A 55,276-nucleotide genomic window follows, 5' to 3' on the forward strand; every position below is an offset into this window, starting at 1 on the left:
GACTAAAGAATAAGTAGGAATGGTGGTGATGGTCTTGTCAAAGTTCTGGACTTTTACGGTGGTCAGGTTGATCTCCATCACATCCCCATCGGCACCATATTTAGGCATTGTAATCCAGTCGCCAATACGAACTGTATCATTTGTACTCACCTGTATGCTGGCAACAAATCCCATAATGGTATCCTTAAACATCAGCAGCAGGACTGCAGAGGCGGCACCCATGGCAGTAAAAGCAACCGTAGGATTTTGTCCGGTCAGGATAGAAAATATAATAACCGTGGCAATCAGGTAGAATATAATCCGGATCACCTGTAGATAGCTTTCTATAGGTTTAGAGCGAAAAGTGGCTCTTTTTCTTAGCGACTCCGCGCCGGATTTGATCAGCGTCATGATCACCCAGATGATCAGTATCACCAGGTAAGCATCAGTTAGTTTGATCAAAACCTTTGTCATAGTTGGGAAAGAATGGAAGATCGCCTCCAGGGTATTCCTGATCAATGAAACGGCAGCGAGTAAAGCAATAAAATGTGCAAATCTATTTTCCAGCAGGTGCAGGAAAAAGTCAATTCTAGTGGTTTTTACGATTCGTATTAATGCAATCCTCAATAAGCGCCTGAGTACATTATGTAATAAATAAACTGCGATGATCAGCACAGTGAGTAGTGCAAATAGGTTCACAAAAGTCGCAAGACTTTCGGGGACGCCCCATTTTACAAGTATCTTGTAGGTACTGCGGCTAATATCATCTAGGTCAAATTCGTAATCTTTAAAGCTCATTTCCGATGTTTTTACTGATTTTGGCAGGTTACAAAAAATATATCGGAAAGACAATAATCGGGGGCGGTAAAATTATTTATCATAGGAAATCCGGTAAACGAGATTGGCAAAGTCATCTGAAACTAGTAATGAGCCATCTTTTAATTGCAATACATCTACAGGCCTTCCCCATGCTTTTCCGTTTTTAAGCCAGCCGGTTGCAAATGGTTCATAGCTGATCACTTTATTACCATCGAGTTTCACTAGTGTAATCCGGTAGCCCATTGGTTCTTTTCTGTTCCAGGAGCCATGTTCAGCAATGAAGATCTGATTTTTATATGTTTTAGGAAATTGATTACCGGTATAGAATTTCATACCCAATGAAGCAGTGTGTGCAGCAAGTTTTGCCTGAGGGGGGGTATAGTCTTTGGGGTTTTTACCTTTGCCAAACTCAGGATCTAAGATATCTCCGGCATGAACAAAAGGGTATCCGAAATGCATTCCAGGTTTTTCTGCGCGGTTGAGTTCATCTGCCGGGATGTCTTCTCCGAGCATGTCCCTTCCATTATCGGTAAACCAAAGGTCTTTAGTCAGGGGATTCCAGTCGAAACCCACAGAGTTCCTAACGCCATTGGCAAAAATTTCGAAGCCGGTTCCATCAGGATTTATTCTGGTAATGGAGGCATACCTTTTATCTTTATCGGTATTGTCGCAGATATTACAGGGTGCACCAACTGGTACATATAGTTTTCCATCGGGGCCAAAGGCGATGTATTTCCAGCCATGGTGGGTATCTGCAGGCAGCTTATCGTATACAAGAACAGGTTTCGGTGGATTGGCCAAATGGTCTTCAATATGATCATATCGCCAAATTTTACTGATTTCTGCTACGTATAAACTCCCATCTTTAAAAGCTACGCCATTGGGCATGTCTTTTAAACCTTTTGCAATGATATAGGTTTTATCGGCGATGCCGTCTTTATTTTCATCTACGAGGGCATAGACTTTATCTCCATTGCGATTTCCTACAAATACGGTTCCGTTGGCGCCCAGGGCCATAGATCTTGGATTATCTACCTTTGCAAAAACTTCAATTTTGAAACCTTCAGGAAGCTTGATGTCATGAAGTCTGGGTTCATCTAGTTTTTCCATCGGGCGGTTACAGGTAACTGCTAATAGTGGAATGCATAGCATTAGGCCGAAAACAGGGAATAAGTATCTCATCTGATCAGGGAATGGTGAGTATGAATAACGCTTCAATTCCCGTAATTGTTTGGTAGTTATATAGTTTAGCGGCCCAATGCAACGTATTATCTTACTTTAAAGAAGCTTTCTTTTAGCTTTTCAGCGTCGATCATGGCTTCAGCAGCGTCTAATCGGATCAGCCATCCTTTTTGTTTCAGCAGGGCGATGTCTTCTTTGGCTACAGAAAGGTCTTTGCCTTTGATGCGTTCATGGTAAACGATAGGGGCTTTAGGTTCCACATTTGCTGGTGTATGGAATAAGATCTCCAGTATAAATTTCGGCCAGATCTGAATGTCTGCTAATTGTGCAGAGTAAATCTTTTTGGTAGAGTGGGCAGGGATGACAGCTGCAAACTCTCCTTTATAATGGTCGCCTTTTTCTGTAGTTAAGCTGGCTAGCAATTGGAATGAAGTTTCGTTCACCAGGTGAAAATGGGCTACAGAAGTACTGTGCTGATCGGTGATCAGACCCAGGTAAACACCATCTTTAATGAATTCTGCTTCAGGAATCACGATTGCCGGACGGTTGGAAACAATATCACTTTCAGGGATTTCGTCATGAACCAAAGTCACTTTTGAAGCGAGCACAGGAATTTCAAAATCATTGGAATCAGTTACGCCAATGGTATCTTTGTCAATGATTCTGGTTATATAACCTTCTATATTTTCGTCAACGAAACGAACAAACTCTCCTAATTTAAATTTCATGAGGCAGGAATTAAGTAAAAATGAATAGGACAAATTTAGTCATTACTAATTAGAGTCTTTTTATCCGGATGACATTTAGGAGCCGGAAATTCTTATTATTTTTGCAGCATGACAGAATCAGGACAGCCAAATAATCCTTTACATGGTAAAACACTGGAGTTTATTGTGAAGCAATTGGTGTGGCATTACGATTGGCCAGAGATGGGCAGATTGATCCGTATTGATTGTTTTTTAAATAATCCGAGTTTAAAGTCCAGTTTGAAATTTCTACGTAAAACAGATTGGGCGAGGAAGAAAGTAGAGAAGCTTTACTTAGATACCTTCCATTAATATAAACAGGTTTATAGGATTGCTATTGGCGTCTTATAGACCTGTAGGTTGCTTAGGCAATCCGCACTACAATCCGGTTACGGCTACCGTACATCGCAAATTTCAAGGGTAGTTATCTTATGGCTAACCCTTCTGATTCTATTGATTTTAGGCAATCTGAACTTAGAATTATTTTTGTGTTAAGCCCTTGGTTTATAAATTCTATTATCCTACCTTTGCAGTCCCTTATTATAGGGGTAAAGTTTTTAAATATTAATAGAAAACAAAAAGAACAATGCCAACCATTCAACAATTAGTTAGAAAAGGTAGAGTAGCACTGGAGTTCAAGAGTAAGTCTCCTGCGTTGGACAGCTGTCCACAGCGAAGAGGTGTATGTACACGTGTATATACCACTACCCCTAAAAAACCAAACTCAGCAATGCGTAAAGTTGCCCGTGTACGTTTAACCAATGGTAAAGAGGTGAATGCCTATATTCCAGGTGAAGGTCACAATTTACAGGAGCACTCCATTGTATTGATCCGTGGTGGTCGTGTTAAAGATTTACCAGGAGTACGTTATCACATTATCCGTGGAGCTTTAGATACTTCAGGAGTTGCTGGTCGTAACCAACGTCGTTCAAAATATGGTACTAAACGTCCTAAGCCAGGACAAGTAGCAGCAGCTGCAGCACCAAAAAAAGGTAAAAAGAAATAATTAGGAGGAACAAAAATGAGAAAGTCAAAACCAAAAAAGAGAATTATCCTTCCTGATCCAAAATTTAACGATGTTCAGGTGACCAGATTTGTAAACAATATGATGTACGATGGAAAAAAATCTATCGCATATAGTATTTTTTATGATGCTGTTGAACTTGCTGAGAAAAAAGCGGGTGAGAACGGTCTAGAAGTGTGGAAACGTGCTTTAACAAATGTAATGCCTGCAGTAGAGGTTAAATCTCGTCGTGTAGGTGGTGCAAACTTCCAGGTACCTACAGAGGTAAGACCTGACCGTAAGATTGCTTTAGGCATGAAATGGTTAATTTCTTACGCTCGTAAACGTGGTGAAAAAACCATGAAAGAAAAATTAGCAGGTGAAATCGTTTCAGCAGCTAAAGGTGAAGGTGCAGCAGTTAAGAAAAAAGAAGATACGCATAAAATGGCTGAGGCTAACAAAGCGTTCTCTCACTTCCGTTTCTAATTTATAGAAGATTATAAAATGTCAAGAGATTTAAAATTTACAAGAAATATTGGAATCGCGGCTCACATTGATGCGGGTAAAACCACAACAACTGAGCGTATCCTTTATTACGCCGGAGTAAATCACAAAATTGGTGAGGTACACGAAGGTGCATCTACGATGGACTGGATGATACAAGAGGCAGAACGTGGTATTACTATTACGTCTGCAGCTACAACTGTATTCTGGCCTTACCGTGGCAATAAATATCAGGTAAACGTTATCGATACTCCTGGACACGTGGATTTTACCGTAGAGGTAAACCGTTCACTTCGTGTTCTAGACGGATTGGTATTTTTATTTTCAGCAGTTGATGGTGTTGAGCCTCAATCTGAAACTAACTGGCGTTTAGCTAATAACTATGCAGTTCCACGTATTGGTTTCGTTAACAAAATGGACCGTTCAGGAGCTGACTTCTTAAAAGTTGTGAAGCAAGTAAGAGAAATGCTGGGTAGCCATGCAGTTCCTTTACAATTGCCAATCGGTGGTGAAGATAGCTTTAAAGGTGTAGTTGATTTAATCAACAACCGTGGTATCGTTTGGAATGAAGAAGATAAAGGGATGACCTTTACTGAAGTTCCAATTCCAGAAGATATGCTTGAAGAAGTTGCGGAATGGAGAGAGAATTTATTAGAAGCGGTTGCTGATTATGATGAGTCCCTAATGGAGAAATTCTTTGAGGATCCAAATTCAATCACTGAGCGTGAGATTCTTGATGCATTGCGTAAAGCGACTTTAGATGCTAAAATCGTTCCTATGGTTTGTGGTTCATCTTTCAAAAACAAAGGTGTTCAAACCATGTTGGATCTAGTAATGGAATTATTGCCATCGCCAATGGATGTGGAAGGTATCACTGGTACCAACCCAGAAACAGGTGAAGAAGTAACTCGTCAACCAGATGTTAATGAGCCATTTGCAGCATTAGCGTTTAAAATTGCAACTGATCCTTTCGTAGGTCGTTTGTGTTTCATCCGTGTATACTCAGGTAACTTAGACGCTGGTTCATACGTTTACAACGCACGTTCTGAGAACAAAGAGCGTATCTCTCGTATCTTCCAAATGCACGCGAACAAGCAAAACCCAATTCCTAATGTAGGTGCTGGTGATATTGCTGCAGTAGTAGGCTTTAAAGATATCAAAACAGGTGATACACTTTGTGATGAGAAAAATCCAATTATTTTAGAATCAATGGATTTCCCAGAGCCAGTTATCGGTTTAGCAATTGAGCCTAAAACTCAGGCTGACATTGATAAATTAGGTATTGGTTTATCTAAATTAGCGGAAGAAGATCCTACATTTAGAGTTCAGACTGATCAGGAAACTGGCCAAACTGTAATCTCTGGTATGGGTGAGCTTCACTTAGATATCTTGATTGACCGCTTAAGACGCGAGTTTAAAGTAGAGGTTAACCAAGGTGCGCCACAAGTTGCTTACAAAGAAGCAATTAATGGTTCGGTTCAACACCGTGAGACTTACAAAAAACAATCAGGTGGTCGTGGTAAATTCGCGGATATCCAGGTTGTTATTTCTCCAATCGACGCGGATTACGAAAAAGGCGGTTTACAATTTGTGAATGAAATCACAGGTGGTTCAATCCCTCGTGAGTTTATCCCTTCAGTTGAGAAAGGTTTTGCAGCATCTATGTCTAACGGAGTATTGGCTGGTTACCCACTACCAGACATGAAAGTTCGCTTAATTGATGGTTCATTCCACGCAGTCGATTCAGATGCTTTATCATTTGAACTTGCAGCTAAAATGGCTTACCGTGAAGCATTACCAAAATGTAGCCCAGTATTGATGGAGCCAATCATGAAAATCGAAATCTTAACCCCTGAAGAAAACATGGGTGATGTTATCGGTGACATGAACCGTCGTCGTGGTCAACTTTTAGGTATGGACACGCGTAATGGTTCTCAAGTAATTAAAGCTACTGTACCTCTTTCTGAGATGTTTGGTTATGTAACTCAGTTACGTACCATCACTTCTGGTCGTGCAACTTCAACTATGGAGTTTGATCACTACGCACCAGCACCGAAAAACGTACAGGATGAAGTAGTTGCTAAATCAAAAGGTAGAATTAAATCTGCAGAATAATAATACATCGGCAGCCGGTTATTAATAGCTCTAACCGGCAGCCTTAATACATAAATAAGATGAGCCAAAGAATCAGAATCAAATTAAAATCTTACGATTACAACTTGGTAGACAAATCTGCTGAGAAAATCGTTAAGACTGTTAAACCTACGGGTGCAGTAGTTAGTGGTCCAATTCCATTGCCTACAGAAAAGAAAATCTTCACTGTTTTGCGTTCTCCACACGTTAACAAAAAAGCACGTGAGCAGTTTCAATTGTGCGCTTACAAACGTTTGTTAGACATTTATAGCTCTAACTCTAAAACGGTTGACGCTTTAATGAAACTTGAACTACCTAGCGGTGTTGAAGTTGAAATTAAAGTTTAACTTTTTAGACGATTAGCAAAAAGGCCTTCCGAATTTATTTCGGAAGGCCTTTTTGTTTTACCTGAAATCTTACAGAAGAAGGGAATTAATTCCCTTTGTTTTTATATTCATCCAGTTTATTGCGTTCATCCTGCAATTCACGGGCTAGTTTCTTTTCCTTATCATTTGCTTTAGTTTTGTAGTTCTGGTATTCCTGAGCGATTTCTTCATATAGTGAGCTTCTGTATTTAGCTTCATGAATGAATTTCGCGGAGCGGATAATGACAATGGCCAGTGCTGCAGCTAAGATCAGGATCAGGGTCCATACGATCGTATTGTATTTGGCTTTCGTAAATGATATTCCCAGAAAGTTGATCTCATCTAACTTCGCATTTGAGCTGGCCAGGGAATTTTCCGCACCAGAGATTTGTGTTTTTAAAGCAGTAACTGCTTTGTCCTGTTCTGCGAGTTTTACTTTTAATGCGCTCAGCTGTTTGCGGTTTTGATTGATAGAATCAGAGACGCTTTTCCAGAATCCAGCTAATCTGGCCGGATTAATCAGTTTGTAGCCATTGATGGTTTTCGATTTGGCTAACATGAACTCGTATTGTCCTCTCAAACTTGGATCGGCCTTCGCACTGTCTGCTGGTAATTGTGCATGTGTGTTGAATTGGAAGAAGAGGACAGCTATGATTGCGAATATCAATTTTTTCATAAATGATTGGTTTTAAGGAATAATCTTTAGTTAAGGAGTGCGATTTAATTTAGAGATGATCAGGTCTGGTTTAATTTAACATTCAATTGGTAATTTTATTGTGTTCTAAGTATAGATCCTATATTTGCAGCAATGTCGGTATTACTATTTACAATTATAGTTTTAGCAGGTGCTTTTTTAGCTGGATTGGTTGGATCGCTGACTGGTTTAGGCGGTGGGGTAATTATTATCCCTTTGCTTACGCTGGGTTTGGGGGTGGATATTCATTATGCTATTGGTGCCTCTATTGTCTCTGTAATTGCAACTTCTTCTGGCTCAGCGGCGGCTTATGTGAAAGAAGGGATTACTAATATCCGTATTGGGATGTTTCTGGAAGTGGCGACTACCATTAGTGCAGTGATTGGCGCTGTGGTGACTGTTTACTTGAATCCTGGTTTTATTGCCGTGGTTTTTGGCCTCATTCTGTTATTTTCTGCCGCGATGATGGTGATTAAGAAGGTAGACCGCTCAGACAATGATACTTCCGGAAAACTGGCCTTGTTTTTTAAGCTGAATGGGACTTATCCTACAGAAAACGGTCCGAAGAATTATGCGGTTCACCGGGTAGCAGGTGGTTTTGTGATGATGTTTTTTGCAGGCATCATTTCTGGTTTACTGGGGATTGGTTCTGGGGCTTTAAAGGTGATTGCGATGGACAACATCATGCGTATACCCTTTAAAGTATCCACTACGACCAGCAATTTCATGATGGGGGTAACCGCTGCTGCCAGTGCAATAGTGTACTTACACCGCGGTCAGATTGACCCTGGGATTGCAATGCCGGTTACGATAGGGGTGCTCACAGGGGCTACTATCGGCTCAAAAATTCTGGTTCGTGCCAATACCGACAAGTTAAAAGTAGTATTTGCAATGGTGGTGACCTTTCTTGCCCTGCAAATGATTTATAACGGTTTATCAGGAAAGCTATGAGCGAGAGAAGAAAAAACTTCTTTGCGGATCGCGATATTCAGGTCATATTAGGGACTTTGCTCCGCGTTGGCGTCATTGCTTCCATGTCTGTGGTATTGGTAGGCGGCTTCCTTTATTTACTGGCCAATCATGCTGCGCCCATCGATTACCGTGCTTTTAACCCAAATAAGTCTGGATTATCTTCTATTGCTGCTATTTTTGTCGGATTGCGAGAATTAGATCCCAAGGCAATTATCCAGTTTGGGACTTTATTATTGATTTTTACCCCAGTTGCGCGGGTCGTTTTTTCGATCTTCAGCTTTCTCATCGAGCGCGATTACCTATATGTTTTGATAGGGTCTTTTGTTTTACTCGTGATCTTGTACAGTCTGAGTGACAAGTTGGTTGGATAAAAACTAAATAGCGGTTATTTGAAAAAATAATTAGCTAACTATTTGAAAATTAAGATTTCTTTCGTATTTTTGCCCTCCCTTAAAGGGAATTGTATCCACCTTGAACGAAGCCCTACTGCTTCGATGGGTGTTAAATTTAAAAAGAAAAATGTCAGGTATTATTGGAAAAAAAGTAGGAATGACCAGCATATTCGACGCCGATGGAAAGAACATTCCATGTACGGTGATTGAAGCTGGACCTTGTGTGGTTACACAGGTAAAGACCGAAGAGAAAGACGGTTATGTTTCCGTTCAGTTAGGTTTCGACGAAGCCAAAGAAAAGAACACTACCAAGCCTCTTAAAGGCCACTTTGCGAAAGCAAGCACAACCCCAAAACGTAAATTGGTTGAATTTGAACCGTTCGAAGAATCGTTGAACTTAGGTGATACGGTAACTGTGAACATTTTCAATGAAGGTGATTTCGTGGATGTTGTTGGTACTTCTAAAGGTAAAGGTTTCCAGGGTGTTGTAAAACGTCATGGTTTCGCTGGTGTTGGTGGACAAACTCACGGACAGCATAACAGAATGCGTGCACCAGGTTCATTGGGTGCTGCTTCTTATCCAGCTCGTGTATTTAAAGGTATGCGTATGGCGGGTAGAATGGGTGGTGACAGAGTAAAAGTTCAGAACTTACAAGTTTTGAAAGTTTATGCTGATCAAAACCTTGTTGTAGTTAGTGGTTCCATTCCAGGAGCTAAGGGTTCTTACGTAATCTTAGATAAGTAAGCAGATGGAAGTTAAAGTATTAAACATTTCAGGAAAAGAGACAGGTGCCAAGGTGCAACTTCCTGAGTCAGTATTTGGCATTACGCCTGTTGACCACGCGATCTATTTAGATGTAAAACAGTATTTGGCTAATCAACGTCAAGGTACTCACAAGTCTAAGCAACGTAACGAAATTGCAGGTTCAACCCGCAAACTTTACAAACAAAAAGGTACTGGTGGTGCTCGTGCCGGAAGTATTAAATCTCCATTGTTTAATGGTGGTGGTCGTGTGTTTGGTCCTCAACCACGTGATTATAGTTTCAAATTGAACAAAAAGTTAAAGCAACTGGCTCGTAGATCAGCATTGACCTACAAAGCTCAGGATAACAACGTTGTTGTTTTAGAAGACTTTGCTTTTGATTCTATCAAAACTAAAAACTACCTAGATTTAGTTAGCGCATTAAACATCGCTGGCGAAAAGACATTGTTGGTTTTACCTTCACAAAATAACAATATCTATTTATCAAGCAGAAACATTCAGAAAGCGAAAGTAATTACTGCAGATCAGTTGAATACATATGATGTATTAAACTGTGGCAAACTTTTGTTAACTGCTGATTCTCTTAAAACAATCGAGGAGGCATTTGCCAAGTAATATGGAATTTTTAAAGAAACCAATATTAACCGAAAAAGCTTCTGCATTAACAGAAAAGTCTAATCGCTTTACTTTTAAAGTAGAACACAAAGCAAATAAATTGCAGATTAAGCAAGCCATAGAGAAGATGTATAACGTTAACATTTTAGCCATTAATACAATGGTTGTAAATGGTAAAGTGAAGTCTAGAAACACTAAAGGTGGATTAGTTACGGGTCGTAGCCCAAAATACAAAAAAGCGATTGTAACCCTGGCAGCAGGTGAAACAATTGATTATTACGCGAATATTTAATAAAGTGAATAATTTATAACTATGGGCTTAAGAAAATTTAAACCAGTCACTCCGGGAACCCGCTTTAGAGTAGGTGCCAGCTTTTCGGAGATTACAGCAACCAAGCCCGAAAAATCATTGGTTGTATCTTCTAAGAAATCAGGAGGACGTAACAATACAGGAAAGATGACTATGCGCTACATGGGTGGTGGTCACAAAAAATCTTACCGTTTAATTGACTTTAAACGTGATAAGTTTAACATTCCTGCAACAGTAGCTACTGTTGAGTACGATCCAAACCGTACCGCTCGTATTGCATTATTGCATTACGCAGACGGAGAGAAGCGTTACATTATTGCACCGGAAGGATTGCAAGTAGGACAAACAGTAGTTTCGGGTGATACAGCAACTCCAGAAGTTGGAAATGCATTAACACTTTCAAAAATCCCATTGGGATCGATTGTACATAACATTGAAATTCAACCAGGTCGTGGTGCTCAAATGGCACGTAGCGCAGGTGCTTATGCTCAATTAGCAGCACGTGATGGTAAATATGCAACTGTTAAAATGCCATCAGGTGAAGTAAGAGCAATCTTAGTAACTTGTTTAGCAACAATCGGAGCTGTTTCGAACTCGGATCATGCAAATGAAGTATTAGGTAAAGCAGGTCGTAAACGTTGGTTAGGACGTCGTCCTAGAACACGTCCGGTAGCGATGAACCCTGTGGATCACCCAATGGGTGGTGGTGAGGGTCGCTCATCAGGAGGTCAGCCTCGTTCAAGAAACGGATTGTATTCGAAAGGATTCAAAACTCGTTCACTTAAAAAATACTCAAATCGTTTCATCATAGAGAAAAGGAAGAAATAATGGCTCGTTCGATAAAAAAAGGACCTTATATTGACCATAACGTAGAGAAGAAAGTAGTATCTATGAATGATTCAGGCAAAAGGTCTGTAATTAAAACTTGGTCTCGCAGATCAATGATTTCACCAGATTTTGTGAATCATACATTTGCAGTGCATAACGGAAATAAATTTATTCCGGTATACGTAACAGAAAACATGGTTGGTCACAAGCTGGGAGAGTTTGCTCCAACCAGAACATTTAGGGGTCACTCTGAAAAGAAAAAATAATTAAGAGATGGAAGCAGTAGCGAAATTAAACAATTGTCCAACCTCACCACGTAAAATGCGTTTGGTTGTAGATCTTATCAGAGGTGAGCGTGTAGAGAAAGCTTTAAGTATTTTAAAGTTTACCAACAAAGAAGCAGCGATTAGAGTTGAGAAACTTTTATTGTCAGCTATCAAAAACTGGGAAACTAAAAATGAAGGTTCTCGCCCTGAAGAAAACCAGTTATACGTGAAAACGATAATGGTAGGCGGTGGTCGTCAATTAAAAAGACTTAGACCAGCACCTCAAGGACGTGGTTACAGAATCCGTAAGCGTTCTAACCATGTAACTTTGGTAGTAGATAGTAAAAACGTTGAAACTCAAACTAATTAACAGAAATGGGACAAAAAGCACATCCAATAGGAAACAGGTTAGGAATCATCAAAGGTTGGGATTCTAACTGGTTCGGTGGCAACAACTATGCTGATAAATTAGTTGAGGACGAAAAAATAAGAAAATACCTTTCTGTACGTATCGCAAAAGGCGGTGTAGCGAAAGTAGTAATCGAGCGTACGTTAAAACGTATTACGGTAACTATCCACACTGCACGTCCAGGTATTGTGATCGGAAAAGCAGGAGCTGAGGTTGACAAGATCAAAGAAGAGTTGAAGAAATTGACTAAAAAGGAAATTCAAATCAACATTTTTGAGATCAAACGTCCTGAGCTTGATGCACAATTAGTTGCAGAAGGTGTTGCAAAACAATTAGAAGCAAGGATCTCATTCCGTAGAGCAATGAAATCTACTATTGCATCAACGATGCGTATGGGTGCTGAAGGTATCAAAATTATGACCTCTGGTCGTTTAGGTGGTGCTGAGATGGCTCGTAGCGAACAGTATAAAGAAGGAAGAATTCCTTTGCATACTTTCCGTGCTGACATTGACTATGCATTAGCAGAAGCTTTAACTACTTATGGTAAAATAGGTGTAAAAGTATGGATCTGTAAAGGTGAAGTTTACGGTAAACGTGATCTTTCTCCAAACATCGGTTCTGTGAGCAATGCTCCAGGTAAAGGTGGCAGACCAGAAGGTGCTTTCGGTGGTGGAAGAGACAGAGATAACCGTGGCGGTGGCGACAGAAGAAACGACAATAAAGGTCGTGGCGGAAGAGGTCCAGGTCAAGGTGCTCCTGGTGCAGGAAGAGATAATAGAGGCGGAAATACTCCTAACAGAGGTCCTCGTAAATAATTAGTTAACAGATCGTTTAACGATAATATTAGAATAAGATGTTACAGCCAAAAAGAACGAAGTTCAGAAAGATGCAAAAAGGCAGAATGAAGGGTTTAGCAACACGTGGTGCTGAATTATCATTCGGGTCTTTCGGGATCAAATCTTTAGAGTCGACTTGGATTACAAGTCGCCAGATAGAGGCAGCCCGTATTGCGGTAACTCGTTTCATGAAACGTGAAGGCCAGGTGTGGATTAGAATTTTCCCGGACAAACCGGTAACTAAGAAACCAGCTGAAGTTCGTATGGGTAAAGGTAAGGGTGCTCCAGAATACTGGGTTGCCGTTGTTAGACCTGGACGTATTATTTTTGAAGCCGAAGGTGTTCCATTAGCAATTGCTAAAGAAGCCATGAGATTAGCGGCTCAAAAATTGCCGATTCAAACAAAATTTGTAGTACGTAGAGATTACGTAGAAGCATAAAAAAAGTTCTTGGGTTCAATGTTGTAAGTAACTTGTTATTACAACCGCTAGACCCAAGGCATTAAAATTAATAAAATGAAGAACTCAGAAATCACAGGGCTTTCAAAAGAAGAACTAGTAGCCAGGATTGCAGAAGAAACTGAAAATTTAGTAAAGTTGAAATTTGCACATACAATTTCGGCTATCGAGAATCCTACCCGTATTAAAAAGGTAAGAAGAGATATCGCCCGATTAAACACTGAAGTGACGAAGCGCAAATTAGCGGAGTCTGCTACTGAAACAAAATAACTTTAGAGTCGAAATGGAAAGACAATTAAGAAAAACAAGAACCGGGTTGGTAGTAAGCAACAAAATGGATAAGTCTGTTGTTGTAGCGGTTGAACGTAAAGTGAAACACCCGATCTATGGTAAGTTTGTTAAAAAAACTACCAAATTTATGGCTCATGACGAGAAAAACGATTGCGGTATTGGTGATACAGTACTGATCATGGAGACTCGTCCGCTGAGTAAGAATAAGAACTGGAGATTAGTGGAAATTTTAGAAAGAGCTAAATAACATGGTACAACAGGAATCAAGATTAAACGTAGCCGACAATAGCGGCGCTAAAGAAGTATTGGTTATCCGTGTGCTTGGTGGTACTGGAAAGAGATATGCTTCTATTGGTGACAAAATCGTTGTAACCGTTAAAAGCGCGTTGCCTTCTGGTAACATCAAGAAAGGAACAGTTTCTAAAGCAGTAGTTGTAAGAACGAGAAAAGAGATCAGACGTAAAGATGGTTCTTACATCCGTTTCGACGACAATGCAGCAGTATTATTAAATGCACAAGATGAGCCGCGTGGTACACGTATTTTCGGCCCGGTAGCAAGAGAACTGCGTGAAAAACAATTCATGAAAATTGTGTCATTAGCACCGGAGGTATTATAAAATGAAAAATAAAGTAACTACACCAAAGATTAAAATCCGTAAAGGAGATTTAGTAAAGGTAATCGCTGGCGATTCAAGAGGCCAACAAGGCACAGTGCTTTCTGTATTAATTACTAAAAGCAGAATTCTTGTAGAAGGTGTGAACCTTGTATCAAAACATACAAAACCAAATGCTGCTAATCCAAACGGAGGTATCATTAAAAAAGAGGCTGCTCTTCATATTTCTAACGTAGCATTAGTTGATCCTAAAACAGGTGCAACTACTCGCGTTGGCAGAAAGCTTAATGCTGATGGGAAATTAGTTAGGGTTAGTAAAAAATCAGGAGAGGAGATCAAATAATGACTTACGTACCAAGATTAAAAAGTAAATATAAAGAGGAAATCGTAGCTGCACTTAAAGATAAGTTCAACTATAAAAGCGTTATGCAAGTTCCTAAGTTAGAGAAAATCGCGATCAACCAAGGTGTTGGACGTTTCTCTGTAACTGACAAGAAGATCATGGACTCCTCTATTTTAGAGATGAGCACTATCGCTGGTCAGCAAGCAGTAGGCGCTAAGTCTAAAAAAGATATCTCAAACTTTAAATTACGTAAAGGTATGCCAGTAGGTGTGCGTGTTACTTTACGTGACAACAACATGTATGAGTTTTTAGATCGTTTAATTTCTGTAGCTTTACCTCGTATCCGTGATTTCAAAGGTATCAATGATAAAGGTTTTGATGGAAAAGGTAACTACACATTAGGAGTTACTGAGCAAATCATCTTCCCAGAGATCAACATCGACAAAATCAGCAAGATTTTAGGTATGGATATTACATTTGTTACTAGTGCTACTACTGATGTTGAAGCATTAGAACTTTTAAAACAATTCGGATTACCATTTAAAAACCAAAATAACACAAATTCATAATGGCAAAAGAAGGTGTAAAAGCTCGCGAAATTAAGCGCCAAAAATTGGTAGCTAAGTATGCTGACAAACGTGCAGAACTTAAAGCTGCTGGTGATTATGAAGGATTAGATAAGTTACCAAAAAACTCATCTGCAGTACGTTTACACAATCGTTGTAAATTAACTGGACGTCCTCGTGGTTACATGCGTACTTTCGGTATATCAAGGGTATTGTTCCGTGATATGGCATTAGCAGGTAAAATCCCTGGAGTAAGAAAAGCAAGCTGGTAAAACAGCTTTCTTTATGCTAAGGGCTCAGACCCGAGGCTAGAAACAAAAAAATTAACCGATGGAAGGTCGTCCCGAATGAAATAGGAAGGAAACCACCGTCACAATTAAATAAAAATGAATACAGATCCAATAGCAGATTACCTTACAAGAGTAAGAAATGCCATCAAGGCAAATCACAGAATTGTAGAAATTCCTGCATCAAATCTTAAAAAAGAAATTACTAAAGTTCTTTTTGACAAAGGTTACATTGCTAACTACAAGTTTGAAGATACTACGGTTCAAGGAACAATTAAAATCGCTTTGAAATACAATGCGATCACTAAAATTCCTGCAATCCGTACATTAACCCGTATCAGCAAACCAGGTTTAAGGCAATATGCCGGCGTAGAAAATATGCCAAGAGTATTAAACGGTTTAGGTATTGCCATCTTGTCTACATCTAAAGGTGTAATGACAGATAAAGAAGCAGCCAAACTGAACATTGGTGGCGAAGTTTTGTGTCACGTTTATTAATTAAAGGAGGATAACAAAATGTCAAGAATAGGAAAAGCCCCAATTAATGTACCTTCAGGTGTAACAATTACTGTATCTAACGATAACGTAGTAACTGTTAAAGGACCAAAAGGAGAATTGACTCAAGCAGTTGATTCTGATATCACTGTAAGTCAGGAAGATGGCGTAGTTACTGTAACTCGTCCCTCAGAGCAGAAAAGACACAAAGCGTTACACGGTTTATACCGTTCATTGCTAAACAATATGGTTGTTGGTGTTACAGAAGGATATAAAATTTCTCAGGAATTAGTAGGTGTTGGTTACCGTGCTACAAACACAGGAAACACTTTAGATTTAGTTCTGGGTTATTCTCACCACTATGTATTCCAATTGCCGGAAGAAATTAAAGTAACAACTACCTCAGAAAAAGGTCAGACTCCTAAAATCATTTTAGAAAGTATTGACAAACAATTGATCGGTCAAGTAGCAGCAAAAATCCGCTCGTTACGTACTCCTGAGCCATATAAAGGTAAAGGTATCAAGTTTGTAGGTGAAGTGTTAAGAAGAAAAGCAGGTAAATCAGCTTCTAAAAAATAATCAAAATGGCAGGAAAAAAATTATCTCGTAGAGATCGTATAAAAAAGGGAATCAGAAAAAGATTAACAGGTTCTGAAAGCCGTCCACGTCTATCGGTATATAGAAGCAATAAAGGAATTTATGCTCAAATCATTAACGACGTAACCGGTAATACAATTGTATCAGCTTCGTCTTTATCAAAAGACTTTTCTGGAACTGGAAGCAAATCTGAACAATCAGTAGCTGTTGGTAAATTAGTAGCTGAAAAAGCTATTGCAGCTGGGATTAAAGAAGTAGTTTTCGACAGAAATGGTTATTTGTACCATGGACGTGTTAAATCGTTGGCAGAAGGTGCTCGCGAAGCTGGTTTAGTATTTTAATCTGAAAATAGGTAAGAATGTCAACTATCAATATAAAAAGAGTAAAGACTAGCGAGATCGAATTAAAAGATCGTTTAGTTAGCATACAACGTGTTGCCAAAGTAACCAAAGGTGGACGTACTTTCAGCTTCTCAGCCATCGTGGTTGTCGGAGATGAAAACGGAATCGTAGGTTACGGATTAGGTAAAGCAAAAGAGGTAACTGAAGCGATTGCTAAAGGTATCGATGATGCTAAAAAGAACTTGGTAAAAGTTCCTCTATTAAACGGTACTGTTCCTCATGAGCAAATCGGTAAATTCTCTGGTGGTTTTGTATTAATCAAACCAGCAGCAGTAGGTACAGGTGTTATTGCTGGTGGGGCAATGCGTGCAGTATTAGAGAGTGCCGGTGTACACAACGTATTGGCAAAGTCTAAAGGTTCATCAAATCCTCACAACGTGGTAAAAGCAACAGTAGATGCTTTAACTAAGATGCGTGATGCTTATACCATCGCTCAGCAACGTGGTATTGATTTAAATAAAGTTTTTAACGGATAATATTATGGCTAAGATCAAAATAACCCAGGTAAAAAGCATTATCGATAGAAGCGAACGCCAAAAAAGAACGATGAAAGCATTAGGTTTAACTAAAATGAACCAAAGTGTAGAAGTGGAAGCTAACGCTGCCATCATCGGAATGGTGAGAAAAGTGAATCACTTAGTTGCTATAGAGAGTATATAAATTTTTAAAGGTTGTAAATGTGGTTTATATAATTACATTTGCAACCTTTAAATATGTTTAACCGTTGTCCCTGATTAGTGAAAGCGAAGGGCAACATAAGTTTCAAAAAATGAACTTAAGTAATCTGAAACCTGCAAAAGGTTCTACAAAGAATGTTAAGAGAATTGGTCGTGGTACCGGTTCTGGACGTGGCGGAACATCGACACGTGGTCACAAAGGTGCTGGATCTCGTTCTGGTCACAAAACCAAAATCGGTTTTGAAGGTGGTCAAATGCCATTGCAACGTCGCGTACCTAAGGTTGGTTTCAAACCTATTAACCGGGTAGAGTACGTAAGTGTAAACTTAGACGTAATTCAAGCATTAGCTGAGAAATTTAATCTAACTACAATTGATTTTGCTACATTGCAAGACCATGGTTTGGCTCACAAAAATGACCTGGTAAAAGTACTAGGCCGTGGTGAAGTTAAATCTAAGTTAGAAGTTAAAGCTCATGCTTTTTCTGCTACCGCACAACAAGCTATTGAGGCTGTTGGAGGCTCAATCGAAAAATTGTAATTAATTGTAATTAATGAAGAAGCTGTTTACTACTTTAAGTAATATTTGGAAAATTCAAGAATTGAAAGAGCGTATTGTATTTACGCTCATGATTCTTTTGGTTTATAGATTTGTATCTCATGTGGTGCTACCAGGTGTTGACGCAACTCTTTTAGGCAATAATGAAAAGTCTGGTCTTTTAGGTCTCTTGGATATGTTTGCCGGAGGTTCGTTTTCACGGGTATCTATCCTTGCCTTGGGTGTTATGCCTTATATTTCTGCCTCAATTGTAGTTCAGCTATTAGGTATTGCTGTTCCTTCATTCCAGAAAATGCAAAAGGAGGGTGAAAGTGGCAGGAAGAAACTAAATCAGATTACGCGTTATCTAACCGTAGCCATTACTGCTGTTCAAGCTGTTGGCTATGTTAAAACACAAGTTCCTGTTGAAGCAATCGTTATTGATCATGCTTTGTTCTATGTGATGGCAACATTCGTGTTGGCAGCTGGTACATTGTTTGTGATGTGGTTGGGTGAGAAAATCACCGATAAAGGTATTGGAAATGGTATTTCACTAATCATTATGGTTGGTATTATTGCCAGATTGCCAATCGCCTTATACCAAGAGATTACTTCTAGGTTCGTTGGGGACGGCGGCTTAATTGCCCTTGTTCTTGAGATTGTGGCTTTATTTGCAGTAGTGATGTTTACCATCATGATTGTTCAGGGTGTACGTAAAGTGCCGGTTCAATATGCAAAAAGGATTGTTGGTAACAGACAGTTTGGTGGGGTAAGACAGTACATTCCTTTAAAAGTGAATGCTGCCGGTGTAATGCCGATCATCTTTGCTCAGGCATTGATGTTTATCCCTGGATTCATTCCTCAGTTCTTTCCTTCTTTACAGAATACCTGGTTGATTCAGTTCAGTGACTATACTTCATTAGCGTATAGCTTAACTTTTGGATTTTTAATTATTGCATTCACATTCTTTTATACTGCAATTACCGTTAACCCTACTCAAATGTCGGACGACATGAAGAAAAACGGTGGATTCATTCCTGGTATCAAACCAGGTTTGGCTACCTCAAGCTTCATAGATGATGTAATTTCGAAGATCACCTTTCCAGGTGCAGTTTTCCTAGCCATCATTGCTGTACTTCCTTCAGTAGCCGTTAAATTCGGTATCAAGTCAGAATTTGCCCATTTCTATGGTGGAACTTCTTTATTGATCCTGGTAGGTGTGGTATTGGATACATTGCAACAAATTGAAAGTTATTTGTTAATGCGTCATTATGATGGTTTAATGAAAACAGGTAGAGTTACCGGTCGCACAGGAATTCCTGCCGCAACCACAGGTAGCAACGCAGTGATCTAAAATATAGTATGTCTAAGATCTATTACAAATCTCCAGAGGAGATCGAGTTAATAAGAGAGAGTTCTTTACTTGTATCTAAAACTTTAGCTGAAGTGGCTAAGGTGATTGGTCCAGGCATCACTACAAAAAAATTGAATGACCTGGCTGAAACGTTTATCAAAGACCATGGAGCAATCCCAGCTTTTTTAAACTATAACGGCTTCCCCTATTCACTATGTATTTCGCCAAATGAGCAGGTTGTTCATGGCTTTCCAGGTGAATATGTGATACAGGAGGGAGACTTGATCTCTGTCGACTGTGGGGTCATTCTAAATAAATACTTTGGTGATTCCGCTTATACTTTCTCCATCGGGGAAATAGACGCAGAAAAGCAGAAGTTAGTAGAGGTGACTAAAGAATGTTTAAGACTTGCCATAGAGAAGGCTGTCGTAGGATCAAGGATCGGAGACGTAGGCTATGCTGTACAGGCGCATGCGGAGGCGAATGGATTTGGTGTAGTGAAGGAATTAGTAGGTCACGGAGTTGGAGTTCAATTGCATGAAAAACCTGAGGTACCAAATTATGGTAAACGAGGGATTGGAATTAAACTGGAAGAGGGAATGGTGATCGCTATAGAGCCTATGATCAATGCAGGTACAGCGGGTGTTAAGTTCTGGTCAGACGGCTGGACAGTAACCAGTAAGGACAATAGGCCATCAGCTCATTTTGAGCATACGGTGGCAGTTAAAAAGGGTAAGGCAGACGTTTTATCGACTTTTTCAGTTATTGAAGAAGTTTTAAATAAAAAAAAGTAATTTATTAAATTTTTTTATTTAATTTTGCAACCCTGTTTAGTAGCAGCTAATTAAGTAAATATCAATATTATATGGCTAAACAAGCCTCAATTGAACAAGACGGTGTAATAAGAGAAGCACTATCCAATGCCATGTTCCGAGTGGAACTAGAGAATGGTCATGAGATAATAGCTCATATTTCGGGTAAAATGAGGATGCACTACATCAAAATTTTACCTGGAGACAAAGTCAAATTAGAGATGTCGCCTTACGATTTATCAAAAGGCAGGATTACTTATAGATATAAATAAAATGAAAGTTAGGTCATCAATTAAAAAACGTAGCGCTGATTGCAAGATTATTCGTCGTAAAGGTAAACTTTTCGTGATTAACAAGAAAAATCCAAAATATAAGCAACGTCAAGGTTAAGAAATTATTGATTGTGATGAAGATTGAATGTACAGGATACTCAATCTCGTTCATTCAGTTAATCAAACATTTAGTACAAATATGGCAAGGATATCAGGTATTGATTTACCAAGAAACAAAAGAGGCGAAATTGGTCTAACATACATCTTCGGAGTAGGTAGATCAACTGCTCAACGTATTTTAACGGAAGCAGGTATCGATTTTAACAAGAAAGTACAGGATTGGTCTGACGATGAGTTATCGGCTATCCGTACCATCATCAACGACGGCGTAAAAGTAGAAGGTGCTTTACGTTCAGAAGTTCAGTTGAACATTAAACGTTTAATGGATATCGGTTGTTACCGTGGATTACGTCACAGAAAAGGTTTGCCGGTACGTGGACAACGTACTAAGAACAACTCTCGTACACGTAAAGGCAAGAGAAAAACAGTTGCTAACAAGAAAAAAGCTACTAAATAAAATTAGTACTGAATAAGAATTATGGCTAAGAGTAAAAAAGTTACCAAAAAGCGTATTGTTGTAATTGAGCCTGTTGGTCAGGCACACATCAATGCTACTTTTAACAATATCATTGTTACTTTAACAAATAACAACGGTCAAACTATTTCATGGTCTTCTGCAGGTAAAATGGGATTCAAGGGTTCTAAAAAGAACACTCCTTATGCAGCAGGTCAAGCAGCATCTGATTGCGGTAAAGTAGCATTTGACTTAGGTCTTCGTAAAGTAGAAGTTTTTGTTAAAGGTCCAGGTTCAGGTCGTGAGTCAGCAATTAGAACATTGCAGATCTCAGGTATCGAAGTAACCTCTATCAAAGATATCACTCCGCTTCCGCACAACGGATGTCGTCCTCCTAAAAAGAGAAGAGTATAATAATTAATTTTAAAGCTAAGAGTCTGTAGCTTAAGGCTACACGATACTTTAAACAAAGAACAATGGCAAGATATACAGGACCAAAGTCCAAAATCGCCCGTAAATTCAGAGAGCCAATTTTCGGCCCTGATAAGGTATTAGATAGAAAAAATTATCCTCCTGGACAGCACGGTGCTTCCAAAAGAAGAGGAAAACAATCCGAGTACGCAGTACAGTTAATGGAAAAACAGAAAGTTAAATATACTTATGGTGTATTAGAACGTCAGTTCCGTAACTTATTCACCAAAGCATCTTCTCGTGAAGGTATTACAGGTGATAACTTATTGCAATTATTAGAAGCTCGTTTAGATAACACAGTATACAGATTAGGTATTGCTACAACACGTTCAGCTGCCCGTCAGTTAGTTAGCCATAAACACGTAACAGTTAACGGTGAAGTAGTAAATATTCCTTCATATCAATTAAAAGCTGGTGATGTTGTTGCAGTTCGCGAAAAGTCAAAGACTTTAGAAGCGATTACTAATTCAGTAGCAGGCAGAGTAATCAATAAATTCAATTGGTTAGACTGGAATGCAAGTGAATTGTCAGGTAAGTTCTTAACTTATCCTAACCGTGATGAGATCCCAGAAAATATCAAAGAGAACCTTATAATAGAGTTATACTCTAAGTAATATATTTAGTGAATTGCCTTCTGGGCAATTCACTTTATTTCATTACATAATTTTAATAACGATCTAAAAACATTATAAATGGCAATTTTAGCATTTCAGAAACCCGATAAGGTAATCATGCAGAAATCAACAGATTTCGATGGTATATTTGAATTTCGTCCTTTAGAGCCCGGTTTCGGTGTAACAATTGGTAACGCCCTAAGAAGAATTTTACTTTCTTCTTTAGAAGGTTATGCCATTACAAGTATTCGTTTTTCTGGCGTATCTCACGAGTTTTCTACAATGAAAGGTGTTGTAGAAGATTTGACGGAAATCATCCTTAACTTGAAACAAGTACGTTTTAAGAAAGTTGGTGATTCTGGTGATTCTGAAAAAGTTTTCATTTTAGTAAACGGGCAAGATCAGTTTACCGCTGGAGATATTACAAAATTCTCTAACAACTTCGAGGTTCTTAACCCTGATTTCGTTATTTGTAACATGGAAAAAACAGTGACTTTAGAGGTAGAATTAACTATCAATAAAGGGCGCGGTTATGTTCCAGCTGAAGAAAATAAAATCAATGATGCTGTAGTTGGTGTAATCGCAATCGATTCGATTTTTACCCCAATGAAAAATGTAAAATACTCGATTGAAAATTATCGTGTTGAACAAAAAACAGATTATGAAAAATTAATATTAGATATCTCTACAGATGGATCTATCCATCCTGAAGAAGCACTAAAAGAAGCTGCGAAAATTTTAATCCAGCACTTTATGTTGTTCTCTGATGAGAATTTAGTATTAGAATCTCAAGCTAAAGAAGAAACTAAAGAAGTAGATGAGGAAATTTTACATATGCGTAAAATCCTTAAAACTGAATTGGTTGATTTAGATCTTTCTGTACGTGCATTAAACTGCCTTAAAGCAGCTGACATCCGTACTTTAGCTGACCTGGTTTCTTATGATGTTGCTGACATGTTAAAATTCAGAAACTTCGGTAAAAAATCACTAACTGAGATTCAGGAATTGGTGAAATCAAAAAGCTTATCTTTCGGTATGAACTTATCGAAATTCAAACTTGACGAAGAGTAATCAATACTACCCTTAAATAACAATATTGTTAATCGTGTATAATTCCCTCAGATAAACATCAAAGAGACGGTATACACTGAATAAAATCAAAATGAGACACGGTAAAAAAAATAACCACTTAGGAAGAACAGATTCACATCGTAAAGCGATGTTGGCTAACATGGCTTCATCGTTAATTAAGCATAAAAGAATTCAAACTACTTTAGCTAAAGCAAAAGCTTTGCGTATGTATGTTGAGCCTCTTTTGACTAAATCTAAAACTGATACTACGCACTCACGTCGTATTGTTTTCAGTTATTTACAAGATAAAGAAATCGTTACTGAATTGTTCCGTGATGTTGCAGCTAAAATTGCAAATCGTCCAGGTGGTTACACAAGGATCATTAAATTAAACAACCGTCTAGGTGATAACGCTGAGATGGCTTTAATCGAATTGGTTGATTACAATGAAGTTTACGGTAAAGAAGTGGAATCTGCTGAGAAGAAAACTACACGTCGTGGTAGAACTAAAGCTAAGAAAGCTGATGATACTACAGTTGCAGCTGCTCCAGTTACTGAAGAAGCTCCAGTTGAAACTAAAACAGAAGATAAAGGCGAATAATTTATTCCCTCATCATTATAAGGAAAACCCTGTCCGTTTTGGATGGGGTTTTTTCTTTAAATAGGCATTTCTAATTGTCCGGATCTTGGTTGACTTTCATAATGCTTTAAGATATTCTAGCGACTGCCGTCGTGCTTCAACAAACTGAAATGATTGACTACAAATTGTGCATGAAAGCTTTCATTTTTATAATAGGCTAATATCTCTTCATAAAGAACAGAACTTACATCTCTGTAAGCAATAGTCAGGTGTGGGGTTAAGCTCCCAAATATATCCTTACTAAATGCTTTTGTACATGCTTTTATTTGTTTGTGTAAATTTTCAATCTCTTTGGTTTTTGTTCCTGAAATATAAACTGCCTTCGCATTCTGAAAACCAGAAAAATTATCTAATTGTTGAACGAATGGTTTGAAATTTCTAGCTTCGGAAAGGCTATTAATTAATTTCTCTTCATAACTTTCGTCCAAGCTTCTGATAAATTGAAGGGTAATGTGGACTGGAGGTCTTAACGCTTTATAGACTTTGAACTTCTGAGAACACGCTCTTCTGATTTGATTGATTTCCTCAGTCAGCGCCGTTGGCGGAAGAATGGCAATTAAATAACGCTGTTTCATAAAGCTAATTTACTATTCCTTTTTCAAAAGGGTATCTTTGCATCGTAATCCAATTTCATGTCAAATCAACTCCAGTTACAGCGTTTTCAAGAACAACTCGCTGAAAGTATTTCTTCGAATACTTTTCTAAAAGTTTCCCTGGGTAATTATCAGGGAAATGATAAAGAATTAAAAAACGTTTATGTCCGCAAGGTGAAGATCAAAAGAGCAGATATGCTTTCTTTTACCTATCGCAACAAAACCCGAGATATTGTAAAGAACTTTTCTATTACTGAAGGTATCACCATGGTGGGTCATTTTATCAGTAATGATTTTAAAGCTTGTACTTTGTTCACTACTGAAAAGGAAGTGATTTTAGAGCATGCGAAGAATCATGTGATCTCGATTCGTGAAAGGCTATTGAACGGTGATGGTAAAACAGCACCTTCTGCAGCACATAATAAAGAAAAGAAACGTTTGATTCAGCCTGCTGGAAAACCTTATTTACAAGAGCTGAAAATTACTGATGCGGAAGGTAATGTTTTCAAAAACGCACAAGATAAGTACAAACAGATCAATCAGTATGTAGAGATCTTAAGTTCCCTTATTAAAGAGTTGCCGGAAAACAGCATTAAGAAGGTTGTGGATATGGGCTCTGGAAAAGGATATCTGACTTTTGCTTTATATGATTACCTGCATCAGGTATTGAAACTGGATACAAAAGTAACCGGCGTAGAGTTCCGGGATGATCTGGTGACACTATGTAATGGCATTGCCAAAAGTTCCGGTTTTGATGGACTGGATTTTCTACCGGGTACGATTCAGGAATATCAGGTGGAAGCTATCGATTTATTGATCGCCTTGCATGCTTGTGATACGGCAACTGATGATGCTATTTTCAAAGGTATAAAAGCCAATGCCAGTTTAATTGTGGTGGCCCCTTGCTGCCATAAACAGATCAGACGTGAGATGGATAAGGCTAAGGTGAAGAATGAAGTTTCCGTATTGACCAAGTATGGTATATTCATGGAGCGCCAGGCAGAAATGGTAACTGATGCGATGCGTGCCTTGATTTTAGAATACTATGGCTATAAGACTAAAGTGTTTGAATTTATCTCAGATGCGCACACACCTAAGAATGTATTGGTAGTAGGAGTGAAGACTAGTAAGCTTTCTGGCAAGGCTCTTGAAGTGAAACAAACAGAGATTAAACAAAAGTTAGCGGAGACAAAGGCCTATTTTGGAATTGGTTACCATCATTTAGAGCGTTTGTTGAAGCTGGATCAATAGAAGGTATTACAATTCTGTCATCCTGTCACATTTTTGTAACAAGATTCGGACAGAAGATTACTTTCTTCCGCTAAAATAACATAATTTTCTGCCAAAACTCAATTGGCACATTGCTTGTTAAACAAGAAATAATAGAAATAAATAATAAGATTCATAAACATAAACAGAGATAAATAGCATGTCAAAAATTATTGGTATAGACTTAGGAACAACAAACTCTTGCGTATCCGTAATGGAAGGTAACGAACCTGTAGTTATAGCCAACAGTGAGGGTAAGCGTACTACGCCATCCATTGTTGCTTTTGCAGAGAATGGTGAGCGCAAGGTAGGTGAGCCGGCAAAACGCCAGGCAATTACAAACCCAACAAAAACAATTTATTCGATCAAACGCTTCATGGGCAGCAGCTTTGCTGAGGTTTCTAAAGAAGTTGGTCGTGTACCTTATAAAGTAGTTAAGGGTGACAATAATACACCACGTGTAGAAATTGACGACCGTAAATACACTCCACAAGAAATTTCTGCAATGATTTTGCAGAAAATGAAAAAAACAGCTGAAGACTTTTTGGGTCATGAGGTAACTGAAGCAGTTATTACTGTTCCTGCTTATTTCAATGATGCTCAACGTCAAGCTACTAAAGAAGCTGGTGAAATCGCTGGTTTAACAGTGAAACGTATCATCAATGAGCCAACTGCAGCTGCATTAGCTTACGGTTTGGATAAAGCACAAAGAGACATGAAAATCGTTGTGTTTGACTGTGGTGGTGGTACTCATGACGTTTCAGTATTGGAATTAGGTGATGGTGTATTTGAAGTAAAATCAACTGACGGTGATACTCACTTAGGTGGTGATGACTTTGATCACGTGATCATCGACTGGTTAGCAGCTGAATTCAAAAACGAGTATAGCATGGACTTGAATCAAGATCCAATGGCTTTACAACGTTTGAAAGAAGCAGCTGAGAAAGCTAAAATTGAGCTTTCAAGCACTACTTCTACTGAGATTAACTTGCCTTACATCACTGCTGATGCAACTGGTCCTAAACACTTAGTTAGAAACTTAAGCCGTGCTAAATTTGAGCAATTGGCTGCTGATCTAATCAAACGTACTATTGACCCATGTAAATCAGCATTGAAAAATGCAGGTTTGAAAACTAGCGATATCGATGAGATTATCTTAGTTGGTGGTTCAACTCGTATGCCTGCTATCCAGGAAGCAGTTAAAGCTTTCTTCGGTAAAGAGCCTTCGAAAGGTGTTAACCCAGATGAGGTAGTAGCAATTGGTGCTGCAATCCAAGGTGGTGTATTAACAGGTGAAGTTAAAGATGTATTGTTATTAGATGTTACTCCTCTTTCATTAGGTATTGAGACTATGGGTGGTGTAATGACTAAATTAATTGAAGCCAATACTACTATTCCTTCTAAAAAAGCAGAGACTTTCTCTACAGCAGCTGACAACCAGCCTTCAGTAGAGATCCATATCTTACAAGGAGAGCGTCCAATGGCTGCTCAAAACCGTACGATTGGTCGTTTCATTTTAGATGGTATTCCACCAGCTCCACGCGGAGTTCCTCAGGTAGAAGTAGCATTTGATATTGATGCAAACGGTATCTTACACGTAAGTGCAAAAGATAAAGCTACTGGTAAAGAGCAAAAAATCCGTATTGAAGCTTCTTCAGGTTTAACTGATGAAGAAATCAAAAGGATGAAAGAAGAAGCAGAACAAAATGCAGATGCTGATAGAATCGCTAAAGAAGAAGCGGAAAAAATCAACGGTGCTGATGCTTTAATTTTCTCAACTGAGAAACAATTAAAAGAATTCGGTGATAAAATTTCAGCTGATAAAAAAGCGCCAATCGAAGCAGGTCTGCAAAAATTGAAAGATGCGCATGCATCAAGAAATTTCGCTGATATCGATGCAGCTCAAGCTGAATTACAGAATGCATGGAATGAAGCTTCTGAAGAAATGTACAAAGCAGGACAAGATGGTGCACAACCAGAAGGTAATGCTGGTGCTTCTCAAGATGCTCAGCCTGCAGGTGGTGACGACGTTACCGATGTAGACTTCGAAGAAGTAAAAGACGATAAAAAATAAGCTTAAGCTCATTTAAAAATAAAAAAGGTGTTCTGTTCATTCAGAGCACCTTTTTTTATGCAGCAGGGTCTTGGCTTAATCAAGGCTGTTAGAAAGCCTGCGGGGCTTTAAAATCGCTTATAAACAAGAAAGGGATTCATATTGTGAATCCCTTTCTTGTTTATATTATTCAGTTAACTTATTTCCAAAGATTTTCTGGATAAGCACCATCTTTGATCAATTGATCAATGCTGGCTTGAACGATAGGTTTATCTTCTTTATAAGTTACACCGAACCATTGGCTATCTGTAGGAATTACCTGGAAATCGGCAATTCTGGATTTTACCAGGTATTCAGCGACCAATGGAATGAAAAACTCTGATTTAGGGTTCTCTTTATTTTGTACAGCGAAATCTCTGAATAGTTGTTCTGTGATTTGGAATACAGCAGGTGTAAAGCCCCAGAAGTTCATCGATACGCGTGTATCTGGTGTTAATGGATACTGAGTGTCGCCTTCTTCGAAAACAATCGCGTCACCGTTCTTTAATACCTTTGTACGTTCTACTACTTCTAATAGGACGCCATTTTCATCCACCTGACAAACACCTCTGGAAACAGATCCGTATTCAGATAATGTTTTACCGATTTCGTACCCGATCATAGAGTAGTTGCTGTCGCTCACTTCTGTAGTTAAAAACTTAACCATTTTCTGGTAAGCATCTAAGCCGTAGAAATCATCCGCATTGATCACGCAGAAAGGCTCATTGATCGCTGTTCTGCCTGAAAGAATTGCATGTGCAGTTCCCCAAGGTTTTGATCTCTCAATATCGATATCTACACCGAATTGTTTAATGTCGAAGTTTTGGAAAACGTAGTCGGTCTCGATTTTACCGTTTAACTTTGCTTCGAAAATTTCTTTGAAATCCTTTAGAAACTCTTCTTTAATAATAAATACAACCTTACCGAATCCGGCTTTAATGGCATCATAAATAGAATAATCAATAATAGTTTCGTTGTTCGGGCCGAACCCGTCAATTTGTTTCATGCTGCCGTAGCGACTTGCCATCCCAGCTGCTAAGATTAATAAGGTTGGTTTCATGGGACTAAAATAATTAATATGTTTAAATTCAAGGTAAAATAATGGGTGTTTTTTGCAATTTAAACAGCAATATCCCGAATTATAGGTAGAATACTACAGATTTAAAACCCAAATATTCCTTTTCCGCCAGTATTTCGGGTTTTCTTGCCGGTTAACATTCCGAACAGGCCCCGTACAATTTCCTTGCCAATCTGTCGGGTGATGGTAGCTCCCATCACTTGTTCCATGATACTCTTTTCTTGTTTCTTACTTTGGGGAGTAGTAGGTTCAGTTCCAGTGCTTTCCCCATTGAGCTGATCATTCAGTCGTTTGGTTAGTATTTCATAGGCACTTTCCGGATCAATCGTGGTTCCATACTTTTTGTTCATTGGGCTGGATTGCACTAATTTATCATACTCTGGTGTACTTAAAGGGCCCATTAATGCTTTAGGAGGAGTGAGCATGGTAGCAGTAACTTCTGTAGGAATTCCTTTTTCATTTAAGACCGTGATCAGCGCCTGGCCTGTTCCCAGAGAAGTCAATACCTTATCAATTTTGTAAAAGTTGGACGTAGGGTAGGTGTTCACTGTTTTCTTTAAGGCATCGGCATCATTTGGAGTAAATACCCTTAAGGCATGCTGAATTCGGTTTCCTAATTGGGAAAGTACGCTTTCGGGGATGTCTGTGGGCGATTGCGTGCAAAAGAAGACACCTACGCCTTTAGATCTAATCAACCTGATGACAGTTTCAATCTGTTCCAGGAATGCTTTTGAGGAGTCTTTAAACAGTAAGTGTGCCTCATCTATAAAGAAAACCAGTTTTGGTTTATCCAGATCGCCTACTTCCGGCAGGTTATAAAAAAGTTCGGCCAGTAAACTGAGTAAGAATGTAGAATATAGCTTCGGCTGATTTTGTACATCTGATATGTTCAAAAGAGAAATTATCCCTTTTCCATCAGTTCTGAGCATTAAATCTTCAATTTCAAAAGAAGGTTCCCCAAACATAGGACTCAGCCCCTGCTGTTCTATAGTGACGATTTTTCTTAGAATAGTTCCTGAAGTAGAAGAAGAAATACTGCCATAATCTGCTTTTATTTCCTCTTTTCCTGGACCATCAGAGAGGTAGGAAATTAGTTTTTTCAGGTCATTCAGATCGATGAGGGGAAGTTTATTATCATCTGCATATTTGAAAATCACAGACAATACTCCGGTTTGCGTATCGTTGAGATCTAAGATTTTAGCGAGCAGGGTAGGACCGAACTCCAGGATGGTTGCCCGCATTTGTGCACCTAATTTCCCGGAAAGCGAATAAGGTTCTATAGGGTAGCCAGTTGGCAGGAAAGGTTTATTCAGCATTTTTGCCCTTTCTTCAATTTTAGCATTGCTTTCTCCCGCCTGGTATAAGCCGGAAAGGTCGCCTTTAACATCCAGCATAAACACGGGAACCCCGGCGTCTGAAAGCTGTTCTGCCAGTAATTGCAGGGTTCTGGTTTTTCCGGTTCCGGTAGCACCTGCCACGAGTCCATGACGGTTCATCATGTGTAAATACAGGTTTACTTCGGCATCTGCCAGCACTGCTCCATCCAGTATTCCGGCACCCAGATAAATATAGGCACCTTTAGTTGGGTATGCTGCTTTCACTTTTTCTATAAAGCTTTGGGTTTGATCACTCATAAGGAAAATTTATAGGTTTATGAGCTGGATAGGCTCAGATACTTTTCTAAAAATAGGAAATTAAAAGCAAAAGAAAAGGGTATCTGTTTTAGCAGATACCCTTCCTATTGGCGTACATGTTGACGCTGAAATTATTTTGTATACCTGAAATCCTGGTCTTTCTCGATGTTCAATAAAGAGTGGTAAATCAAGCTGATCACATTGTCGACATCTTCTTTATGGATCATCTCTACCGTAGTGTGCATGTAGCGCAATGGCAGGGAGATTAAAGCAGAAGGAACACCGCCATTAGAATAGGCAAATGCATCCGTATCGGTACCTGTAGACCTCGAAGAAGCCTGACGTTGGAATGGGATGTCATTCTTTTCTGCTGTTTTAATCAGTAATTTGTTCAGGTTGGTTTGTACTGCTGGTGCATAAGAAACTACTGGTCCTTTACCACAAGCTAAATCACCCTGTGTAATTTTATTGATCATCGGTGTGCTGGTGTCATGTGTAACGTCTGTAACGATGGCTACATGAGGTTTAATTCGGTGAGCGATCATTTCAGCACCGCGTAAGCCGATCTCTTCCTGAACCGAGTTTACGATGTATAACGCGAAAGGAAGTTTTTGTTTATTTTCTTTTAACAGACGGGCAACTTCGGCAATCATGAAACCACCAGCTCTGTTGTCAAGTGCTCTACCAACGTAATAACGGTCGTTCAATACCATAAATTCGTCTTCGTAAGTGATCACACAACCCACATGGATACCTAAAGCTTCTACTTCATCTTTAGAAGTACAGCCACAGTCCAGAAAGATGTTTTTCAATGCTGGAGCTTCTTCTTTTTCGCCGCTTCTGGTATGAATTGCTGGCCATCCGAATACTGCTTTCACCATTCCTTTATCGGTATGGATGTTCACTCTTTTTGAGGGAGCGATCTGGTGATCAGAACCACCATTGCGAATCACATAGATCAATCCTTCTGCAGTAATGTAATTTACAAACCAGGAAATCTCATCAGCATGCGCTTCAATTACTACTCTATATTCTGCTTTAGGGTTGATTACACCTACAGCTGTTCCATAATTGTCGATGAAACTTTCATCGATATAAGGTTTCAGGTAGTCCAACCATAACTTCTGACCAGGATATTCAAAGCCAGTTGGCGATGGATTATTGATATATTCTTCAAAAAATTGGAGTGACTTTTTAGTAACTACAGAAACGTGTTTCTGTTTATCGTCTTTCTTTTTTGCCATTTGATGTTTCTTTAAAACGTATAATAAGCTGTATTGTGCTTTACCCGAACAAATATATAAACTAGGGCGGAAGCAACAAGTTAATTGTTGAGTTGTAACTGCATGATGACAAATTCTAAGCCCTGTTTGGCGAAGCGTTCATCGGTTTCCAAAAAGCCAAATTTCGAGTAAAATGGCACAGCTGTAGTCCTGGCATTACACCATAGCATTGTCGCTCCCAAAGGGCGCACATAATCGATCAGGTGCTGGAGTAAAAAACTGCCATAACCTTTTCCCTGATATTCGGGAACAGTGGCAAACTTTCTGAACTGATAAACTGTGCCTTCATGAAAGAGAGAAACCACAGACACGAGCTGATCGCCAGCAAATAAACCGAAATGTAGGCCATCCCGGTCATTTTCCAGTTTTATGGTGTCGTAAGGCTGGTCTGGATGCATTGCAGTATGTCTGATGCGCCAGGTAAGATCCGGTCTGATTTGTTCTATATGCGTATTTTCCATCAGCTTCTAACCTTGTTGAACTTATAGATGCAAATATTGAGCAGGATGATTGCCGTGGTTCCAAAGCAGAATAGAGGCCATTGCCCTTGGTCCCATAGCCATAATCCAATTGCAGAACCGACAGCAGCACCAACAAAACTAACCGACATGAATACGGTATTGAGGCGGTTGCGCGCTTCTGGAATCAAGGCATAAATCCGGGTTTGATTGGTCACATGAATCGCTTGCTGGCCGATATCAATTAAAATAATCCCGGTAATAAATAAGTATAGATGGTTGCCGGTAAAGTAAAAAGCAACGATGCTGATGAGTTGTAAAACCAGGCCGATGAATATGTTTCTGCGTGGATTGTGGCCACTGCTTAGTTTACCTACTAAAGGGGCAGCGAGTGCACCAGCAGCTCCGGCTATGCCGAATAAGCCGATTTGCATAGTTTGAAAGTTGAAAGGAGGATTGGCTAGAAAAAGCACCATCGTAGTCCAGAATGCACTGAGCACTCCGAAAGCCAGGAAATTGATCATAGAAGCTTCCCTTAAAACGGGCTCTGTTTTCACATAATGCCACATGGAAGCCATCAATTCCCGGTAAGTTCCTTTAAAAGAAGGCAGACTTAAAGGAAAACGTTTCGCCATCAGCACCATCAATAAGGCACAGATGCCGGCGGCGATAAAATACATAGTTCTCCACCCCCATAAAAAGCCCACACTACCGCTGATGGACCTGGAAGCCAGAATTCCGATGAGCAAGCCGCTGGTAATAATGCCAATCGTTTCCCCGCGTTTTTCGTTGGAGCTTAAATTGGCTGCCATAGGTAAGATCAATTGGGGAACAACAGAACTTGCACCAATCAGCACACTGGCAATTTGCAGGAGCAAAAAGCTGTGGGACATAGCGGCAAGGAGTAAGGAAGCCACTGCCAGTCCGGTGATGATTAAGATTTGTTTTCGGCGTTCAAACATATCGCCAAGTGGCACCACCAAAAATAAACCCAGGGCATAGCCAGCCTGCGTCAGGTAAGTGATCATACCGGCATGACTTTCCGTTACTTTAAATTCCTGCGCCACCAGGATCACTAATGGCTGACAATAATAGATGTTCGCGACAATCAGGCCGGTACAAAAGGCCATGAGCATCACATCTGTACGACTCAATTTCATTTATAGGGGGATATTTCCGTGTTTTCTACGTGGGGCATTGACCACTTTATTTTCTAACATTTTAAATGCTTTGATGAGCTTTATTCTGGTTAGCGCCGGCTCAATCACTTCATCTACAAAGCCACGTTCTGCAGCGCGATAAGGGTTGGCAAAAGTATCAGAATAGAGCTTTTCTTTTTCCAGCCATTTTTCTTCCGGGTTTTCTGCAGTAGAGATTTCTTTCTTGAAAATGATCTCTGCAGCTCCTTTAGCACCCATTACGGCGATTTCAGCCGTTGGCCAGGCATAGTTCATATCCGCACCAATATGCTTGGAGTTCATCACATCATAGGCACCACCGTAAGCTTTTCTGGTGATCACTGTAATACGGGGAACTGTGGCCTCACTAAAGGCATATAATAATTTTGCACCGTTATTGATGATGCCATTCCATTCTTGATCCGTACCAGGAAGGAAGCCTGGAACATCTTCAAATACCAGTAATGGAATATTGAAGCAGTCGCAAAAGCGAACAAAACGGGCTGCTTTCGTGGAAGCATGGTTGTCTAATACGCCGGCAAGATAGGCTGGTTGATTGGCTACAATGCCGATGCTTCTTCCTGCCAGACGTGCAAAGCCGACCACTATATTTTCTGCATATTCTCTGTGTACTTCTAAAAAGCTACCTGCATCTGCCACTTCATCAATCACAGTTCTGACATCGTAGGGTTGATTTGCATTGACAGGCATCAGACTATTTAAAGCAATGCGTTCCTCATTCGCTGCTTCATAAGGAAGTGCAGCAGGTGTTTCTTCACAATTCTGAGGCATATAGCTCAGTAACCTTTTCACATGGTTGATGGCATCCAGTTCATTTGAACAGGCAAAATGTGTGATACCAGATTTTGTAGCATGCGTAGATGCACCGCCTAATTCTTCGGAAGTTACCACCTCATGTGTTACTGTTTTTACCACGTTAGGGCCGGTCACAAACATGTAAGAAGTGTTTTCAACCATTAGAATAAAGTCGGTGATGGCAGGAGAGTAGACTGCCCCACCAGCACATGGGCCCATAATTGCAGATAACTGTGGGATCACTCCCGATGCCTGTACATTCCTGTAAAAGATATCGGCATAACCACCCAAGGAAACCACACCTTCCTGAATACGTGCACCACCGCTATCGTTTAAACCGATAACCGGAGCACCATTTTTCATGGCCATGTCCATAATTTTACAGATCTTTTCGGCATGAGTCTCAGAAAGTGAACCGCCAAAAACGGTGAAGTCCTGTGAAAATACATAGACCAATCGGCCGTTGATATTTCCATATCCTGTCACCACACCATCGCCAAGATATATTTCCTTTTCCATACCAAAATCGGTACTTCTATGGGTGACCATCATGCCAATTTCTTCAAAAGAGTTTTCGTCCATTAAGAAATGAATTCTTTCTCTTGCAGTCAGTTTCCCTTTTTTATGCTGGCTTTCAATTCTTGCTGCTCCACCGCCGGTATGGGCTTGTTTAACTTTATCCTGAAGTAACTCAATTTTGGTTTTCATTAGAATATTTTTTGGTTTTTCTTATGGTTGATATCTTTTTGATTTGTCCCTAAACCACAATCTCAGTTAAATGCAGATTTTAAGGCCATCATTTAACTGAGATTGTAAGTCTGCTATAATGATTTCGTAAAATAGCAATATTTATTAAATAGCTGGTGATTACCAGCGGTACTGTAGTCTGGCAGTAAACACATCATCTTTAAGGTCTTTGGTGTATTGAGGTAGCTGTGTATCATCGTTTACCACATGCTCATTGTATAGTGTTAGTTTTAAGCGGCCGTTCATCATATAAGTAAGGCCATAACCCAGGGTACTGAACTTAATATCCCCGGCAGTGGTATTGCTGTTTGGCGCACCAATTTCTTTTTCTGATACATGAACGTTCGGATCGTAAACATCATAAGCAAGTAAGGCATTGAATTTAGATTTGCCAATTCGCTGTGTTAACCAGAAATAATAGCCGTTAAATTCACGCAGGTAGAGGTCTGTTTTTGGCTGAGCGGAGAAACTGGTGCTTGCGATAGGGCCGGTAATATCGGCGGCTGCAGCTACCCCAGGTTGTTTCCCGGCTACATATTCTGCTTTAAATGAAGTCGTGCCAAAAGAATTGTCATAGGCTACCTGTAAGTTTGCGCCATAATAATCACGGTTTGCATAATCGTTGACATGACTTGGATTGGTATCTTTTACAAAACCACTGCCATTTCTGACAAAAAAACTCTCCGTATCACTACGTACATAGCCTTTATAGTAAGAAGCCCCGAAACCTAGGTTTAATTTTTTATTGGAAAGGCTGTCAAATTTGAAACCCAGATTCGCTACGATATCTTTCTTAGAATCATAATCTCTGGCGGTTAATCCACTTCCATTGATCACTGCAAGATCAGCAGACAGAAAGCTTAAAGGTTTGTAATCAGGCTTGAAACTAATCATGGCACCAAGGTCACGTTCTCTAGGCATCAACGTCTGAAATACCCTTGCGCGTTCCGGGAAATCTCTGTATCCTGATGAATATACGATAGAATAGCCAAAAGGACGGTTAAACAAACCTGCTGTAAAAAGAAACTGTTTGGTCTCTTCCTGGTGAAACTGAATAAAGGCATCCATCAGCTGCACACCATTTTGAGTCGCATCAATCTGGAAAACGATGCTGGAATATTTATCGGCACGGTCGATCTTTAACCTGCCCCTTCTGATCATAAAACGAGAATCTGAATTTTTGGAAAAATCTCCTCCTGAAAAAGAATTAATTCCTCCAGATTGCGCCTTTTGGAACTGTGTCTGTAAATACCCGGTGATGTTTATTTCATGCGGGGCGTAAGAAGAAGGGGCGTTATTGCTTTGTGCAAGTAAAGAGAAAGGCACCAGCATGACGATAAATAGTAATAATTTTCTCATGAATATGATCAACGTATTTTGAGCTGCCTAAATTACGCTTAATGCTTCATTTATCTATAGAAAACCTCCGTTTTAAAATTTAATCACCTGCTTTTGAATGGAATATGGAGGAAATTACATTTTTTTTACATGACAATTTGCTAGTTCGGCTTTTTTGGAGCTATTTTTGAACAGTTAAGCATGAACTAAATAATCAAAATGTCATTACGGAAATACCGTCTTTTAATCATTATTACCTTTCTAGGCATCTTTTGCGTAAAGATGATGATTTCTGGGGCGCCCGTATTTTTCAACGATATTCAAAAGGAAAGCATTCAACTGGTGATCATGCAGATCGAAGTTGAGCATAGTGCCGACGGTGACAGTGGTAAAGCTAAAGTGAACCTCTTGGATTATAAAATGATCGATAACCATTATACAATGGATTTTAATGCGGTTCTGAGCCATTTCGGTATCAGCAACAGCTATATTGATCACTTTAAACGTCATGTGGATCCTTTCCATCCCTCTGTACCGACCCCTCCTCCTAACTTGGCCTAATTTATTCGTATAACTAACCTGTTATCAGGATAGCTATGCAATTTTTTAAATTAGTTTACAAGAATTAAAACATTGTTTTATGCAAAATAGTAACTCGATCTTTTCAAGATTGGAAGTGAAGAAGTATATATTAAAAAAGAACTTAAAGCGTGACTTGCCATCCAGTATTGTGGTATTTCTGGTGGCATTGCCTTTATGTTTGGGTGTGGCCCTGGCCTCAGGAGCACCATTATTCGCCGGTTTAATTACTGGTGTTGTGGGAGGTATTGTAGTTGCAAGTCTAAGTGGTTCTCAATTGAGCGTGAGTGGTCCTGCTGCAGGGCTTACCGCAATCGTGCTTGGTGCGATTGGCCAACTGGGAGGATATCAAACGTTTTTACTGGCAGTTGTATTGGCAGGGGCGATGCAGATCGTATTGGGCTTGCTGAAAGGCGGAATGATCGGTAATTATTTCCCTTCCAGCGTTATCGAAGGAATGCTGGCAGCGATTGGGGTGACCTTAATCCTGAAACAGCTTCCTCATGCTTTGGGCGTAGATTCTGATTTCTTTGGTGATGAAAGCTTTTTTCAGGGAGACAACCAAAACACGTTTTCCGCTATAGGAAATGCGTTTAGTCATTTTACATTGGCTGCGATTATCATCAGTGGATTGTCTATTGCCGTATTAATATACTGGCCGAAGCTGAAAAAAGTAAATGTAATTCCTGCACCATTGGTCGTGGTCGCCTTAGGAATTATATTAAGTATCGCTTTCCAGGGAACAGGCTACGCCTTGAATACCTCACAAATGGTAGAAATTCCGGTGGTGAACGGATGGTCAGATCTGACTGCCTTATTTACCTTGCCTAATTTCTCTGCCATTACTGATAGTAAAGTATGGGTGGTTGCCGCAACGATTGCTGTAGTAGCCAGTTTAGAAACCTTATTGAGTATTGAAGCGGTTGATAAAATCGACCCGATCAAAAGAACAACCCCAACAAATAGAGAGTTATTAGCTCAGGGTGTAGGTAATATGACCAGCGGTATGTTGGGTGGTTTGCCCCTAACTTCCGTAATCGTAAGGAGTTCCGCAAACGTAAATGCTGGAGGAAGAACTAAAATGTCTGCGATTTTTCACGGAGGATGGTTACTTTTGTCTTTCTTATTTATCCCGGGTGTGATCAATATGATTCCACTGGCCTGTTTGGCAGCAATTTTATTGGTAACCGGTTATAAGTTAACACGTATTGCTTTATTCCAACATATGTACCATAAAGGCTGGGACCAGTTTGTACCGTTTGTAATCACGATTATTGCCGTGTTATTGACCGACCTCTTAAAAGGTGTGGCCGTAGGGATGTTATTCTCCATCTTCTACCTGTTGCGTACAAACATGCGTAATCCTTTTTTCTACAAAATTCAGGAAGATGGAAATAAGAAAAATCTCCGCATTAAATTAGCTGAAGAGGTTTCATTTTTAAATAAAGCAGCCATTCAGGTGATGCTGAACAATATTCCAAAAGAAACAAATGTCACTATTGATGGAACGAATTCCCGATATATTGATCCGGATGTGTTGGAAACAATTTTCAACTTTAAGCACAACGCTTATACGAAAGGGACAATAGTGATATTAGAGAACATTAAGAAACAATATACTGTGCCAAAATTGGACAGTAAAATCATAGAAGAAATTAATAATTAAATTATTATGTGCGCAAAATTAGAAAAACAAGATAGAGACCAAATTACATACGAAGGGTTATTACAAGGAAATAAGGACTGGGTGGCTGCCACTTTAGCAGAAGATCCTAAATACTTCGAGCGTTTATCTGCCGGACAAAAACCACCGATCCTCTGGATAGGTTGTTCAGATAGTCGTGTGCCTGCAAACCAGATCACGAATACCAATCCTGGGGATATCTTTGTTCACCGTAACATTGCTAACGTAGTTGTTCATACCGATATGAATATGTTGAGTGTATTGGATTATGCGGTTAACGTATTAGAAGTAGAGCACGTAATTGTATGTGGCCACTATGGCTGTGGTGGGGTAGAAGCTGCCATGGGTAATAAACAATATGGAATTATTGACAACTGGTTGAGAAACATTAAAGATACTTACAGATTGCATTACCATGAACTGGACATGATCTCTGATAAAAAGAAGAGAAGCGAAAGACTTGTGGAGCTGAATGTAATCGAAGGTGTATTTAACCTGACTAAAACCTCTATCGTTCAGAACAGATGGGCTAATGGTAAGAGATTAAGCTTGCATGGTTGGGCTTATAGCCTGGAAAATGGCTTCATCTCAGATCTGGGAGTTACTTGTGAAAACAATAGCACTTTGAATTCTGTCTTTAGAATGGATGGAATTGAAAAATTAAAATAAGGAAAGGAAGCGCTGCGATGAGCGGCGCTATTTCATAAAAAAGCGGAGGTCCAAAATGGATCCTCCGCTTTTTTTATATAGAATGATGGATCAAAAGATCCAATCAAAACTACTAGTCGTTAGACAAGAATGGGTAACGGAAATCTTTAGGTGGATCAAAAGTTTCTTTGATCGTACGTGGAGAAACCCAACGTAAAAGATTGATCATTGAACCTGCTTTATCGTTTGTACCAGAACCTCTGGCACCACCAAACGGCTGCTGTCCAACAACGGCACCTGTACATTTATCATTGATGTAGAAGTTACCCGCTGCATTTCTCAAACGATGAGTTGCTTTTTCAATCGCATAGCGATCCTGAGCAATCACAGCACCTGTTAAGGCATAGATTGAAGTGCTGTCTACGATGTCTAAAATCTCATCAAATTGATCATCATCATATACAAATAAAGTCAATACCGGACCGAATAATTCTTCGCTCATCGTGACATACTTAGGATCTTGAACCACCAATACTGTTGGCTCAATAAAGTATCCTTTAGATTTGTCGTAGTTACCACCAGCAATAATTTCTACACTGCTGTCTTTTTTAGCTTCGTCAATGTATTTAGCTAATTTGTCGAAAGAATTTCCGTCAATTACTGCATTAATAAAGTTGCCGAAATCTTCAGTTCCACCCATTTTGAACTCAGCAAGATCGCGAAGCATGTATTCTTTTACTTTAGGCCAGATGCTTTTTGCTACGTAAACACGTGAAGCAGCAGAACATTTTTGTCCCTGGTATTCGAATGCACCACGAATGATCGCTGTGCTGGAAGATTCTGCTTCTGCCGAACCATGAACAAGGATAAAGTCTTTACCACCTGTTTCCCCAACGATACGTGGGTAAGTTTTGAATTTATGAATGTTATTTCCGATCGTTTTCCAAATGTCCTGGAATACGCCTGTAGATCCTGTAAAGTGGATACCTGCGAAATCAGGGTGGTTAAAGATCACTTCACCTGCTTCCGGTCCGGAAACATATACCAGGTTGATTACGCCATCAGGCAAACCTGCTTCTTTGAAAATCTGCATCAATACATTTGCAGAATAAATCTGAGTATTTGCAGGTTTCCAAACGATTACGTTCCCCATCATCGCTGCTGAAGTAGGTAAGTTACCAGCAATTGCAGTGAAGTTAAATGGCGTTAAAGCGAATACAAAACCTTCTAACGGGCGTTGTTCTACTCTGTTCCATGATCCTTTTGGAGAAACCGGAGGTTGTTGTTTATAGATTTCCGACATATAACTTACGTTAAAACGAAGGAAGTCGATCAGCTCACAAGCGGCATCAATCTCTGCCTGGTAAGCATTTTTTGATTGACCCAGCATCGTTGCTGCGTTTAATTTATAGCGGTATGGACCAGCAATAAGATCAGCTGCTTTCAGGAAGATCGCTGCACGGTGTTCCCATGCTAAATTTTCCCATTTTGATTTAGCTGCAAGGGCAGCATCAATCGCCTGACTTACGTGTTCCTTTGTTCCTTTGCTGTACTCAGCAAGAATATGCTGATGATCGTGTGGAGGAGTCGCAGTTCCTTTATGGTCAGTATGGACTTCCTTTCCGTTAATGTACATCGGGATGTCAATTTTTTTAGAGCGGGCTTCGGCAATTGCGGCCTTCAAAAGTTCACGTTCTTTACTTCCCGGAGCGTAACCTAAAATAGGCTCGTTAACCGGAGTTGGTACGTTAAAAAATCCTTTAAGCATGATATAAAATATTGTTTGTACAAAGATAGCCTTTTATTTTGTTGCCCGGTAACGCTCAATATGTATAAACTTCATGCAATACGCGCTATAATTCTTATTTTTGAAGCGCAGCATGATAAAATACTTACGCTACCTGTTATTTCCTTTTTCCATCCTATATGGCATCGTAGTTTTTGTGAGGAACAAGCTCTATGATATCGGTGTATTTAAAGCTACTGGCTTTGATATTCCGGTGATTTGCGTGGGAAATCTGGTAGTTGGTGGATCCGGTAAAAGCCCGGTCACAGAATACCTGGTGCGCCTTTTTCCAGATCGAAAAATTGCCATTTTGAGCAGAGGATATGGCCGTAAGACCAAAGGTTTTATCCTCGCGGATGATCAGGCAACAGCCGAAACCATTGGGGACGAGCCCATGCAGTTTTATAAAAAATTTCCGCAGGTGACGGTGGCCGTTTGTGAAGATCGGGTGCTTGGCGCAGGGCGATTACAACAAGATCACGACCTGATTATTCTGGACGATGCCTATCAGCACCGTGCCATTTCTGCCGGATTCAACATCCTGCTATTTGAATTTGAAAAGCTGCTGAAACCACAGTTTCTGCTGCCTGCCGGAAACCTGAGGGAAAGTTTTTCCGGTTATAAAAGAGCACAATCCATACTGATCACCAAATCTCCGGAAAGTATAAAGCCTGATGAGGCCTCAAAATGCTTAAATAAACTTGAAGATCACTGGCAAAAGGAAACCGTTTTTTCGTCTTTAATTTATCAGAATTTGGTACCTTTAATCTCCGGAGAAAACCGGGTCTGTGAATCAATAACTCAAGGCACTACCGTGTTTTTGCTAACTGGAATCGCCAATCCAAAGCCATTACTGCAGTATTTAGGGAAGTACACCGCCAAGATCAGGCACCATGATTATCCGGATCATTACCGCTTTACCGAGCAAAATATAAATGACCTGGTTGCTGCCTTTAACAGCGAGCCAACTACAGAAAAAATCATCATCACAACAGAAAAGGATGCGCAGCGTTTATTAGATGGTACTTTAAAAGAATTACTGCTAAATTTACCAATCTTTTATTTGCCTGTCAAAATAGGGCTAAGCGCAAAAGATAAAATTATATTTGATCAAAAAATTATAGCTTATGTTTCAAGTCATACACGAAACCGTTGAATATCTAAAGCGTAAAACGAATGATTTCCAACCAGAAATTGGCATCGTTTTAGGAACTGGTCTGGGCGGATTGGTAGGCGAAATAGAAGTCGCACATCAATTGATGTATTCCAATATCCCTAATTTCCCGATCTCTACACTGGAATTTCATTCCGGGAAATTGATATTTGGTACATTAAACGGGAAAAGAGTGGTGGCCATGCAAGGTAGACTGCATTATTATGAAGGCTATAGCATGCAGCAGATTACTTTTCCAATCCGTGTAATGAAAGCCTTAGGAATTGCACATCTTCTCGTGTCTAACGCGGCAGGATCTTTAAATCCTGACTATAAAAAAGGCGATCTGATGATCATCAATGACCACATCAACCTGCAGCCAGAAAGCCCGCTTCGTGGAAGAAACGACAGTGATATGGGACCTCGTTTCCCGGATATGAGTCAGCCATACGAAAGATCATTAATTAAATCAGCGCTGCAAATCGCAAAAGACAATGATATTGTTTGCCACCAGGGCGTATACGTGTCGGTAACTGGCCCAAATTTGGAAACCAAGGCGGAATATAAATATTTACGTATTATCGGTGGTGATGCTGTAGGCATGAGCACTGTTCCTGAGGTGATTGTGGCCAGACACATGAGCATCCCGGTATTTGCGATTTCTGTGTTAACTGACGAAGGTTTTCCGGAAGAACTGCAACCAGTAAGTCTGGAAGAAATTATTGAAACTGCAAGAGTTGCAGAACCAAGAATGACAACAATACTGAGCCAATTAATCTCTACCTTATAATGTACAAAAGCATTGCTTTATTTGTTTTTTGCTTTTTCCTGTTAGGGAGTGGAGCTTTATTTGCTCAGGATTTAAAAACGACGGTCAACGACAATAAATTACTGGATTCCTTAAGAAAGAAAGAAGAATCAGGAACGGACTCGGTGATTTTTACTTCCCGCTTCATCAGGTATACAACCTTGAAGCTGACGAAAGACAGCATTCAGACTTTGCCATTGGATACCACGCTTGCAGGGTTCCAGAACTTCAGTATGATTGCACAGCCGAGAAGACCGACCGTCGGTACGGGAAATCTTGGTCTGGCAGCGATGCCGATGTTGTTTGAACCTTCAAAAACCATTGGTTTTGATGCAGGCTTTCACTCCCTGGATTTTTATGCCATCGGTCAGGATGATATCAAATATTATCAAGCCAGAACAGCATATACGAATCTATACTTTATTTCTGCCGGTGAAACAGAAGCCATTTTCAAAGTTACCCATTCCCAGAATATCAAAAAAAACTGGAACATCGGAGCGAATTACAATAGGATTGGGGCCAATGGTTATTACCCCCGACAAAGAGGTGATCACTTAAACGCAGATCTTTTTACCTGGTATCAAAGCCCTAATAAGCGATATAACCTATGGGTTGCCGCGATTTTTAATACACTGAAAGCACGTGAAAACGGTTCCATTACCAATAACAATATCTATAGTAGTAATTACAATTCCTTTGGCTTAGACCATATGTCTGAACCAGTTAGACTGCAGGATGCAGGGCATATTTACCGTTCAAATTCCTTCATGATCAAGCAAACTTATTTTGTAGGAAGGATAGACAGTCTGGCACAGGAAATCTCAGACAAGATCTTACCCACCAATAAAATAGCTTACACTTTTAAATACAATCAGAATTCATACACTTTTCATAAAAGCTCCTTAGATGATCATACTGCCATCCCTCCTGGCATAGCAGATCTTTCTGTTACTTACGATAGTACCCGCTATATGAATGTACAGAATGAATTTATGTACAGTTTTTTCCTCCGTGGAAAGGGTAATTCTATCATCAAAAATGAGCTGAAAGTAGATGCGGGGATCAGACATGATTTCTATAAGTACTATCAAGGCGTATTTTATCCAGACAAAATTTCTACCTATTACAATTACAACTCCACTTTTCAGAACATCACACTTTTAGGTTCTGCAGGATATAGGTTCAGTAACCGTATCGATCTGAATGTAGATTTACAGCAAATATTTCAGGGAAGAAACAGCGGTGATTTTCTATATGAAGCGAAAAGTAATGTTCTCTTGAGCAAGTCGGTAGGGCGGATTGTATTGGGAGGGTATTTTCAGAATAAGTCGCCAGAAGAAGTCTATATCAGATATTTTGGTAACCATTACAACTGGAAGGAAGACTTTAACCGTACAAAAACCATTAATCTGTCTTTTAAATACCTGAACGACCGACTGAATTTTGAAGCCAGTGCAGAGTATTTTAGGATCAGCGATTACCTGTATTTCACCAACCCTCCTCCAAAAGATGGTGAGGCATTAGATAATGTGTTTTTTGCAAAAAATGCAAATAACATCATACCTGCGCAACTCAACAGCATTAACCTGTTGAAAATTACCCTGGGTAAAAAACTGAAATTCGGTAAATTCAACCTGGACAGTTACCTGGTTTATCAAAAAACTGACAATCCTAACATTTTGAGAACACCAGAATTGTATGCTTTTGCCAGCTTCTTCCTGGACCATACTTTCTTTAAAGCGTTAAAAACGAATGTTGGATTTGATATCCGTTACAATACACCTTATAAAAACTATTCCTATTCTGCACCAGCAGGTCAGTTTTACGTTGGAGAAGGCACTACCTTCGATTCCACACCAATTCTCGATGTCTGGGTAAAGGCGAGTCTGAGAAAAGCGAATATCTTTGTGAAAACAGATTACGCCAATCAGGGCCTACTCTCTAAAGGATATTATTCTGTGAACCGCTATCCGATGATGGACAGAGTTCTGGTTAAATTCGGAGTAAGCTGGAGCTTCTACGATTAAGTTTCTATACTAGGATCTCCATTCTATCCAATGCATATTATGTTTTCTGCGGTTTCTTTTTAGCCGCAGGAAACAAAACATTATTCAAAATGAGTCTGTAACCAGCTGAGTTAGGGTGCAGGTTCAAATCTGTTGGTGGATCACCTACCGCATGCTGATAATCCTCAGGATCATGGCCGCCATAAAAGGTAAACTGCCCTTTACCAATCTCCCCATTTAGGTACCGAACTTCTTCCGCACCTTTATTTTCTCCCAATACCGTGATGTTTGGCTTCACTACAGATTTTCGGAAGGCAGTAGTCTGCCCCATAAATCCTTTGATCACCTTTTCATGATTCTGGGTTAACATAGTTGGTACCAGGTCCCATTTCGCAGAAAACTCAAATAAGGTAAAAAAATCGTTGCTCTGAACCAATGTTCTGGTTTGAGTAGCATCAATATCTGAAAATTCGTAATTATTAGGATTAGTATCCAGTTTGAAATTTTGAAAGGCAAAGGTTTTCTTATAGTCTATTTTTGATTGTGCCTGTGGATCTGCAGCATCACCATCGAACATACTTTCACAAATGTCTACTCCTTCAGCGCTCAATGCAATGTCGTAGCTATCTGTGGCGGAACACATGGCAAATAAGAAGCCTCCGCCAGCACAGAATTCTTTAATTCTTTTGGCCACTGCCAGCTTCATTTCCGATACCTTATTGAAACCATTTCTTTTTGCGGTTGCCTCTTGGTTTTTGACATCTTCCCGATACCATCCCGCATTGCGGAAAGAACTCCAGAAACGACCGTACTGCCCCGTAAAATCCTCATGGTGCAAATGCAGCCAGTCGTAACCCGCAAGTTTGTCTTTTAACACCTCATCATCATACACCACATCATAAGGAATCTCTGCATACCTCAGCACCATCGTAACGGCATCATCCCAGGGAAGCTTGCTTTTTGGTGAATAAACCGCAATTTTTGGTGATTTCTCCAGTTTTACCACTTCCATATTTACTTCCGGATCACTGATCTCATTGAGGATGGCCGTGACCTTTCCATCTGCCAATACCTGATAAGAAACGCCGCGGGTTTTACATTCATCCTCGATGTTTTTATGATACTGGAGCAAAAAACTCCCTCCTCTATAATTCAGCAACCAGCTCACTTCGGCCTTTTGCTGGATACTCCAATACGCAATACCATAAGCTTTAAGGTGATTCTTCTGGTCTTCGTCCATATAAACAAGAATAGATGAGGCCTTTAAGCCGAAGCTAACAACCATTAAACACAACAGCAGATATACTTTTTTAAGGGACATACTTTATCGGGGTATATGCGAATGTAATTTTTTATAAACCTATAATAAAATTATGGTACTGAATAAACGTTTATAGACGATAATCAGTATCCATGGCTTTTTTACCTGCAATTAATATTCAGGAGTCATTTCAATTTACTAAATTTGTCATTTACACAAAATTATCATGAGCAAAGCAATAATAAAAACAGATAAAGGTAACATGACTGTTCAGTTTTACGATCAGGATGCACCGAATGCCGTTGCTAACTTTAAGAAATTAGCTTCAGAAGGATTCTATGATGGCGTTACTTTTCACAGGGTAATTCCTAATTTCGTGATTCAAGGTGGCTGTCCAAACTCTAAAGACCCGTCTAAAGCACATTTAGCAGGTACTGGTGGCCCAGGTTACAAAATTGATTGTGAGTTAACTGGCGAAAACCAATACCATGATCGTGGTGTATTGTCTATGGCACACGCTGGTAGAAATACTGGAGGTTCTCAATTCTTCGTATGTCATAGCAGAGACAATACTGCTCATTTAGACAGAGTACATACTTGTTTCGGAAAAGTAATAGAAAATGTTGATATTGTTGACGATATCAAACAAGGAGATAAGATTATAGGGATAGAAGTAATTGAAGACTAGTTCTTACTTCTCAAAAACAAAATATTATGAATTTAAGAGGAATCGTTGCAGTATCTGGAAGACCAGGTCTATTTAAGCTGGTAGGACAAAATAAAGGCGGATACGTTTTAGAAAGTCTGGATGCACAGAAAGTTAAAATTGTAGCAAACATTACTACAACTAAACTAGCGTCATTAGAAGACATTACCGTATACGGCGAAGATGACGATTTGAAGTTATTGGATGTTTTTGCAAATATCGTTGCTGCTAAAGGAAATATTCCTGATGCAAAAGCAGATGCAAAAGATTTAAAAGCATTCTTTTTAGAAGTTGCTCCAGGTCATGACCAGGAGAAAGTTTATACTTCTGATATGAAGAAAATTGTTTCTTGGTACCATTTGTTAAAGGAATTGCCACTTTTCAGTGAAGCAGCTCCTGAAGCAGTTGTAGACCAGGATGGTGTTAAAATTGAAGATAAATCGGAGAAGAAAGTGAAAGCAAGCCCGAAACCATCTAATACAAAAGCACCAAGTAAAGCAGCTCAGCCAGCTAAAAAAGCGAGCATGACTAGCAAAAAAGGCGTTTAGTCTTTATACTGGACAAAATAGGTTATACAAGAGCCGGATCTTTAACAGATCCGGCTTTTTTTATAATCCCTGTACCTTCCTGAAATAATTGACAATAAATAAATGAATCAGGCAGATAAAAGCATCTGATCATTGGTCCTCTCAGGAATAAAAGGCGCTAGTCAAAACTAAATTACAGGTAAAACCAGATCAATAGAAAAGCGATCGCTGAAATGATGATGGCAATGATGTAATTCAGGCGGTCTCTTCTTGGATTGCTCCTGTATCTGTATTTTCTTTTAAAATCACTTGGCAATTGCATAATAACTCCTTTTTATTAATGATGATCAATGTACTGGTTTTCCACAACACAAAGCGATACATTTATTCGTGGTGATAAGGCTCTCCCTTTAAAATACTGAACGCGCGGTAAAGCTGCTCTACAAAAAATAGACGCACCATCTGGTGAGAAAACGTCATGTCTGATAAAGACATACTTCCATTGGCACGTTGGTACACACTTTCATCAAAGCCATAAGGACCGCCAATGATGAAAATAAGATGCTGCACACTGCCAATCATCTGTTTATTCAGGTAATTGGAAAATAATACCGAAGTATATTTCTTCCCTTTCTCATCCATCAGAATGACCGTATCCAGGTTACTGATCTGTTTTAAAATCAGCTCTGCTTCTTTGCTTTTCTGCTGTGCTTCAGTCAGGTTTTTCGTGTTTTTTACATCAGGAATCACCACCAGGCTGAAGTTGATATAGTGTTTTAACCTTTTCAAATATTTGTCAATCCCCTCAATCAGGTATTTATCTTCGGTTTTTCCTACAACCAATAATGTAATTTTCATTCGTTTAATATGGTTTATCTATTCCAAATACAATAGTCGCTCTTCTTGATTTTCAGTGCAGCAGCCATATATTTATGATTTTGAGTCTGTTAAAAGGCGCTGAATGTTTGAAATCGCGAATAAACACGCTAAACTGGTCCTGCTTTCCTAAGTGTATAATTCTATTCCCTATATTTATCCAATTAGAGAACATCCAAAGATAATGGTAAAAACAAAAGATAGTATTTTAAAGGACTACCAAAATAATATTGCAGCGCAGGAAACACGGATTTCTGCCCTTAAAAAGAAACTCAATAACATCTCCTTTTCCAGATTAGGATTGTTTGTTGCGGAAATTCTGATCCTTGCAGCCATCATCAACATGGGCTTTCATCCAATATTAACAGGCTTATTGGTCATTCCATTTGTGCTGTTTTTGATACTGGTAAAAAAGCAAAGTGCAGTTCAGGTGGAGTTAACTTATGCCGGACAACTTTTATGGGTTTATCAAAATGAAGTCAATCAAATACTGACAGGGAAAAACGGTTACAATAGCGGGGTACAATACGAAGATGAACTGCATCCCTATGCCTCAGACCTTGATATTTACGGACCTGGTTCTTTATACGCTTTCAGTAACCGCTGCAAAACCGAAAGAGGTATGGATTTATTGGCAGTAAACCTGGGTAAACCGAATGATAAAGACACTATACTAGCACGTCAGGAAGCCATCAAAGAATTGACCGGTCACATCGATCAAACTTTTCATTTCCGTGCAGAATTGCAAAGCCACCAACCTGAACACTTGCGGACCATTCAACGTAAACTGGTTCATGATTTACCGGAACAATTGCGCTTTACAGATAAACCATGGCTTAAGCTCTATGTGAAAATTGTCCCTTACCTTTCCATGGCGCTATTTGCTGCCGCCCTGATTTTTGGTGGCGCATTATGGCAGATCGTCGGCTTATTTGCCACTTTCCATGCTGGACTTAGCTTTCTGAATTTACACCACATCAATAAAGTTTATTATGGCTTTACAGGTGGTGCAAATTTATTAACCTCCTTCTCTGGAATCATCAAATGGACAGAAGACGTGGCTTGGAACAGCCCTTATATTAAAAATCTGTTTGCCGAAAAAGAAGAGGGATTAGCAGTAAGTGCACAGATCAAACAACTTGCGAAAATTATTCAGGCCTTTGACGCGCGTTTAAACGTGATTCTTGGAGGCTTTCTCAATCTATTCTTTCTATGGGACTTGAAATGCTGCATGTACCTGGTCAAATGGCATGAACAATACGCTAAGCCGGTTATGGGTGGATTAACCCGCGTAACTGCATTTGAAGAACTCATTTCATGCGCAACACTAGCCTATAACCAACCAGAATGGACGTACCCGGAACTGGAAGATAATTTCCATTTGCAGGTGGTCGGATTAGGACATCCATTGATTCCTCAAAGCGTACGTGTACTGAACGATTTTCAATTGATGGAAAAACCTACTGTAGACATTGTAACAGGCTCTAATATGGCAGGAAAAAGCACTTTCTTAAGAACTATAGGCATCAATATGGTCCTGGCTTTTGCCGGAACACCAGTTTGCGCGAATAAAATGTCAGTTTCTATTTTTCATCTGCTGTCTTATATGCGCATTAAAGATTCTTTAAATGACCAGACCTCTACCTTTAAAGCTGAGCTGAACCGCTTAAAGATGATATTGGATGCCATCAGTAATTCTTCAAATTCACTGGTATTAATCGATGAGATGCTGAGAGGAACCAATAGCCGCGACAAATTCCTCGGTTCTAAAGTGTTTATTGAAAAGTTAATCGAACAAAAAACACCTGCCCTATTTGCAACTCATGATCTGCAGCTGTCCGAAATGATCGCCGATTATCCAAAGCAAGTGAGAAACTATCATTTTGACATTCAGATCAATGAAGGTGAAATGAATTTCGATTATAAATTAAAACATGGCCCTTGCACTACTTTTAACGCGGCTTTACTATTAAAGGAGATAGGCTTAACATTAAATTAATAGCTTATCCCCATATTAGCCTTTATTCAAATAAGGATTTCATTTGAACGTAATTTCTGAGGAAGCTCAGGAAAGACTGAAATCCTTATTTTAACCCTGAATTCATTAGAAATACAGTAGCTTAAAGGAGAATTATGATAAAAGCATCAGATTTCGGAACTGATTTTTCCTGGGGAATCGCTACTGCTGCGGCGCAGATAGAAGGTGCTGCAGATGGATATGGCAAAGGCCCTTCCATCTGGGATACCTATTCCCTGCGTTCAGGAAAGATCAAAAAAGGACATACCCCGTCCATCGCCTGTGATTTTTACCATCATTACAAAGCAGACATTGCGCTGGTTAAATTGCTGGGCTTTTCCATATTTCGCTTTTCTATCTCCTGGCCAAGGATTTTACCTTATGGAGAAGGAATCGTTAATGAAGAAGGCATTCGTTTCTACCATGAAGTGATTGATGAATGCCTGCGCCAAGGCATCATACCTTACATTACATTATACCATTGGGATCTGCCTGAAGCACTGGAAGCGGAGGGAGGCTGGACGGCCTTTGGCATCAACAGCGCCTTTAATGCTTTTGTCGGCATCTGTGCGAAAACTTACGGAGACAAAGTGAAAAACTGGATTGTGCTCAATGAACCCTTCGGATTCACTTCCTTAGGTTACATGCTGGGCATCCATGCGCCAGGGAAAACCGGACTCACCAATTTCTTCTCTGCGGTGCACCATGCCGCCATTGCACAAGCAGATGGCGGACGAATATTACGCGCAGAAGTGAGTAATGCCAATATAGGCACCAGTTTCTCCTGCTGTGAAGTGATTCCTTATACGCAAAGCGAATCTGATCTGCTGGCCGCGCAACGCGTAGATTGCCTGATGAACCGTTTGTTTATCGAACCCACCTTAGGAATGGGTTATCCTGGTACCGACTGGGAGGTGATGGAAAAATTCTCTATTCAGCATTCCACCTGGCGCCATACCGAACGCCTCAGCTTCGACTTCGATTTTATCGGGATTCAGAACTATTTTCCGCTGACGATTAAATACAATGCTTTTATTCCGGTGATCCAGGCCTGGGAAGTAAAGGCAAAAAGTCGTAAAATGCCACATACGGCAATGGGATGGGAGGTAAACGGGAATGGCTTTTATAATATCATCAAGCAATTCGCCGCTTATCCGAAGATCAAAAGCCTGGTAATCACAGAAAATGGCGCTGCTTATCCTGATAAACTAGTAAATGGAAAGATACATGATCAGGAAAGGATTGCCTATTTTAAGGAATACCTGACCGCCTTGTTGAAAGCCAAAAATGAAGGACTAAACATCACCGGATATATGGCCTGGACGCTGCTGGATAATTTTGAATGGGCAGAAGGTTTCAATGCCCGCTTTGGCCTGGTACATAACGATTTTAAAACACAAGCCAGAACGATAAAAGACTCCGGTTACTGGTGGCAGCAGTTTCTTTCCCAATAAAAAAACGGGCTGATCATTTGAAATGACCAGCCCGTTTTATATCGAACTCCGAAGAAACGTCTATGCGTTTTTCTCTGCTGCTTCTCTACGGATGATGTTTAATGCACCACCTGCTTTGAACCATTCAATTTGCTGAGCATTGTAGCTATGGTTTACAACGATTTCCTCTTTAGTACCGTCAGCATGGTTTAACACCAATGTTAATGGAACATTAGGGCTGAAAGTTGTCAGGCCAACGATATCAATGGTATCATCTTCCTGAATTTTATCATAATCTTCTTTGTTTGCAAACGTCAAGCCAAGCATCCCTTGTTTTTTCAAGTTAGTTTCATGGATACGGGCAAAAGATTTTACCAATACCGCGCGAACACCTAAGTGACGAGGCTCCATTGCCGCGTGCTCACGACTAGATCCTTCACCATAGTTTTCATCACCAACTACAATAGTACCAATACCTGCTGCTTTATAAGCACGTTGAGTTGCTGGAACAGGACCGTATTCGCCTGTCAGTTCATTCTTAACGTTGTCAGTTTTCTCATTGAAATAGTTCACCGCACCGATCAACATATTGTTAGAGATGTTGTCTAAGTGACCACGGAATTTCAACCATGGACCAGCCATAGAGATATGATCCGTAGTACATTTACCTTTTGCTTTGATCAGTAATTTCAAACCTTTAAGGTCTGTACCTTCCCATGCTTTGAATGGATCAAGTAATTGTAGCCTGTGTGAAGTTGGAGAAACCAATACTTGTACCGCACTACCATCAGCCGCTGGCTCCTGATAACCTGCATCATCCACGTCAAAACCTCTTGGAGGCAATTCAAATCCTTGTGGTGGATCCAGTTTTACCTGCTCACCATTTGCATTTGTTAAGGTATCTGTTAATGGGTTAAAGCTCAAATCACCAGCAATAGCCAATGCCGTTACCAATTCTGGAGAACCTACAAAAGCAAAAGTGTTTGGGTTACCATCGGCACGTTTCGCAAAGTTCCTGTTGAATGAGTGAACGATGGTGTTTTTCTCTTGTTTCTCTGCACCAACTCTGTCCCACATACCAATACATGGTCCGCAGGCATTTGTGAATACTTTAGCACCGATTTTCTCGAATACATCTAAGAAACCATCACGTTGAATCGTGAAACGAATCTGCTCAGATCCTGGGTTGATACAGTATTCTGCTTTAGCAGTTAGGCCTTTTTCATCTACTTGTTTCGCGATACTTACTGCACGTGAAATGTCTTCATAAGAAGAGTTCGTACAAGAACCGATCAAACCAACATCGATTTTCATTGGCCATCCGTTTGCTGCAGCTACTTCTTTCATTTTAGAGATTGGCGTTGCCAAATCCGGAGTGAAAGGGCCGTTCAAATAAGGCTCAAGCTCTGATAAGTTGATCTCAATGATCTGGTCAAAATATTTTTCCGGCTCTGCATAAACTTCTGCATCACCTGTTAAATGTTCTTTAATTTCATTTGCTGCATCCGCAACATCTGCTCTGTCAGTTGCACGTAAATAACGCTCCATGCTCTCATCGTAACCGAATGTAGAGGTAGTTGCGCCAATTTCAGCACCCATATTACAAATGGTTCCTTTACCAGTACAGCTCATGCTGCTGGCACCTTCACCAAAATATTCTACAATTGCACCAGTACCACCTTTTACAGTAAGGATACCCGCAACTTTAAGGATGACATCTTTCGCAGAAACCCATCCACTCAATTTACCAGTCAATTTAATACCGATTAATTTAGGGAATTTAAGCTCCCATGGTAAGCCTGCCATCACATCACATGCATCAGCACCACCTACACCAATCGCTACCATCCCTAATCCACCTGCATTCACAGTGTGAGAGTCAGTACCGATCATCATACCACCTGGGAAAGCATAGTTTTCTAATACTACCTGGTGAATAATACCCGCACCTGGTTTCCAGAAGCCAATACCATATTTATTTGAAACCGAAGCAAGGAAGTCAAATACTTCTTTACTTTCTGTATTTGCTGCTGGTAAATCTACTTCAGCACCATATTTTGCAGTAATTAAGTGATCGCAATGAACTGTTGATGGAACAGCTACTCTTGGTCTTCCCGCTTGCATAAATTGCAATAAAGCCATTTGTGCAGTAGCATCTTGCATGGCCACACGGTCAGGAGCAAAATCTACATAATCAGTACCTCTTACATAAGAAGTATTTGTATTACCATCCCAAAGGTGGGTGTAAAGAATTTTTTCTGAAAGTGTTAAAGGTCTGCCTACTAATTTACGAGCCGCCTCTACACGGGGGCCAAAGTTTGCATACACCTTTTTGATCATTTCTATATCAAAAGCCATTGATAATATGTGTTAAAAGGGTAAGTATTTTTATTATTTGTAGCGAATTTACGAAAAAAAACAGGTGCAGGCCATCATCTGTGGATCATTATATTATTTATACATATTCTAAATAAAGCGGGCCGATGCCGGTAATACCAGATACTGGTCATTTACGAACAGCGCTGTTCAGTAATGAACAGTAAAAAAACACAATCCAGAGCTAAGGTGCAGGAAAACAGTGAAATATCGAGGGTTTTATTCTTGGCCTGAGCTTGGCTTAAGCCGTTTGGAAATTATAAGGTAGCAAATTGATAGCCCTGATCGCTGAAATATTGTAATGCACGAGGTAAAGTGTATTTTAACCGGTCAAAAGCCTTCAGACTATCATGAAAAACAATAATAGCGCCGTTACGGGTATGTCTGATTACATTCTCATAACATTTTTCAGGGGCAAGCTGTACGTCAAAATCGCCGCTCAGCACATCCCACATCACGATCTGAAGCTCAGGGAACTCCGCCCGAAGGCCCGCAATCTGTGACTTTTTAATCCTGCCATAAGGCGGGCGAAATAAATTGGTATTGGTGAGCTGCTGACAAGCCCTGAAGTTTTCAAGGTAGGTCTGGTCATCCGTTTTCCAGCCCTTTAAGTGGTTAAAGGTGTGATTGCCGATCGCATGCCCATCCGCTTTCAACTGGTCGAAGATCGCAGGGTGCTTTTGAATATTATCGCCAATACAAAAAAAGGTGGCTTTCGCATTAAAGCTTTTTAATGTTTTTAGTGCAAAGTCTGTAACATCCGGTATAGGTCCGTCGTCAAAGGTTAAATAAATGACGCGTTGAGCTCGGGTTTTGTGCCAAACCAGAGATGGGTAATACCATTTCAATAATAACGGAGATTTAACCAGATACATCCCCAAATGTAACAAATTACACTTGGTGTATCTGCGAAATTTGCAAAATCAGTTAGTTGTTTATATTATTATTGTGAAATTAAAATTATGAGAAAGTTTACCAGTTTTAATGCGTTACCCAAGCTCAGCTTAGTTTTGTCATTAGCATTGATTACAGGTTCTGTG

The 55,276-nt window shown here is 39.7% G+C and carries 67 protein-coding genes (2 of these 67 cut by a window edge); 49 read left to right on the top strand and 18 right to left on the bottom strand.

The window, feature by feature from the left end:
* From K7X70_RS13070 to K7X70_RS13080, 3 genes are all read right to left on the bottom strand, one after another.
* Positions 1 to 777: the 5' portion of a mechanosensitive ion channel family protein gene (locus tag K7X70_RS13070; RefSeq protein ID WP_222537504.1), read on the bottom strand. 492 nt of this gene lie to the left of the window's left edge; only the first 777 of its 1,269 coding nucleotides appear in the window; it begins with the start codon at positions 775 to 777; its stop codon lies beyond the left edge, outside the window.
* Between the two features lie 72 nt (positions 778 to 849).
* The gene (locus K7X70_RS13075) at positions 850 to 1,980 is read right to left on the bottom strand and encodes a PQQ-dependent sugar dehydrogenase (RefSeq protein WP_222537505.1); all 1,131 of its coding nucleotides are present in this window, start codon (positions 1,978 to 1,980) and stop codon (positions 850 to 852) included.
* An 86-nt stretch (positions 1,981 to 2,066) separates the two neighbouring features.
* The gene (locus tag K7X70_RS13080) at positions 2,067 to 2,708 is read right to left on the bottom strand and encodes a DUF8465 domain-containing protein (RefSeq protein WP_222537506.1); all 642 of its coding nucleotides are present in this window, start codon (positions 2,706 to 2,708) and stop codon (positions 2,067 to 2,069) included.
* Between the two features lie 108 nt (positions 2,709 to 2,816).
* On the opposite strand from K7X70_RS13080, the gene K7X70_RS13085 reads away from it, so the two are divergent.
* From K7X70_RS13085 to rpsJ, 5 genes are all read left to right on the top strand, one after another.
* A complete protein-coding gene (locus K7X70_RS13085; RefSeq protein WP_187665839.1) occupies positions 2,817 to 3,038 on the top strand; it encodes a VF530 family protein in 222 nt (73 codons plus the stop codon).
* Positions 3,039 to 3,312: 274 nt separating this feature from the next.
* Positions 3,313 to 3,732 (top strand): 30S ribosomal protein S12, encoded by a 420-nt coding sequence (gene rpsL / locus K7X70_RS13090; protein WP_062550445.1) that lies wholly within the window; start codon positions 3,313 to 3,315, stop codon positions 3,730 to 3,732.
* Positions 3,733 to 3,747: 15 nt separating this feature from the next.
* Positions 3,748 to 4,215, top strand: coding sequence for a 30S ribosomal protein S7 (gene rpsG / locus K7X70_RS13095; RefSeq protein ID WP_062550444.1), 468 nt, complete (start codon positions 3,748 to 3,750; stop codon positions 4,213 to 4,215).
* 18 nt (positions 4,216 to 4,233) lie between these two features.
* Positions 4,234 to 6,348 (top strand): elongation factor G, encoded by a 2,115-nt coding sequence (gene fusA, locus K7X70_RS13100; RefSeq protein WP_222537507.1) that lies wholly within the window; start codon positions 4,234 to 4,236, stop codon positions 6,346 to 6,348.
* A gap of 59 nt (positions 6,349 to 6,407) precedes the next feature.
* A complete protein-coding gene (gene rpsJ / locus K7X70_RS13105) occupies positions 6,408 to 6,713 on the top strand; it encodes a 30S ribosomal protein S10 (RefSeq protein ID WP_008244591.1) in 306 nt (101 codons plus the stop codon).
* Positions 6,714 to 6,798: 85 nt separating this feature from the next.
* On the opposite strand, the gene K7X70_RS13110 is transcribed toward rpsJ, so the two are convergent.
* Positions 6,799 to 7,407, bottom strand: a complete 609-nt coding sequence (locus K7X70_RS13110; protein WP_222537508.1) for a hypothetical protein — start codon at positions 7,405 to 7,407, stop codon at positions 6,799 to 6,801.
* 132 nt (positions 7,408 to 7,539) lie between these two features.
* Here K7X70_RS13110 and K7X70_RS13115 point away from each other — a divergent pair, with 132 nt between their 5' ends.
* The 31 genes from K7X70_RS13115 to rplQ all read left to right on the top strand — a co-directional run bounded on the left by K7X70_RS13115 (position 7,540) and on the right by rplQ (position 23,851).
* Positions 7,540 to 8,376 carry a sulfite exporter TauE/SafE family protein gene (locus tag K7X70_RS13115; RefSeq protein ID WP_222537509.1) on the top strand — a complete coding sequence of 279 codons (837 nt, stop codon included), beginning with the start codon at positions 7,540 to 7,542 and terminating at the stop codon, positions 8,374 to 8,376.
* The gene (locus K7X70_RS13120) at positions 8,373 to 8,768 is read left to right on the top strand and encodes a DUF1634 domain-containing protein (protein WP_222537510.1); all 396 of its coding nucleotides are present in this window, start codon (positions 8,373 to 8,375) and stop codon (positions 8,766 to 8,768) included. Before K7X70_RS13115 ends, K7X70_RS13120 begins: the two co-directional genes overlap by 4 nt.
* A gap of 148 nt (positions 8,769 to 8,916) precedes the next feature.
* Entirely contained in the window at positions 8,917 to 9,534 is a 618-nt protein-coding gene (rplC, locus tag K7X70_RS13125) for a 50S ribosomal protein L3 (protein ID WP_182957310.1), read from the top strand.
* A 4-nt stretch (positions 9,535 to 9,538) separates the two neighbouring features.
* Positions 9,539 to 10,168 (top strand): 50S ribosomal protein L4, encoded by a 630-nt coding sequence (gene rplD, locus K7X70_RS13130; protein ID WP_187665844.1) that lies wholly within the window; start codon positions 9,539 to 9,541, stop codon positions 10,166 to 10,168.
* 1 nt (position 10,169) lies between these two features.
* A complete protein-coding gene (gene rplW / locus K7X70_RS13135; protein WP_062550438.1) occupies positions 10,170 to 10,460 on the top strand; it encodes a 50S ribosomal protein L23 in 291 nt (96 codons plus the stop codon).
* A gap of 21 nt (positions 10,461 to 10,481) precedes the next feature.
* Positions 10,482 to 11,306 (top strand): 50S ribosomal protein L2, encoded by an 825-nt coding sequence (gene rplB / locus K7X70_RS13140; protein ID WP_187665845.1) that lies wholly within the window; start codon positions 10,482 to 10,484, stop codon positions 11,304 to 11,306.
* On the top strand, positions 11,306 to 11,572 hold the full coding sequence (gene rpsS, locus K7X70_RS13145) for a 30S ribosomal protein S19 (protein WP_062550436.1): 267 nt from the start codon (positions 11,306 to 11,308) through the stop codon (positions 11,570 to 11,572). Before rplB ends, rpsS begins: the two co-directional genes overlap by 1 nt.
* A gap of 7 nt (positions 11,573 to 11,579) precedes the next feature.
* Positions 11,580 to 11,942, top strand: coding sequence for a 50S ribosomal protein L22 (rplV, locus tag K7X70_RS13150; RefSeq protein ID WP_062550435.1), 363 nt, complete (start codon positions 11,580 to 11,582; stop codon positions 11,940 to 11,942).
* Between the two features lie 5 nt (positions 11,943 to 11,947).
* Complete coding sequence (gene rpsC / locus K7X70_RS13155) at positions 11,948 to 12,796, top strand: 30S ribosomal protein S3 (RefSeq protein ID WP_062550434.1); 849 nt, start codon at positions 11,948 to 11,950, stop codon at positions 12,794 to 12,796.
* A 38-nt stretch (positions 12,797 to 12,834) separates the two neighbouring features.
* Complete coding sequence (gene rplP / locus K7X70_RS13160) at positions 12,835 to 13,257, top strand: 50S ribosomal protein L16 (RefSeq protein ID WP_062550433.1); 423 nt, start codon at positions 12,835 to 12,837, stop codon at positions 13,255 to 13,257.
* 75 nt (positions 13,258 to 13,332) lie between these two features.
* Complete coding sequence (rpmC, locus tag K7X70_RS13165; RefSeq protein WP_062550432.1) at positions 13,333 to 13,545, top strand: 50S ribosomal protein L29; 213 nt, start codon at positions 13,333 to 13,335, stop codon at positions 13,543 to 13,545.
* A gap of 13 nt (positions 13,546 to 13,558) precedes the next feature.
* The gene (rpsQ, locus tag K7X70_RS13170; RefSeq protein ID WP_037442595.1) at positions 13,559 to 13,813 is read left to right on the top strand and encodes a 30S ribosomal protein S17; all 255 of its coding nucleotides are present in this window, start codon (positions 13,559 to 13,561) and stop codon (positions 13,811 to 13,813) included.
* Between the two features lies 1 nt (position 13,814).
* Positions 13,815 to 14,183, top strand: coding sequence for a 50S ribosomal protein L14 (gene rplN / locus K7X70_RS13175; protein ID WP_062550431.1), 369 nt, complete (start codon positions 13,815 to 13,817; stop codon positions 14,181 to 14,183).
* Between the two features lies 1 nt (position 14,184).
* Positions 14,185 to 14,523: a 50S ribosomal protein L24 gene (rplX, locus tag K7X70_RS13180; protein WP_062550430.1), complete on the top strand. Its 339-nt coding sequence runs from the start codon at positions 14,185 to 14,187 to the stop codon at positions 14,521 to 14,523.
* Positions 14,523 to 15,092 carry a 50S ribosomal protein L5 gene (gene rplE / locus K7X70_RS13185; protein WP_187665846.1) on the top strand — a complete coding sequence of 190 codons (570 nt, stop codon included), beginning with the start codon at positions 14,523 to 14,525 and terminating at the stop codon, positions 15,090 to 15,092. Before rplX ends, rplE begins: the two co-directional genes overlap by 1 nt.
* Positions 15,092 to 15,361, top strand: a complete 270-nt coding sequence (gene rpsN / locus K7X70_RS13190; RefSeq protein ID WP_055130472.1) for a 30S ribosomal protein S14 — start codon at positions 15,092 to 15,094, stop codon at positions 15,359 to 15,361. The genes rplE and rpsN overlap by 1 nt, the downstream gene beginning before the upstream one ends.
* Before the next feature lie 114 nt (positions 15,362 to 15,475).
* Positions 15,476 to 15,874 (top strand): 30S ribosomal protein S8, encoded by a 399-nt coding sequence (rpsH, locus tag K7X70_RS13195; RefSeq protein WP_062550428.1) that lies wholly within the window; start codon positions 15,476 to 15,478, stop codon positions 15,872 to 15,874.
* A gap of 18 nt (positions 15,875 to 15,892) precedes the next feature.
* Positions 15,893 to 16,450 carry a 50S ribosomal protein L6 gene (rplF, locus tag K7X70_RS13200; RefSeq protein ID WP_062550427.1) on the top strand — a complete coding sequence of 186 codons (558 nt, stop codon included), beginning with the start codon at positions 15,893 to 15,895 and terminating at the stop codon, positions 16,448 to 16,450.
* A 5-nt stretch (positions 16,451 to 16,455) separates the two neighbouring features.
* Positions 16,456 to 16,809, top strand: a complete 354-nt coding sequence (gene rplR, locus K7X70_RS13205; protein WP_222537511.1) for a 50S ribosomal protein L18 — start codon at positions 16,456 to 16,458, stop codon at positions 16,807 to 16,809.
* A 17-nt stretch (positions 16,810 to 16,826) separates the two neighbouring features.
* Positions 16,827 to 17,345: a 30S ribosomal protein S5 gene (rpsE, locus tag K7X70_RS13210; RefSeq protein ID WP_062550425.1), complete on the top strand. Its 519-nt coding sequence runs from the start codon at positions 16,827 to 16,829 to the stop codon at positions 17,343 to 17,345.
* A gap of 4 nt (positions 17,346 to 17,349) precedes the next feature.
* The gene (gene rpmD / locus K7X70_RS13215) at positions 17,350 to 17,529 is read left to right on the top strand and encodes a 50S ribosomal protein L30 (protein WP_062550424.1); all 180 of its coding nucleotides are present in this window, start codon (positions 17,350 to 17,352) and stop codon (positions 17,527 to 17,529) included.
* Positions 17,530 to 17,638: 109 nt separating this feature from the next.
* On the top strand, positions 17,639 to 18,085 hold the full coding sequence (gene rplO, locus K7X70_RS13220) for a 50S ribosomal protein L15 (RefSeq protein ID WP_062551181.1): 447 nt from the start codon (positions 17,639 to 17,641) through the stop codon (positions 18,083 to 18,085).
* Between the two features lie 13 nt (positions 18,086 to 18,098).
* Positions 18,099 to 19,436, top strand: coding sequence for a preprotein translocase subunit SecY (gene secY, locus K7X70_RS13225; protein ID WP_062550423.1), 1,338 nt, complete (start codon positions 18,099 to 18,101; stop codon positions 19,434 to 19,436).
* Positions 19,437 to 19,444: 8 nt separating this feature from the next.
* Positions 19,445 to 20,230, top strand: a complete 786-nt coding sequence (gene map / locus K7X70_RS13230) for a type I methionyl aminopeptidase (protein WP_222537512.1) — start codon at positions 19,445 to 19,447, stop codon at positions 20,228 to 20,230.
* A 71-nt stretch (positions 20,231 to 20,301) separates the two neighbouring features.
* Positions 20,302 to 20,520: a translation initiation factor IF-1 gene (gene infA / locus K7X70_RS13235; protein WP_008244555.1), complete on the top strand. Its 219-nt coding sequence runs from the start codon at positions 20,302 to 20,304 to the stop codon at positions 20,518 to 20,520.
* Position 20,521: 1 nt separating this feature from the next.
* The gene (gene rpmJ / locus K7X70_RS13240) at positions 20,522 to 20,638 is read left to right on the top strand and encodes a 50S ribosomal protein L36 (protein WP_073232286.1); all 117 of its coding nucleotides are present in this window, start codon (positions 20,522 to 20,524) and stop codon (positions 20,636 to 20,638) included.
* An 81-nt stretch (positions 20,639 to 20,719) separates the two neighbouring features.
* Positions 20,720 to 21,097 (top strand): 30S ribosomal protein S13, encoded by a 378-nt coding sequence (rpsM, locus tag K7X70_RS13245; RefSeq protein WP_062550421.1) that lies wholly within the window; start codon positions 20,720 to 20,722, stop codon positions 21,095 to 21,097.
* Between the two features lie 21 nt (positions 21,098 to 21,118).
* The gene (rpsK, locus tag K7X70_RS13250) at positions 21,119 to 21,508 is read left to right on the top strand and encodes a 30S ribosomal protein S11 (protein WP_041878538.1); all 390 of its coding nucleotides are present in this window, start codon (positions 21,119 to 21,121) and stop codon (positions 21,506 to 21,508) included.
* Between the two features lie 62 nt (positions 21,509 to 21,570).
* The gene (rpsD, locus tag K7X70_RS13255) at positions 21,571 to 22,179 is read left to right on the top strand and encodes a 30S ribosomal protein S4 (RefSeq protein ID WP_062550420.1); all 609 of its coding nucleotides are present in this window, start codon (positions 21,571 to 21,573) and stop codon (positions 22,177 to 22,179) included.
* Between the two features lie 78 nt (positions 22,180 to 22,257).
* Entirely contained in the window at positions 22,258 to 23,250 is a 993-nt protein-coding gene (locus tag K7X70_RS13260; protein WP_062550419.1) for a DNA-directed RNA polymerase subunit alpha, read from the top strand.
* A 91-nt stretch (positions 23,251 to 23,341) separates the two neighbouring features.
* Positions 23,342 to 23,851, top strand: a complete 510-nt coding sequence (rplQ, locus tag K7X70_RS13265; protein WP_062550418.1) for a 50S ribosomal protein L17 — start codon at positions 23,342 to 23,344, stop codon at positions 23,849 to 23,851.
* A 116-nt stretch (positions 23,852 to 23,967) separates the two neighbouring features.
* Here the strand turns inward: rplQ and K7X70_RS13270 are convergent, their stop codons facing one another.
* Positions 23,968 to 24,465, bottom strand: coding sequence for a 2'-5' RNA ligase family protein (locus K7X70_RS13270; protein WP_222537513.1), 498 nt, complete (start codon positions 24,463 to 24,465; stop codon positions 23,968 to 23,970).
* Between the two features lie 57 nt (positions 24,466 to 24,522).
* Between K7X70_RS13270 and K7X70_RS13275 the strand changes: the two genes are divergently transcribed.
* Together K7X70_RS13275 and dnaK are read left to right on the top strand one after the other, a co-directional pair.
* Positions 24,523 to 25,734 carry a class I SAM-dependent methyltransferase gene (locus K7X70_RS13275; RefSeq protein WP_222537514.1) on the top strand — a complete coding sequence of 404 codons (1,212 nt, stop codon included), beginning with the start codon at positions 24,523 to 24,525 and terminating at the stop codon, positions 25,732 to 25,734.
* Between the two features lie 178 nt (positions 25,735 to 25,912).
* Positions 25,913 to 27,826 (top strand): molecular chaperone DnaK, encoded by a 1,914-nt coding sequence (gene dnaK / locus K7X70_RS13280; RefSeq protein WP_222537515.1) that lies wholly within the window; start codon positions 25,913 to 25,915, stop codon positions 27,824 to 27,826.
* Between the two features lie 178 nt (positions 27,827 to 28,004).
* Here the strand turns inward: dnaK and K7X70_RS13285 are convergent, their stop codons facing one another.
* From K7X70_RS13285 to K7X70_RS13315, 7 genes are all read right to left on the bottom strand, one after another.
* The gene (locus tag K7X70_RS13285; RefSeq protein ID WP_062550414.1) at positions 28,005 to 28,904 is read right to left on the bottom strand and encodes a nucleotidyltransferase family protein; all 900 of its coding nucleotides are present in this window, start codon (positions 28,902 to 28,904) and stop codon (positions 28,005 to 28,007) included.
* A 101-nt stretch (positions 28,905 to 29,005) separates the two neighbouring features.
* The gene (locus K7X70_RS13290; protein ID WP_222537516.1) at positions 29,006 to 30,556 is read right to left on the bottom strand and encodes a helicase HerA-like domain-containing protein; all 1,551 of its coding nucleotides are present in this window, start codon (positions 30,554 to 30,556) and stop codon (positions 29,006 to 29,008) included.
* 131 nt (positions 30,557 to 30,687) lie between these two features.
* Positions 30,688 to 31,800, bottom strand: a complete 1,113-nt coding sequence (locus K7X70_RS13295; protein WP_222537517.1) for a M42 family metallopeptidase — start codon at positions 31,798 to 31,800, stop codon at positions 30,688 to 30,690.
* Positions 31,801 to 31,880: 80 nt separating this feature from the next.
* Positions 31,881 to 32,300, bottom strand: a complete 420-nt coding sequence (locus K7X70_RS13300; protein WP_222537518.1) for a GNAT family N-acetyltransferase — start codon at positions 32,298 to 32,300, stop codon at positions 31,881 to 31,883.
* Positions 32,300 to 33,457, bottom strand: a complete 1,158-nt coding sequence (locus K7X70_RS13305) for an MFS transporter (RefSeq protein ID WP_222537519.1) — start codon at positions 33,455 to 33,457, stop codon at positions 32,300 to 32,302. The genes K7X70_RS13300 and K7X70_RS13305 overlap by 1 nt, the downstream gene beginning before the upstream one ends.
* On the bottom strand, positions 33,458 to 34,999 hold the full coding sequence (locus K7X70_RS13310) for an acyl-CoA carboxylase subunit beta (protein WP_222537520.1): 1,542 nt from the start codon (positions 34,997 to 34,999) through the stop codon (positions 33,458 to 33,460).
* A gap of 159 nt (positions 35,000 to 35,158) precedes the next feature.
* Positions 35,159 to 36,397, bottom strand: a complete 1,239-nt coding sequence (locus tag K7X70_RS13315) for a porin (RefSeq protein WP_222537521.1) — start codon at positions 36,395 to 36,397, stop codon at positions 35,159 to 35,161.
* A 198-nt stretch (positions 36,398 to 36,595) separates the two neighbouring features.
* Between K7X70_RS13315 and K7X70_RS13320 the strand changes: the two genes are divergently transcribed.
* From K7X70_RS13320 to can, 3 genes are all read left to right on the top strand, one after another.
* Positions 36,596 to 36,937 (top strand): hypothetical protein, encoded by a 342-nt coding sequence (locus K7X70_RS13320; RefSeq protein ID WP_222537522.1) that lies wholly within the window; start codon positions 36,596 to 36,598, stop codon positions 36,935 to 36,937.
* A 79-nt stretch (positions 36,938 to 37,016) separates the two neighbouring features.
* Entirely contained in the window at positions 37,017 to 38,621 is a 1,605-nt protein-coding gene (locus K7X70_RS13325) for a SulP family inorganic anion transporter (protein ID WP_222537523.1), read from the top strand.
* Positions 38,622 to 38,627: 6 nt separating this feature from the next.
* Positions 38,628 to 39,308 carry a carbonate dehydratase gene (gene can / locus K7X70_RS13330; RefSeq protein WP_222537524.1) on the top strand — a complete coding sequence of 227 codons (681 nt, stop codon included), beginning with the start codon at positions 38,628 to 38,630 and terminating at the stop codon, positions 39,306 to 39,308.
* 112 nt (positions 39,309 to 39,420) lie between these two features.
* On the opposite strand, the gene pruA is transcribed toward can, so the two are convergent.
* On the bottom strand, positions 39,421 to 41,055 hold the full coding sequence (gene pruA / locus K7X70_RS13335; protein ID WP_222537525.1) for an L-glutamate gamma-semialdehyde dehydrogenase: 1,635 nt from the start codon (positions 41,053 to 41,055) through the stop codon (positions 39,421 to 39,423).
* Positions 41,056 to 41,167: 112 nt separating this feature from the next.
* Between pruA and lpxK the strand changes: the two genes are divergently transcribed.
* The 3 genes from lpxK to K7X70_RS13350 are packed head-to-tail and all read left to right on the top strand — an operon-like array spanning position 41,168 to position 45,061.
* A complete protein-coding gene (gene lpxK / locus K7X70_RS13340) occupies positions 41,168 to 42,229 on the top strand; it encodes a tetraacyldisaccharide 4'-kinase (protein WP_222537526.1) in 1,062 nt (353 codons plus the stop codon).
* Positions 42,201 to 43,016, top strand: a complete 816-nt coding sequence (locus K7X70_RS13345) for a purine-nucleoside phosphorylase (RefSeq protein ID WP_222537527.1) — start codon at positions 42,201 to 42,203, stop codon at positions 43,014 to 43,016. Before lpxK ends, K7X70_RS13345 begins: the two co-directional genes overlap by 29 nt.
* Entirely contained in the window at positions 43,016 to 45,061 is a 2,046-nt protein-coding gene (locus K7X70_RS13350) for a putative porin (protein WP_222537528.1), read from the top strand. The genes K7X70_RS13345 and K7X70_RS13350 overlap by 1 nt, the downstream gene beginning before the upstream one ends.
* A gap of 37 nt (positions 45,062 to 45,098) precedes the next feature.
* On the opposite strand, the gene K7X70_RS13355 is transcribed toward K7X70_RS13350, so the two are convergent.
* Positions 45,099 to 46,280, bottom strand: a complete 1,182-nt coding sequence (locus K7X70_RS13355; protein WP_255607169.1) for an asparagine synthetase B — start codon at positions 46,278 to 46,280, stop codon at positions 45,099 to 45,101.
* A 247-nt stretch (positions 46,281 to 46,527) separates the two neighbouring features.
* On the opposite strand from K7X70_RS13355, the gene K7X70_RS13360 reads away from it, so the two are divergent.
* Both K7X70_RS13360 and K7X70_RS13365 read left to right on the top strand, forming a co-directional pair.
* On the top strand, positions 46,528 to 46,989 hold the full coding sequence (locus K7X70_RS13360; protein ID WP_062550399.1) for a peptidylprolyl isomerase: 462 nt from the start codon (positions 46,528 to 46,530) through the stop codon (positions 46,987 to 46,989).
* A gap of 26 nt (positions 46,990 to 47,015) precedes the next feature.
* Positions 47,016 to 47,555: a DUF5606 family protein gene (locus K7X70_RS13365; protein WP_222537530.1), complete on the top strand. Its 540-nt coding sequence runs from the start codon at positions 47,016 to 47,018 to the stop codon at positions 47,553 to 47,555.
* 172 nt (positions 47,556 to 47,727) lie between these two features.
* On the opposite strand, the gene K7X70_RS24440 is transcribed toward K7X70_RS13365, so the two are convergent.
* Both K7X70_RS24440 and rlmH read right to left on the bottom strand, forming a co-directional pair.
* Entirely contained in the window at positions 47,728 to 47,856 is a 129-nt protein-coding gene (locus tag K7X70_RS24440; RefSeq protein WP_255607170.1) for a hypothetical protein, read from the bottom strand.
* A 62-nt stretch (positions 47,857 to 47,918) separates the two neighbouring features.
* Positions 47,919 to 48,392: a 23S rRNA (pseudouridine(1915)-N(3))-methyltransferase RlmH gene (rlmH, locus tag K7X70_RS13370; RefSeq protein ID WP_222537531.1), complete on the bottom strand. Its 474-nt coding sequence runs from the start codon at positions 48,390 to 48,392 to the stop codon at positions 47,919 to 47,921.
* Positions 48,393 to 48,594: 202 nt separating this feature from the next.
* Here rlmH and K7X70_RS13375 point away from each other — a divergent pair, with 202 nt between their 5' ends.
* Complete coding sequence (locus K7X70_RS13375; RefSeq protein WP_222537532.1) at positions 48,595 to 50,409, top strand: MutS-related protein; 1,815 nt, start codon at positions 48,595 to 48,597, stop codon at positions 50,407 to 50,409.
* 134 nt (positions 50,410 to 50,543) lie between these two features.
* Entirely contained in the window at positions 50,544 to 51,881 is a 1,338-nt protein-coding gene (locus K7X70_RS13380) for a GH1 family beta-glucosidase (RefSeq protein WP_222537533.1), read from the top strand.
* 60 nt (positions 51,882 to 51,941) lie between these two features.
* Here K7X70_RS13380 and K7X70_RS13385 read toward each other — a convergent pair whose 3' ends face one another.
* Positions 51,942 to 54,218 (bottom strand): aconitate hydratase, encoded by a 2,277-nt coding sequence (locus tag K7X70_RS13385; protein ID WP_062550393.1) that lies wholly within the window; start codon positions 54,216 to 54,218, stop codon positions 51,942 to 51,944.
* Between the two features lie 275 nt (positions 54,219 to 54,493).
* Positions 54,494 to 55,111 (bottom strand): polysaccharide deacetylase family protein, encoded by a 618-nt coding sequence (locus K7X70_RS13390; protein ID WP_222537534.1) that lies wholly within the window; start codon positions 55,109 to 55,111, stop codon positions 54,494 to 54,496.
* Positions 55,112 to 55,198: 87 nt separating this feature from the next.
* Here K7X70_RS13390 and K7X70_RS13395 point away from each other — a divergent pair, with 87 nt between their 5' ends.
* A protein-coding gene (locus K7X70_RS13395; protein WP_222537535.1) for a TolC family protein crosses the window boundary here: on the top strand, positions 55,199 to 55,276 show its 5' end (the start). 1,377 nt of this gene lie beyond the right edge of the window; only the first 78 of its 1,455 coding nucleotides appear in the window; the start codon lies at positions 55,199 to 55,201; the stop codon falls past the right edge of the window.

This window comes from Pedobacter polysacchareus (assembly GCF_019802255.1).
Lineage (GTDB): Bacteria > Bacteroidota > Bacteroidia > Sphingobacteriales > Sphingobacteriaceae > Pedobacter > Pedobacter polysacchareus.

Excerpts from the sequence above, each read along its gene's own strand:
- secY (WP_062550423.1), top strand. The coding sequence starts at position 18,099 with ATGAAGAAGCTGTTTACTACTTTAAGTAATATTTGGAAAATTCAAGAA.
- rplD (WP_187665844.1), top strand. The coding sequence starts at position 9,539 with ATGGAAGTTAAAGTATTAAACATTTCAGGAAAAGAGACAGGTGCCAAG.
- K7X70_RS24440 (WP_255607170.1), bottom strand. The coding sequence starts at position 47,856 with ATGCAATTGCCAAGTGATTTTAAAAGAAAATACAGATACAGGAGCAAT.
- K7X70_RS13375 (WP_222537532.1), top strand. The coding sequence starts at position 48,595 with ATGGTAAAAACAAAAGATAGTATTTTAAAGGACTACCAAAATAATATT.
- rplO (WP_062551181.1), top strand. The coding sequence starts at position 17,639 with ATGAACTTAAGTAATCTGAAACCTGCAAAAGGTTCTACAAAGAATGTT.
- map (WP_222537512.1), top strand. The coding sequence starts at position 19,445 with ATGTCTAAGATCTATTACAAATCTCCAGAGGAGATCGAGTTAATAAGA.
- rpsJ (WP_008244591.1), top strand. The coding sequence starts at position 6,408 with ATGAGCCAAAGAATCAGAATCAAATTAAAATCTTACGATTACAACTTG.
- K7X70_RS13385 (WP_062550393.1), bottom strand. The coding sequence starts at position 54,218 with ATGGCTTTTGATATAGAAATGATCAAAAAGGTGTATGCAAACTTTGGC.
- rpsH (WP_062550428.1), top strand. The coding sequence starts at position 15,476 with ATGAATACAGATCCAATAGCAGATTACCTTACAAGAGTAAGAAATGCC.
- K7X70_RS13080 (WP_222537506.1), bottom strand. The coding sequence starts at position 2,708 with ATGAAATTTAAATTAGGAGAGTTTGTTCGTTTCGTTGACGAAAATATA.
- rpsC (WP_062550434.1), top strand. The coding sequence starts at position 11,948 with ATGGGACAAAAAGCACATCCAATAGGAAACAGGTTAGGAATCATCAAA.
- rplN (WP_062550431.1), top strand. The coding sequence starts at position 13,815 with ATGGTACAACAGGAATCAAGATTAAACGTAGCCGACAATAGCGGCGCT.
- rplW (WP_062550438.1), top strand. The coding sequence starts at position 10,170 with ATGGAATTTTTAAAGAAACCAATATTAACCGAAAAAGCTTCTGCATTA.
- rpsN (WP_055130472.1), top strand. The coding sequence starts at position 15,092 with ATGGCAAAAGAAGGTGTAAAAGCTCGCGAAATTAAGCGCCAAAAATTG.
- rplF (WP_062550427.1), top strand. The coding sequence starts at position 15,893 with ATGTCAAGAATAGGAAAAGCCCCAATTAATGTACCTTCAGGTGTAACA.
- rlmH (WP_222537531.1), bottom strand. The coding sequence starts at position 48,392 with ATGAAAATTACATTATTGGTTGTAGGAAAAACCGAAGATAAATACCTG.
- K7X70_RS13120 (WP_222537510.1), top strand. The coding sequence starts at position 8,373 with ATGAGCGAGAGAAGAAAAAACTTCTTTGCGGATCGCGATATTCAGGTC.
- K7X70_RS13315 (WP_222537521.1), bottom strand. The coding sequence starts at position 36,397 with ATGAGAAAATTATTACTATTTATCGTCATGCTGGTGCCTTTCTCTTTA.
- K7X70_RS13085 (WP_187665839.1), top strand. The coding sequence starts at position 2,817 with ATGACAGAATCAGGACAGCCAAATAATCCTTTACATGGTAAAACACTG.
- rplR (WP_222537511.1), top strand. The coding sequence starts at position 16,456 with ATGGCAGGAAAAAAATTATCTCGTAGAGATCGTATAAAAAAGGGAATC.
- rplB (WP_187665845.1), top strand. The coding sequence starts at position 10,482 with ATGGGCTTAAGAAAATTTAAACCAGTCACTCCGGGAACCCGCTTTAGA.
- K7X70_RS13305 (WP_222537519.1), bottom strand. The coding sequence starts at position 33,457 with ATGAAATTGAGTCGTACAGATGTGATGCTCATGGCCTTTTGTACCGGC.
- K7X70_RS13295 (WP_222537517.1), bottom strand. The coding sequence starts at position 31,800 with ATGGCAAAAAAGAAAGACGATAAACAGAAACACGTTTCTGTAGTTACT.
- rpsD (WP_062550420.1), top strand. The coding sequence starts at position 21,571 with ATGGCAAGATATACAGGACCAAAGTCCAAAATCGCCCGTAAATTCAGA.
- K7X70_RS13310 (WP_222537520.1), bottom strand. The coding sequence starts at position 34,999 with ATGAAAACCAAAATTGAGTTACTTCAGGATAAAGTTAAACAAGCCCAT.
- dnaK (WP_222537515.1), top strand. The coding sequence starts at position 25,913 with ATGTCAAAAATTATTGGTATAGACTTAGGAACAACAAACTCTTGCGTA.
- rpsE (WP_062550425.1), top strand. The coding sequence starts at position 16,827 with ATGTCAACTATCAATATAAAAAGAGTAAAGACTAGCGAGATCGAATTA.
- rplC (WP_182957310.1), top strand. The coding sequence starts at position 8,917 with ATGTCAGGTATTATTGGAAAAAAAGTAGGAATGACCAGCATATTCGAC.
- K7X70_RS13290 (WP_222537516.1), bottom strand. The coding sequence starts at position 30,556 with ATGAGTGATCAAACCCAAAGCTTTATAGAAAAAGTGAAAGCAGCATAC.
- lpxK (WP_222537526.1), top strand. The coding sequence starts at position 41,168 with ATGATAAAATACTTACGCTACCTGTTATTTCCTTTTTCCATCCTATAT.
- rplV (WP_062550435.1), top strand. The coding sequence starts at position 11,580 with ATGGAAGCAGTAGCGAAATTAAACAATTGTCCAACCTCACCACGTAAA.
- fusA (WP_222537507.1), top strand. The coding sequence starts at position 4,234 with ATGTCAAGAGATTTAAAATTTACAAGAAATATTGGAATCGCGGCTCAC.
- K7X70_RS13275 (WP_222537514.1), top strand. The coding sequence starts at position 24,523 with ATGTCAAATCAACTCCAGTTACAGCGTTTTCAAGAACAACTCGCTGAA.
- K7X70_RS13345 (WP_222537527.1), top strand. The coding sequence starts at position 42,201 with ATGTTTCAAGTCATACACGAAACCGTTGAATATCTAAAGCGTAAAACG.
- K7X70_RS13260 (WP_062550419.1), top strand. The coding sequence starts at position 22,258 with ATGGCAATTTTAGCATTTCAGAAACCCGATAAGGTAATCATGCAGAAA.
- infA (WP_008244555.1), top strand. The coding sequence starts at position 20,302 with ATGGCTAAACAAGCCTCAATTGAACAAGACGGTGTAATAAGAGAAGCA.
- K7X70_RS13355 (WP_255607169.1), bottom strand. The coding sequence starts at position 46,280 with ATGGACGAAGACCAGAAGAATCACCTTAAAGCTTATGGTATTGCGTAT.
- rplP (WP_062550433.1), top strand. The coding sequence starts at position 12,835 with ATGTTACAGCCAAAAAGAACGAAGTTCAGAAAGATGCAAAAAGGCAGA.
- K7X70_RS13390 (WP_222537534.1), bottom strand. The coding sequence starts at position 55,111 with ATGTATCTGGTTAAATCTCCGTTATTATTGAAATGGTATTACCCATCT.
- rplX (WP_062550430.1), top strand. The coding sequence starts at position 14,185 with ATGAAAAATAAAGTAACTACACCAAAGATTAAAATCCGTAAAGGAGAT.
- K7X70_RS13115 (WP_222537509.1), top strand. The coding sequence starts at position 7,540 with ATGTCGGTATTACTATTTACAATTATAGTTTTAGCAGGTGCTTTTTTA.
- rpsG (WP_062550444.1), top strand. The coding sequence starts at position 3,748 with ATGAGAAAGTCAAAACCAAAAAAGAGAATTATCCTTCCTGATCCAAAA.
- pruA (WP_222537525.1), bottom strand. The coding sequence starts at position 41,055 with ATGCTTAAAGGATTTTTTAACGTACCAACTCCGGTTAACGAGCCTATT.
- K7X70_RS13365 (WP_222537530.1), top strand. The coding sequence starts at position 47,016 with ATGAATTTAAGAGGAATCGTTGCAGTATCTGGAAGACCAGGTCTATTT.
- K7X70_RS13325 (WP_222537523.1), top strand. The coding sequence starts at position 37,017 with ATGCAAAATAGTAACTCGATCTTTTCAAGATTGGAAGTGAAGAAGTAT.
- K7X70_RS13380 (WP_222537533.1), top strand. The coding sequence starts at position 50,544 with ATGATAAAAGCATCAGATTTCGGAACTGATTTTTCCTGGGGAATCGCT.
- K7X70_RS13300 (WP_222537518.1), bottom strand. The coding sequence starts at position 32,300 with ATGGAAAATACGCATATAGAACAAATCAGACCGGATCTTACCTGGCGC.
- rpmC (WP_062550432.1), top strand. The coding sequence starts at position 13,333 with ATGAAGAACTCAGAAATCACAGGGCTTTCAAAAGAAGAACTAGTAGCC.
- K7X70_RS13320 (WP_222537522.1), top strand. The coding sequence starts at position 36,596 with ATGTCATTACGGAAATACCGTCTTTTAATCATTATTACCTTTCTAGGC.
- K7X70_RS13270 (WP_222537513.1), bottom strand. The coding sequence starts at position 24,465 with ATGAAACAGCGTTATTTAATTGCCATTCTTCCGCCAACGGCGCTGACT.
- rpsL (WP_062550445.1), top strand. The coding sequence starts at position 3,313 with ATGCCAACCATTCAACAATTAGTTAGAAAAGGTAGAGTAGCACTGGAG.
- K7X70_RS13110 (WP_222537508.1), bottom strand. The coding sequence starts at position 7,407 with ATGAAAAAATTGATATTCGCAATCATAGCTGTCCTCTTCTTCCAATTC.
- K7X70_RS13075 (WP_222537505.1), bottom strand. The coding sequence starts at position 1,980 with ATGAGATACTTATTCCCTGTTTTCGGCCTAATGCTATGCATTCCACTA.
- K7X70_RS13360 (WP_062550399.1), top strand. The coding sequence starts at position 46,528 with ATGAGCAAAGCAATAATAAAAACAGATAAAGGTAACATGACTGTTCAG.
- rpmJ (WP_073232286.1), top strand. The coding sequence starts at position 20,522 with ATGAAAGTTAGGTCATCAATTAAAAAACGTAGCGCTGATTGCAAGATT.
- rpsM (WP_062550421.1), top strand. The coding sequence starts at position 20,720 with ATGGCAAGGATATCAGGTATTGATTTACCAAGAAACAAAAGAGGCGAA.
- K7X70_RS13285 (WP_062550414.1), bottom strand. The coding sequence starts at position 28,904 with ATGAAACCAACCTTATTAATCTTAGCAGCTGGGATGGCAAGTCGCTAC.
- K7X70_RS13350 (WP_222537528.1), top strand. The coding sequence starts at position 43,016 with ATGTACAAAAGCATTGCTTTATTTGTTTTTTGCTTTTTCCTGTTAGGG.
- rplQ (WP_062550418.1), top strand. The coding sequence starts at position 23,342 with ATGAGACACGGTAAAAAAAATAACCACTTAGGAAGAACAGATTCACAT.
- rplE (WP_187665846.1), top strand. The coding sequence starts at position 14,523 with ATGACTTACGTACCAAGATTAAAAAGTAAATATAAAGAGGAAATCGTA.
- rpsS (WP_062550436.1), top strand. The coding sequence starts at position 11,306 with ATGGCTCGTTCGATAAAAAAAGGACCTTATATTGACCATAACGTAGAG.
- can (WP_222537524.1), top strand. The coding sequence starts at position 38,628 with ATGTGCGCAAAATTAGAAAAACAAGATAGAGACCAAATTACATACGAA.
- rpsQ (WP_037442595.1), top strand. The coding sequence starts at position 13,559 with ATGGAAAGACAATTAAGAAAAACAAGAACCGGGTTGGTAGTAAGCAAC.
- rpmD (WP_062550424.1), top strand. The coding sequence starts at position 17,350 with ATGGCTAAGATCAAAATAACCCAGGTAAAAAGCATTATCGATAGAAGC.
- rpsK (WP_041878538.1), top strand. The coding sequence starts at position 21,119 with ATGGCTAAGAGTAAAAAAGTTACCAAAAAGCGTATTGTTGTAATTGAG.